This is a genomic window from Paraburkholderia dipogonis, from assembly GCF_042680985.1.
Taxonomy (GTDB): Bacteria; Pseudomonadota; Gammaproteobacteria; order Burkholderiales; family Burkholderiaceae; genus Paraburkholderia; species Paraburkholderia phytofirmans.
Genome location: NZ_JBHUFR010000013.1, coordinates 266,495 through 313,820, shown reverse-complemented (window position 1 = coordinate 313,820; position 47,326 = coordinate 266,495). Strand labels below are relative to the sequence as shown.

The window sequence follows — 47,326 nt, the reverse complement described above, 5'->3', positions numbered from 1 at the left end:
CGACCGGCCCATTTCGATCGACGACGCGGCCCAGGTCGCAGCGATGAGCGAGCGCAACTTCCTGCGCCGCTTCAAGAGCGAGATCGGCATGACGCCCTCCGACTATCTGCTTCGCGCACGCCTGAATATGAGTTGCCGGATGCTGGTGGAATCGCGTCTGCCCATCGATAAGATCGCGCGCCGCTGCGGCATCGGCAGCGGCGGGCAGTTGTCGAAGCTGTTCAGAAAATATCTGGAGACGACGCCGACAGACTATCGAACGCGCAACCATGTGGCGCAGCAGAAGCCCAACGCACAGGTACCGGATCAATGGCGCGAGTTCGATCCAGGTGTGCTGATCGAAGCCGACTACGCAAGTCAAGTCGAAGCGTAAGTCAGAACCCGGCGGTACATCGCTACCGCCGGAAAACAAACACGGCCACTGAAGTCTATGCAGGCGCGCGGATGCTTGAACGATCGTGCCGCGTTGAGTTCTTCTTATGTCATGTTCAGTCAACAACGTGACGCAATCCGCCTCTCGCGTCTCGAGTCTGCTTCGAACGAATACACTTGGCGTCGGCCTTTCGAGGGGCGCTTCTCTCAGTCAACCCCAACCCCCTCGATTTTCCCGCCTGCCGCTCCTTCGGGGCGGCAGGTTCTTTTTTTCCGGCCATATCAGGTTCGAGTCGCGTGTCCAACTACGCGCATGCGCCTCGCAGGGCACATGCATCCACGTCCTTGATTCATACGAATACTCCCGAACGGAGCGCACATGGATGAGAAAGTGACTTACGTGTACGAGTACACGGGTGGTTTCGGCACCTACCGCACTACTGGGAAAAGGTTTGCATGTCATCTCCCCCTTGTTGGCGACAATGTAGTCATGAAGGTGGAGGAACTGGGATTCGATGATGTGTTTAAAGTGAAGTCTCGACTCTTCGAATACGACAAGGCGGGCTCTCTGACCGTCACATTGACGCTATCGCATACCGTCGCATAGGATCACTATATATTTTTTGCGGCCAATATTCTTCTTCGTTAGTCATGTTTCTTATCAGGCCCACAATAGATATCTAAATTCACAACAAAACTTAAGGCCTTCCGGTTCTTTGCGCGATACCCCATCTCCGCCAGATCAATAGAACCGCATTCATTCCCACTCCAGACTCGCCCGCGTTTTCGAATTAAACCTGCCAATTATCCAACGAGTAATTCTCTTGCTCTGCAGAGACATCACGGCCTGGCAATTCTGGCCAACACCTTGGCAAATTCGGCCAGTCATTAATGCAGTGCAACAACGTTATGTAGCATTCGATCAAACAATTAAAGCGGCTTAGAGACAGCCGGCAAGTCACTCATTTCCGGGAAAGTACGATGGAGTTTCTTTGCAACGTGAAGCATAAGAATGCACTTCAAGCACCCGCTTTGCCACAGAGCGCCAGCGTAAACCATATCGGTATTGCATTGTTCAATGGATTTGCTCTGCCCGATGTGGCTTCCATCATTGAGATATTCCAGTCGGCGAATGCCCTGAGTGACACAGGCGAGCCCCGTCGAACGCGCTATGAGGTCTCGCTGTTGTCGGCATCGGGTGGGCGTATTGCCAGTTCTTCTTCGGTGTTCGTGTGGACCGACAGTGTCGAATCGCGCGGGCACGAGGACAACTTCCGCGCGCTTTTCATTGCAGGCGGCACCGGCGCAACGAACGCGTTCCGCGACGATCGTCTGATCGTGTGGCTTCGGCAGGCTTTTCCGAAAAGCGGCATGGTCCATGCAATCGCCGAGGGACGGCTGATGCTCGAAGCGGCGGGTTTCTCGAATGCCTACGGAGCGCGCGTCGAGAACGACCGTCACGCACGAAACGCATTCCCATCCCGGCCTCTTGCGGACTCGCCCAGCCCGCTGCGCACCGCCTTGCGTATCGTTGGCGACGATCTTGGACCGGAAGTTGCGCAGCAGGTCGCCGATTGGGTTGCGCCTCAAGGCGAAACGCAGTTCAGCACAATCCTGCGTAGCAAAACGGCATCGCATATCAGCGATAAGATCCAGGCGTCCGCGCAATGGCTCGAGGCCAACGGCGCCCGCCCGATATCGATCGACGACGCCGCGCAGATCGCGGCGATGAGCGAACGGAATTTCCTGCGACGCTTCAAGAGCGAAATGGGCGTGACCCCGTCGGAATATCTGCTCTATGTGCGACTCGACATGAGCTGCCGCCTTCTCGCCAAAACAAGCCTGCCCGTCGACAAGATCGCGCGCCGCTGCGGCATTGGCAGCGGTGGAAGGCTCGCGAAGCTGTTTCGCAAGCACCTGCTCACCACGCCGACGGAGTATCGAATCAGCAAACAAGGTTCGCGCAGAACATCGTAACGCAGGCCGGCGGCAAAGCTACGGTCTCGTTCCGGCGCTTTGGCAGATCTGGAATGCTTAAGCGGTACGCTCGAATCGCTCATCCAGCGTCTGAGCAAGCGCGTCCCACCAGTGCGGCCGCACAAGCCCGAAGCGCTCATCGAAGCGGTCGTTGTTAAGAGCCGAATTGCGCGGCCGTGCCGCACGCGTCGGGAACGCCTCGCTCGGTACGGGCTCGATGTGTGTGACGCGTACCCGACCTGAAGGCGCGAGATTGCGCGCATAGTCGATGATCGCGGAAGCATAGCCGTGCCAACTGGTCACGCCTCGCGATGTCAAATGAAAAAGTCCGCTCTGGAAGCGTGCTTCCCGGCGCTCGCGCATTGCTTGCGAAATCGCGTGGGCGGTCACGTTGGCAAGCATTCTTGCCGGAGTCGGTGCGCCAACCTGATCATCGACGATCTTCAACGCTTCGCGTTCGCCGGCGAGCCGAAGCATCGTCAGCATGAAGTTTGCCCCGCGTGTCGCATAGACCCAGGAAGTGCGGAAGATCAGATGATCGCATTCGGACGCGATGATCGCGAGTTCCCCGTCGCGCTTGGTCGCGCCGTACACATTCAGCGGCGCCGTCTCGCAGTCTTCTGAATAAGGCTCCGCCGACTTTCCGTCAAACACATAGTCGGTCGAGAAATGAACGAACAATGCGCCCGCGCGTTTCGCCGCGCGGGCCATGACGTCGACCGATTCGGTATTGACGAGCCGCGCCGTTACGCAATCGTCTTCCGCCTTATCAACCGCCGTATAGGCCGCGGCGTTGACAACGACGTCCGGGCGGTAAAACCTCATCAACCCGTCGAGCAGCGCCGGCTTGCTGAGATCCGCAACTTCGCGATCCCAACGGACCACGTCACCCAGCGGCGCAAGCGAGCGTGCAAGCTCCCAGCCGAGTTGCCCCTGTACGCCCGTGATCGCGATTCTCATCAGTAGACCTCAGCCTCGTTGAAGCGGCTACCAGCGGCGTCTTTCGACGAAACGAACGGAACACCATTCAGTTCCCATTCGACAGCAATGTCCGGATCGTCCCAGCGCAGCGTACGTTCGTGCTCCGGGTGCCAGAATGCAGTCGCTTTATAAAGGAACTCAGCGACATCCGACAATACGACAAAGCCGTGCGCAAAGCCCGGCGGAATCCATAGCTGCCGCCGGTTCGACGCGGACAGCCGCACGCCAACCCATCGCCCGAACGTGGACGACCAGCGCCGCAGATCGACCGCAACGTCGAACACCTCACCCACTACAACCCGAACCAGCTTGCCTTGCGGATGCTGGATCTGGTAATGCAGGCCTCGCAGAACGCCCTGCGCTGAAATTGAATGATTGTCTTGCACGAACGTATAGCCGCGCGCTACTTTCTCTTCGAACTCGACCTGATTGAACGTCTCGAGGAAAGCACCGCGTGAATCTCCGAACACTTGAGGCTCAATGACCTTCACGTCGGGAATCGCGGTATGTCGAACTTGAATGGTCATGTGTGGATGGCAGGAATGAGAGATGACAGATATCGGCCGTAGTCGGTCTTTTGCAAAGGCGCCGCGAGGCGGGCCAGTTGCTCGGCATCGATCCAGCCACGCCGGAATGCGACTTCTTCCGGGCTCGCAACCAGCAAGCCCTGCCTCTGTTGCAGCGTCGCGATAAACGTCGCCGCATTGATCAGAGATTCGTGCGTGCCGGTGTCGAACCAGGCAAAGCCTCTACCCAGCGTCTCCAGATGAAGCGCTTCGCGCTCCAGGTAGTGCCGATTCACATCCGTGATTTCCAGCTCACCGCGTGCGGATGGCTCGATATTCGCGGCAATATCGCAGACGTCGCTGTCATAGAAATAAAGACCCGTAACGGCAAAATTGGAACGCGGCTTCAGCGGCTTCTCTTCGATCGACAGTACCTTACCCCGAGCGTCGATCTCCACGACGCCGTAGCGTTGCGGGTCGTGCACGTGATAGCCGAAGACCGTCGCCCCTTTGGTTCTGGAATGCGCATTGCCCAGATGCGCGCCCAGATCCGCGCCGTAGAAAATGTTGTCGCCCAGAATGAGCGCGGAGGGTTTCCCGTCGATAAATTCGCGGCCGAGTATGAACGCTTGAGCAAGCCCGTCCGGCGACGCTTGCACGGCGTAGGTGATCCGCATGCCCCACTGGCTGCCGTCGCCGAACATCGCCGCGAAGCGCGGCGTGTCATCCGGCGTCGAGATCAGCAGGACCTCGCGAATGCCCGCCATCATCAGCGTGGACAGCGGGTAGTAAATCATCGGCTTGTCGTAGATCGGCAGCATCTGCTTGGAGATAACCCGTGTGATCGGGTACAGCCGCGTTCCAGACCCGCCGGCGAGAATAATGCCCTTACGGTTCGAGTCCATCGTTCACGCTCTCTTGAGTATGCTTTCGGGGTTCCAGCGCCGATATGCGCCAGAGCGGATTTCTTCCAGCCACGCACCGTTTTCAACGTACCACTGCACCGTCATCGACAAGCCGCTTGCAAACGTCTCGCGCGGCACCCAGCCGAGCTCGCGGCGAAGCTTCGTGGCATCGATCGCATAGCGCCGGTCGTGTCCCTTCCGATCCGTGACGAAAGCGATCTGCTCGCGATAACTGCCGCTCTCGCGTGGCTTTATCGCATCGAGAAGATCGCAAATGAAATGAACGACTTCGACGTTGGTTTTTTCGTTATCGCCGCCGATGTTATATGTCTCCCCCGGCGTGCCACGGGCGAGTACCGTACGGATCGCATCACAATGGTCGCGTACGTACAACCAGTCGCGCACATTGCGGCCATCGCCATACACCGGTAGCGCGTCTCCGCTCAGTGCTCGTTGAATCATCAACGGAATCAGTTTCTCCGGAAACTGGTAAGGCCCGTAGTTATTCGAACAGTTCGTGGTCAGCGTGGGCAATCCGTAGGTGTGGTGGTACGCGCGAACGATGTGATCCGAACTCGCTTTCGATGCCGCATAGGGACTGTTTGGCGCGTACGGCGTCGTCTCCGTAAATGCCGCATCGTTGGCCGACAGCGAACCGTACACTTCGTCCGTCGACACGTGCAGGAAGCGAAACGAACTACGTTCCGCATCGCTTAGCCGCTCCCAATACAGTCGCGCGACATCCAGCAGTTCACCGGTACCCGTCACGTTTGCATCGATAAACTCACGTGGACGGTCGATCGAGCGATCGACGTGACTTTCCGCTGCAAAGTGCACCACGGCACGCGGCCGATATTGTTCAAAGATAGCGCTCATGGCTGCGCGATCGCCGATATCGCGACACACGAACACGTGACGAGGATCGTCGTGCAGCGCTTGCAACGTGCCGTAATTGCCGGCATACGTCAATTTGTCGATATTGAGTATCGGCTCATCATGGTGGGCAAGCCAGTCGATGACAAAATTCGCGCCGATAAAGCCGGCGCCACCCGTTACGAAGATCATTTGAAGTTCTCTTAGATGACGGCTCTTACATTCTGAATCGTAAAGGCGCGACTATTTTTGCATCGGCCATATAGTTGGCGCATTCCGACATTCGCCAGTTTCCTGCTTGAGTCACTCTCACTCGTTCACTCATTCAGCTCGATCCCGTGAGTCCCCGGATTCAATCCCTGCCTATTCGCGTCACGAAACTCGCTCGGCGTGAGAGAGAGTCGGCGTCTGAATATTTTCGCAAGCCGCTCGCCACTTCCCATTCCGCAACGTCGCGCGATCGTATCGATCGGCACACTGGTTCGCTGGAGCAGACTGCACACGACACCCAATCTAATCTCGAGCAAATACTCCGAGGGCGTGATCGATGCCTCCGCCCTGAAACGACGCAAAAACGTTCGTTCGCTCATATTCGCGACTTCGGCCGCGTGCGCAATCGAGATCGGGTGCATATAGTTCTCTCGCAGCCAATTTGCCGCCGCTCTGATCGGCGCGGTCCATTCCATCGATGAAGCATCGACGGTTTGCGCATCGCGACTGCCAGTCGACGTCCCAGGACTCGCGTGCTTTCTCGCAGCATTGCGCGACGATGTGAGATAAAGCAGGATCTGCGATTCGATCTGTTTTCGCGCATGCGCGCTGGTCGCCGTCAGTGCCGCGACAAACGACACCCCTGCTTCCGTCATGGATGGCGCCAGTCTCGAGCGCGCGCGAGCACTGCCCAATCGTCGCCCGCGCCGCGCTGTACCCGGCGAAGCCATCACGAATCGATACAACGAGCTATCGCTATCCCACACGACGACATCGGCTCGCGCCACCAAGGTCGACACGGCGCGCAACACATCCGGTTCTTCCGCCGCCCGCAGCCTGCACTTCGCACCCACCACAAACACACCGTCGAATTTCTCCGATAAACGAGGTTCGACTGGATCCGTCCAAATCCGGATTGAAAGCGAGTCATCAACATAGCCGCCGCCAATCGACAGTAACGACACCTTGAATATCAGCCCAGGCGACGGCGCCTTTTCCTCCACGATATCGTTGCAGTGAGCGCGGTTAAAGATATCCGCCAGCGCGTCGACTTCCTTGATGGAGAACCCGGCGAATACGACTATCGCAATCTTCACTTCCGATTCCATGGAAGGTGCCGCGACGTTACCGGAGAATGCTCCTTTAGCTCTCGTGCGGTTTGTGTACGGGTGCATGTTCCTGTTTCCGCGGGCAGCGCTGGCTTTGTCACTTATCCTGACTGCCGATATTACTCACAGCGTGCTGTCGACAATGATCGCTGGCTACCGGTGCCATGGATTTGTCTGAAATAACGCTAGCCACTGTGCCCAACGCACCCAGCATGCACTTTCACTTCTTGAAAACACCGACAATCTGCTGATGTTCGAATACCAGTAACGAAGTAATCCGCCGTTGGTCGAGCAAGGCCAACGCGTCCTGTACGCGCGTTGCGGGAGACACCATCGTGGGCTCTCTCGACATGAAGTCGCGCGCGCACTTTTCGAATGCATGGGGTCCGTGGACCTCGATCAAACGGCGAACGTCACCGTCGGTAATCAGGCCCCAGCCTGTTTCGTCGCGAACGATTGCAATCCCCAGACTGCCGCGCGTCATCTCGCTGACGATTTCCATGACCTTCGCATCGGGCCCGACGAACGGAAGCTTGTCGCGAACCATCTCATCGCCCACTGTGCTCAGCAGTCGCCGGCCAAGCGATCCCCCCGGATGAAAACGCGCGAAGCCTTCGGGCTTGAAATCTCGCGCCTCCATTAACGTCACGGCGAGCGCATCGCCCATTGCCAACGTCGCGGTCGTCGAAGCGGTCGGCGCCAGTTGAAGCGGACAAGCCTCTTTCTCGACACCGATATCCAGATGACAATGCCCCGCGCGGGCAAGCGTCGACTCACGATTACCCGTCATTGCGATCACGAAATTGTAATTGTTTCGCAGAAACGGGAGCAGCTGCACAACCTCGTGGGTCTCGCCCGAATTTGAAATGGCGAGAAACACGTCGTCACTGGTGACCATTCCGAGGTCACCGTGATACGCCTCGCCGGGATGCATGAAAAACGCCGGCGTGCCGGTGCTCGCAAAGGTCGCGGCGATCTTCTTACCTATGATTCCAGACTTGCCCATGCCGCATACGATCACACGGCCGCGCGTTTCGAGAATACGCGCTATCGCCTGGGCGTAGTCGTCGTCCAGACCCGATGCGAGCGCGGCAATCGCACTGGACTCCAAAGCGAAAACCCGTTTCGCCGACGTGATGTAATCGTGAGCCGTCATGATCTCCCCGAAGCGTTCACAAATAGTATTTCCCTCACTCGCGCTACGTCCTCTTTCGTATCGACACCCGGCGGCGGGGGCTCCGGCCATTCAAATACGCGGATCGGCATACCTAGCCAGATCGCGCGCATCTGTTCCAGCCTTTCGAGTTCTTCAAGTTCGCATGACGGTGTCTCCGTCAGCCGGTAGAGCGCCGAGCATCGATAGGCGTAGATACCGATATGACGCAAGTACGCGGACAGAGGCCACTCGTCCCGCGGAAGATCTCGGCAAAACGGAATCGCGGAACGTGAGAACACGATTGCCTGACCGTGCGCGCCGACCACGAGTTTGACGACGTTTGGATCAGTCAAATGGGACACTTCCGTCAAAGGCACCGCAACAGTTGCCATGTCGAAAGCCTGCGCGTTCGCGCAGAATTGCACGAACGACGCAAGCAACGGCTGTGGTACGAGCGGTTCGTCGCCCTGCACGTTGACGACCAGATCGTCTGCATTCCAGCCCAATTCACGCGCGACTTGCGCGCACCGATCAGTTCCGGACTGATGTTCGGGGTCGGTCATCCGAACGGGAATCCGGTACGCCTCCAGACTTCCGACGATCCGCTCGTCATCTGTCGCCACCACGATGTCCACCGTCCCGGGTAATGCCGCTCGAACAGCTTCATAAACGCGCACGATCATCGGTTCGCCCGCCAGATCAATGAGCGGCTTGCCCGGCAAGCGAGTCGATCCAAAGCGAGCTGGAATCACCACGTGAATCGAAGCAAGGTCACTGGACGATCGCACTGCGCACCTCCCCGGTCAAAAACGATTGATACATCTCGTCAAGTGTCATTCCGTCGGCCAGCAACACGTTCTCGGCGACTTCACGGGCGACGCCGTGGCCGCCGCGCGCGCGCGTGACATGGTCTGCGTGACGCAATACAAGCACGTGTGCATCGCCGGGGGCGAACGCACGTCCCGCGCGCAACATCACAGGCAAATCGATCACATCGTCGCCGACGTAGACGATCTGCTCGTCCTGCAATCCCCGCTCCAGTTTGATCGCCTCGTACGCGGACAACTTGTCGCGGCTGCCGGTCACCACCACGTCGAAACCGAGTTCTTTTGCCCGGCGTGTCAGCGGCGCACTCGATCGACCCGACAACACGCCGCTCGCAATCCCGTATTCCCGCAGCAATCCGATCGCCACGCCGTCGCGTACGCTAAAGGACTTAAGGTACTCACCATCGCCGCTGAAATGCAGCGAGCCGTCCGTCAGCACGCCATCCACATCGAATAGAACGAGGCGGATTTTTCCTCGATACTCGCGTGGCCTGCTCATTGAATATCCAGCGCAGGGAAACTCTTGATCAGATCATCAAGGTCTTTCATTTGCCGGAGGAACGGCTCAAGCACGGCAAGCGGAAGCGCGCTCGGACCATCACAGCGCGCGTGGTCTGGATCTGGATGTGCCTCGAGAAAGAGACCGCTCAATCCGACCGCGAGGCCGGCACGTGCGAGTTCGACAACCTGGCGGCGCCGACCGCCTGATGCGGCACCGCCCGGATCGCGGTATTGCAGGCTATGTGTCACGTCGAAGATCGCTGGCGCGCCATCCGACGCTTCGATCATCTGCCGGAAGCCGAGCATATCGACCACCAGATTGTCGTAGCCGAACGAACTGCCCCGCTCGCACATAATGACGTTGTCGTTACCGACTTCACGGCATTTGCCGACAATGTGAGCGACCTGCGTCGGGCTCATGAATTGCGGTTTCTTGATGTTGATCACACGGCCCGTTTTGGCAATAGCCACGACCAGGTCCGTCTGCCGCGCGAGAAATGCAGGCACCTGGAGCACGTCGACCACCTCCGCGACCCGTGCGGCCTGTTCGACCTCGTGTACATCGGTGATGACCGGCACGCCGAACTCACGTTTGACCGCTTCAAAGATGCTCAGACCTTCGTCGATTCCGACCCCACGGTATGAATGGATCGACGAACGATTCGCCTTGTCGAACGAAGCCTTGAAGACGAATGGAATGTTCAACTTCGCCGTCGTCTCGACATAATGGCGGCAGGCATACAGTGTCGAGTCGAGGTCTTCGAGAACGTTGATGCCACCGAACAATACAAACGGCAGACGGTTCGAGACCGTCACCGCGCCTGTGATTTCTACCGCACGATCGTTTATCTTCATCGCTCACGTCCACGCCAGAAAGAGTTAGAACGGTTGACCTCGACCTTCGTACCCGGAGATATCCGAGCACGGCGATCTTCAGTCCTTTGGTCTCATGCGCTGCACGCGTTGGCGCTAGCTACGCGTCTCGCCACCGTATTCGTAGGCTGCATAGCGATAGGAGCCATATTTGGAGCCATAGCCATACCGCGCGTGCGACAGGTTCAGCCCGTTAAAGAGTACGCCGTTTGCCTCAACCCCGTTCTGGGCAAGCCGCTTGACCGACTCCGCGATCTCGCCTGCTTTTGTCACCGCCGCCCGGGCGACCAGGAACACGGTCCCGGCATTCGGCGCGAGAATTCCGGCATCGGCGGCTGCGAGTGCGGGGGCCGTGTCGATCAGCACGATGTCGTACCGCTTCGACAGCTCTTCGATACAAGACGCCACCCGGTCACCCAACAGCAGTTCCGCGGGATTTCGCGGCAGTGTTCCTGTCGAAACAAAGTCCAGTCGAGCAAGCAGATCGCGCCGCACAACCTGGTCGAATGTCGAGAGACCCGACACCAGCTCTGAAAATCCGCCACCGCGTTCGAATCCGAACGACTGATGCAAATGTCCCTTGCGCAAGTCACCGTCGATCAGCAGCACTTTTTTGCCGCCTGCCGCGAGCACTGCCGCAAAATTCACCGACACGAACGACTTACCGACGGCCGGCGCTGAGCCAGTCAACAGTACGACGTTGTTTCGCGCATTCACCATCGCAAACTGCAGCGCAGTTCTTAGACTACGTAAGCTTTCGATAGCCGGATCGCTCGGCGAATCGGCGGCGAGAACGTGTGTACCCGCTTTCTTCGCACTCGACACCCGGCTTAGCTCCTGTTGACGCTTGCTCAATGGGATCGTCGCATACACATGCAGCCCCGTGCGGCGCTCCAGCTCAGTTGGGTCGCTGATGCCGCGGAACAGCATGTTGCGCACAAAAGCAAGCACCGCGCCTGCAAACAAGCCGACGACCAGCGATCCAGCAAGGACGATCAACTTTTTCGGCTTCACCGGCTTCTCAGGAATCGCCGCCGTGTCGACCAGACGCACATTGCCCGTCTTGCCCGCCTTGACGAGTTGCAATTGCTGAAAGTTGTTCAGCAACGACGTGTAGAGATCGGTATTGACCTGAACGTCGAGTTGCAATTGAACAATCTGCTGCTGCACGTCGGGCAATTGCTTGATTCTGGAAGATGCCGCGTCGCTGTATTGACGCAATGTCGCAATCTGCGAGTCGATCGTGCGGATCGCCGGATGGTGTCCATTGAATCGCGCCGCCAGCCCTTGACGTTGCTCCTCGAGCTCAAGTAACTTGGTCTTGGCATCGACGGACTGCTGCAATACCACCTTCGCTTCCTCAGTCAGGTCGACGCTGCCGAGTTTGTTCCGTGCCGCCGTGTACCGCTGCTGGGCCTCGTCGAGGCGTTGCTTGATCACGGGCAATTGCGAGTTCAGAAACTCCAGAGATTGCGCGGCTTCGGCAGACTTTCGTTCGACATTCTGCCGGATGTACTGATCGCCCACTGCGTTCAACTCCGCCGCTACGCGCACCGGGTCGGTATCGAGCAGACTTGCAATCAATACGCCCGATTGCTTCACCTTCTCTTCAACGTCGAGGTTGTTTTGCAAGTCGGTGATACTCTTCATTCGCGAATGGCGTCGAAGCACGAACTGCGTATCCGGCCGGCCTTTAATGGATTTCACCCAGAGAAGGATCTTGCCGCAACACGACGGTACAGACTCGACCCGTCCGATCTGCCCGACGAATGGGTCGGTAAGATCGTCGCCGGTCAGCCGGTAGTGCGTCGCGTCGATCGCCGTCAGGCGGAACTTGTCGTCCTCGAGCGATTCCGGCACGTCGAACTGCGCCACATCGATATGCTCGTTCCCCCACGCGTAGCCACCCACGCCGAACAGGCCGGGCGTGGATAACTCCTGACTGCGGCGCGCTATCCAGTTCCCGATCAACGGAAAGTAGCGCGGCTGTGCGTCGATAAACAGTTTGAGGTTGTCGACCGCACGCGTAACGACCAGGCGTGACGCCAGAATCTGGCTTTCGGCGGCAGCCGTCGATTTCACGTCGAACAACGACGAAACATCGCCCAGCAAGCCCTTTTCCGCCGAGCTCTCCGGGCTGTCTTCGACCTGTATGAGAAGATCGGCTTCATAGACCGGATTGCTCAGGAACGCGTAGAGCGTGCCGGCCACGAGGAAGAAGGCGACGACAATGCCGATCAGCCAACGGCTTTCTATCAGCACGTCGAGAATCGTCACGAAATCCAGTTCTTCTTCACTATCGGGTGCCCCCGTGGGAGGCAAATTAGTTTGCGTCATCAAATAGGTGCCAAGGTAGCGAGAGGAAAGACGCCTGCTCGGTTAAGCCACAATTTTGAGTCGCTCGACCCAGTCTTCGATCGCGCGGTCAATCAAGGTGAGGCACGCTTGAAAATCTGAACGCTCGCCTCCGTAAGGGTCGAAAATATCCTGATCGATGAATTCGCCCAGCCGAAATACCTTTCCACGCGTGGTCGGATAACGATCGACCACGCTCTGTTTCTGTTTGGCGTCCATCACGAAGATCACATCCGACTGCGCGCACAGTGGCGCCGAGAGCGGGCGGGCACGGTGATCGTCGATCACGATGTCGCGCTCGCGCATCAACTCACGCGCGATCGCGTCGGCCGGGTGGCCGACAAGCGCGCCGAGTCCCGCGGACTCCACCCGGACATGGCGTAGCCGTGTGCGCAGAAGCCCCACCGCCATCGGGCTTCGGCAGATGTTGCCAATACAGACCACGAGAACCGATTGGACCATGTTCAGTTACCCGATGCAGTTCGTTGCAGGTAATACGCACCGGTCGCACTGCCCACCAGAGGCGTCACGACGCGGTACCACCTGATCACGCCTGGCGCGTCTACATACACGACGTCGTCCGGCTTCATTTCAAACCCGGCGGCAAGCACCATTCCGGTCGGCGACTTGCTGTCGAGATGGAATATCTTCGGTAGTCCATCGTCCGATTTCGCGCGCACCACATAGATTTCACCCGCATCGCCGCTCAACTGGTTGACACCGCCCGCATCGCCAAGCGCATCGCTTAGCGTCAAATGGCCATTCGTCTTGAACACGACAGGTCCAGGCTTCACGACTTCGCCCGACACCACGACCCGATGTTCGATCAAGGGCGGGACGCGGATCGCGTCCTGGTCACGGATCGCAATGTCCTTCGGATTGATTCCGCGCTTCTGCATTTCGGGAAGATTGATCCGATGTGTAATGCCGCCGCGAGTCAGTTCGATTCTGCTCAGATCGCCTGTGGCCGCAACGCCGTTTGCCAGATTCAGCATCTCGGCCAGAGTCATCGGGACATCGGTGATCTGCTTGACGCCCGGCTGGCGCACTTCGCCATCGATATAGGCTTTCTGACTGCGGTATCCGATCACGCGCACCGTTACCTGCGGATCGTTGAGGTTCTGCTTCAGGTGATCGATCAATTCCTGCTGCAATTGCAGCTCGGTCAGTCCACTGGCCCTGATCTTCTTCACATAGGGAAACTGGACATAGCCGTCCTTGCTGACCACAAAACCAGGCAAGCTTTGGGCCGCCATGCCGACGGTAGCCGGAGAAGCGCCCGAATCGGTACCGATCGCATAACTCAGGTTAGGCATCACCAGTTCCGGGTGATCCCAAACGATGATCGACAGCACGTCCTGGGCTCCGATCCGATAAGGCGCCGGTGGCGCGATCAACGATGCATAGCTGGTGTCGGCCGCTATGGCAGCCTTGCGCGCTGACGATTCCTGCTCGATCAGCTTGAACGTAATCGGAGTAATCACCGGCACTGAAGAAGGATCCTCGGGATCGATCGGCTTATGTGGATCGAAACTCATCCCAGGCGCAAATGCGCAAGCACCAAGCGCGACCACCGAACACAGGGACAAGCGTTGAATAAGTGATGCAAAGCGATTTCTCATTGGCAGTGTGCTAAGGCAGTGTGGATCTGCGGACTTCGAAATGACTGGCGGAAAGAGCGACGATCTTTGGTCCGTTCGACCGCCCTTGAATGTCAGTCGCGCTTTACGGCTATGAGACCGCATCGCACAGTCTGCCGTCGCTTTCTTGACGGCTTGTCTTACCGGGATCGGATATTACCGATGCTGCGACGCGGCGAATCGCGTTGACCGAAAACGGCATGCATTTGGCGAAATACGGAAAGTCCCGGGCGAAGCTCAATGGTTTCGAGGCCCAGGCCCTAAGGCTTCTCACCCAATATGGATAAATCGGACATCAAGTCGCCGCGCGGCTTCCGGCCGATGTCAAAACGCGATCAACGCGTGCGTTGAGTCGATTCGGACGATTCATTGCCGTTTTCCGTCATCGGATTTTTCACCGCCAACCTCGTGGTTATGATGCGACGCAAAACCGGTTAGCGCCCGCAAACAAATCGCTAGGGGAATGCAAATGCAATCAGTCAAACCGCTTGGTTTTCATCCCGGCACTCGCGCACCTGCCTTTCTTTTCGCGTTGCTCGATGCGTGTTTCGTACTGGCGGGCGCCGCCATTGCGTATGTATTCCGTTTCGACGATTTCACTGCGTGGAGCGATCCCACGCTGCTTCTCGTTGCCTTCAATACGGCGATGACCGTTCTCCTATTCCCCACGCTCGGCATCTATCAATCGTGGCGCGGACGGAGTCCGCTGGAGATGGTGACGCTCGTCACGATCGGCTGGGTGGCCGTCTTCGTTCTGGGACTCGTACTGGTCTTCACGACACATCAGGCGCACACCTTGTCGAGGCTCTGGTGTGGGACGTGGCTCGTCACGTCGCTTGTGCTCTTCGTCGGCTTGCGGCTCGCGAAGTATCAACTGTCGAAACAGCTATGGAGTCGCGGCATCAATGTACAACCGGTCGCTATCGTCGGTGCAAATCCGCTCAGCCTTACGCTGATCGATCGCTTGCGTAAGAACGCCCAGTCGGGGTTCTCTCCGGAATGTGTATTCGACGAGGATCCGCTTGCCTCCAAGTACGCCGGCGGACTCCCGGTGGTCGCTTCTCTCGACGGACTTGCCGATGCAGTGCGTACCCGAGGCATCAAGGAAATCTGGCTGGTTCTGCCGCTGCGGGAGGAAGCGCGTGTGCACGCCGTATTGAACGCGTTCCGGCATGACTTCGTGAACGTCCGCTTCATTCCGAACGTGCGTGACTTTTCCCTCTTCAACCACTCGGTTTCGGAGGTCGTCGGGCTATCCGCAATCAATCTATTGGCATCACCGTCCGCAGATCCGCGTTTTGTACCCAAACAGATATTCGACCGCACATTCGCGGCTCTCGCATTGCTCTGTTTGTTGCCGCCGATGCTTGTCATCGGAATTCTCGTGAAGTTGTCGTCGCCCGGACCGGTTTTCTTCCGCCAATGGCGCAAGGGTGCGAACGGCAACGAATTCCAGATCTACAAGTTCCGGACGATGGTGGTTCATTCGGAAGATGCCGGCCAGTTGACTCAGGCCAAACGCCGCGATCCCCGTGTGACGCCGATAGGTGCGCTGCTCCGCAAGACCAGTCTGGACGAGTTGCCGCAGTTCATTAATGTTCTCAAAGGCGATATGTCTGTGGTAGGTCCGCGTCCGCATGCCTTGCAGCACGATGAACTCTACAAAGACCTCGTGCATGGCTACATGTTTCGCTACAGGATCAAGCCCGGCATTACGGGCTGGGCGCAAATCAATGGCTATCGCGGCGAAACCGACAAGATCGAGAAAATGCAAGGACGAATCGCGTTCGATCTCTATTACATCGAGAACTGGACCTTTGGTCTCGATCTCAAGATCGTTCTAAAGACCTTTATTCATGGTTTCAGCGGCGCCCACGCTTATTGAAGATACGCGTTTCTTACGTGCCACACGCATTCGTGTCGGCTACTCGCTCAAATTGTTGCCTCGCGCCCCAGGATTAGCGCTGTGATTCACCGCTGCGATTCACCGTGAATGCAGCCCCTTTATTGACCTTTATTTCTATCTTCGAGCTCGCATGAATATCCTGATCACCGGCGGTGCCGGCTTTATCGGCAGTGCACTCGCGCGTACCCTTAACCGCCTCGGCGACACTGTTACCGTACTGGACAACCTCTCTCCGCAGATTCACGGAACTAATCCCGATGACTCGCCCTTGTTCAAGTCGCTGCCTGAATCCGTGCGCTTCATCAAGGGTGATGTACGCCGCCGTGAAGACTGGCTGGCCGCACTGGAAGGTCAGGAAGCCGTCATTCATCTGGCCGCGGAAACGGGTACCGGCCAATCCATGTACCAGATCGACCACTACGTCGAGACCAATGTGCGCGGCACGTCGCTGATGCTCGATTTACTCGCCGAAGCGCGTGACGCCGGGCATGGCACGGTCCGCCGGGTCGTCGTGGCGTCGTCCCGTTCCATCTACGGCGAAGGCAAATATCGCGGGCACGCGGGCTACGTATATCCGGGCGCGCGGAAAGCCTCTGATATGCGCCTCGGACTGTATGATTGCCTTTGCCTGGAAACCGGCGAACGCCTCGAACTGGTCCCGACCGACGAAACTTCCAAGACTCATCCAAGCTCTGTCTACGGCATCACGAAACTGTTCCAGGAGCAACTGGTTCTGACCGTCTGCGAGACGCTCGGCATCGGCGCGATCGCACTTCGCTTTCAGAACGTGTATGGGCCGGGCCAGTCGCTGCGCAATCCGTACACCGGCATTCTCTCCATCTTCTCCACGCTGCTGCTTCAGGGCAAAGACGTCAACATCTTCGAAGACGGCCTCGAGAGTCGCGACTTCGTTTATCTCGACGACATTGTCGAATCCATTGTGCTCGCGCTCGATGCAACGAATAAAGCAGGCGTCGCCTACAACGTCGGATCAGGCAAGGCAACCAGCGTGCTTCAGGTTGCGCAAACGCTGAAGCGCTTCTACGGCGCCACCGGCGCACTCAACATCACAGGCAATTTCCGTCTCGGCGACATCCGCCATAACTACGCGGATCTGAAAAAGATTCGCAAGGAGCTCGATTTCGAGCCGAAGGTGTCGTTCGCAGAAGGTGCGATGCATTTCTGCAAGTGGGTCGAGGAGCAAACCATCTCTGATGCAGGCTACGACCAGTCGGTCGCCGAGATGCGCAGTCGCGGGTTGTTGAACTAAGCGCCCCCTCACTCTTCAAGGAATTCGCGATGAAAATTGGCATTGTGACCGTGCTTTTCAAATCGGACCCTGTGATCGCAGGGTTCATTGCGAGCATGAACGCTCAACGATTCACGGATTTCCATGTCCTATGTATCGAGAACGACGTTGAAAACCGGGCCTGCGAAGCGGCAATTCGCGCGGATCTGATGGTCCCGTTCACGTTCATTCGCAACAAGTCGAACGTGGGCGTCGCCACGGCGAACAATCAGGGACTGGACTTTTTTCTTCCGGATGAGAGCTTCACGCATGTCCTCTTCCTGAATAACGATATCGAGGTCGATGCCGATTTCCTCCAGCGGCAAGTGGACATTCTGGTTGCCAATCCGCGCGTCGACGCCTTGGCGCCGAAAAGTTTCTACTACGACACGCCCGGCAAGCCGTGGTACGCCGGTGGCAAACTGAGCTACCTGAAAGGCGGCTGCCGTCATTTCGGTCATAACAAACCTGATCGACTGACCGAAAATCTGCTGTATCCGGTCGACTACGCGCCAACTTGCTCGCTGATCGTCAAATCGAGGCCGTTAAAGGCGTCGGGAATCCGGATGTGGGAAGAACTCTTCGTCTACTACGACGACACGATCTTCTGCCTCGAATTGAAGAAGGCCGGAATCAAGATGTATTACACACCCACCATTCATCTTCAGCACAAGATCAGCTCTTCGACGGGCGGCAGCCGTTCAGATTTCTCACGCTATTACTTGACGCGCAACTGGCTTTACTGCGGACTGAAAACACGCAATCTGGCCGTCGCCGCATCGGCAATCGTGTTGACCGTTTTCCACGCGGTGGCACGTCACAAGATCGAACTTCGTGCAATGCGCGACGCGTTCCTGATGAAACGGACTGTCGCATAACCACGTTCGACATCGCATCCTGCCGGCGCCTGGCTCGCTCACACACCATGAAAACTAAAGTTGTCACGCTAGTTTACTACCATCCCATGGCGCGCTTCTTCTGCGCGATAGAGGATGCATGGAAACAGCTGGATCCCGACGTCGAATTTCTCCATTTAGCGGTTTTCCCAAGTGCGTGGGCGTACTTCCGGTTGCATGGGCGTGCGACCAAGGCGCTGTCATGGAAGGCATTTCTGACGAGGTCCAAGGACAGTTCGACTGACCCGGACGTGATATCGGCTCTGATCCGCTTCCACTCGTCCGATCCGGGTATGACCGATCCGCAACGGGACGCGCTTAACCGCCAGGCGCGGGCGATGCTCGAAGTGAGCCGATCGGTGATCGAACAGTTCGATCCGGACGTAGCCATTCTCAGCGGCGATACACGCTTGCCGGCCGAAGTGTTGATGCGCACACTGACCGATTCACGCGCGGCAACGTGGTTCTTTGAGCAGGGGCCGTACCGCACGACGCTACTGGATCGCGAGGGCGTCAACGCGAATTGTTCGTTCCGGACGGCTCTCGCCGATCTTCCCGCGACGGGCCCTGAGTTGGTCGTACCTAATCAGCGTCCGAGATGGAACAATCGTCTCTACTCGATGGTCGACAAGTTTATCGTTGCGCAGTCCCGGCTTACCGGCTTGCTGCCGCCCGATCTCCGTCCGTATCGACTGGAAAAGTGCCCATCTTCGCGTTACAAGGCATTGGTGCGCCAATCGGACGCCGTGTCCGACAGGCGAAAGACGCTCCTTCTCGCCATGCAGGTGCCCGAGGACGCGAACAACATCTATCACAATCCACTTCAGCTCAGCGATGCTGGACTGATCGAGTTCGTCATGTCGGGTATCCCTCCCGACTGGAAAGTCGTCGTCCGAGAGCATCCGCTGTACCGCCGCAAATACAGCGCGGCATTCTATGCGCTGGTGGCGCGCATGGAGAGAATCGAACTCAGCGGCCGGTCGCTATCCGATGATATTGCCCGGACATGCATAACGGTCACGGTCAACTCATTGACGGGACTCGATGCCTTCGCGGCCGGCCACAGGGTCATCGTGCTTGGCGAATCGTTCTACGATCATCTCAACGGAATCCTGCCGGCCCGGACGCCAGCCGAACTCGGACATCTGGTCGAACACCCCACCGACAGGTCGAAGCCCGCGCCGAATATGTTACTTGGCGCACTGGTCGACCGGTACTTCTTCCCCGGCCACTTCACCGACGTCGATCTCGGCTATACGCACGGTATCGCCGCGCGGGTAATGGAGTCGCTGCGCGTTGAGACTCGATAAAACAGATATGACGCCAGCCGGACTTCCGCGGTCGCCGACCATTGTCAAACGTATTGCGTCGAGTTTCATCTTCAGGCTATCGGGCGCGGTGACGAATTTCTCGTTCGTGATCTTTCTCGGGCGTTACCTCGGCGCGTCGCAGACGGGTCTTTACATGATTGGCCTGGGTTTTCTGTCGGTTCTGTCGACATTCTGCCGTCTCGGCCTCGAACAGATCGTCATTCGCGACGGTGGCCCGATGGTGCGCGACCGTCAGTGGGCACAGCTACGATCCTTGTATCGACAAACCATGCTCCTCCCCGCTGCTGCGAGTCTCACCCTGACGCTTACGGTCATTCTTCTATCGAAGCCTTTGGCGCTGTATGTTTTTCACAAGCAAGAACTTGCCTCGGTACTGGTGTGGTTCGCAGTAGCGTTGTTACCCACTTCGATCGCGATGATGCACGTACCGTTTCTGCAGATCATCGGCAAGCCGGAGAGAAGCATTGCCGTTTTCAGCGTCTGGGTACCGCTCCTCTCGTTTCTTTCACTGTTCTGCATGCCGCCGTCGAGCGCGGTGACGGCGGCATATATTTTCGTCGGCGCATCGACACTCAACCTTGCTATTGCATACATTCCCTTCACTAGATTCATGCGTAGCGCCGGTGGTCTCATCAATCCAATCGGCCCGGTATGGAATGTCCGCTTGCTACGACCGGCACTGCCGCTGCTGATCGGTAACACCTGCCAGATGGCGCTGCTCTGGATCGCCGTTTTTGCCGTGGGGATTCACTCTTCTCCTTCTGACGTAGGCGGGTATTCGGTCGCACAACGCGTTGCGCTGACACTCTCGGGATTCCTCGTTCCACCGATCGACGCGCTAGTCGCGCCCAAGCTTTCGATGATGCGCGGCACCGCCAGCAAGCACGATATCGAGTGGATCGTTCAACGCGTGTCGGCTGCGCTGCTGATCCTCGTGTCGGGTCTTTTCGTCGTATTGGTCTTATCGGGCCACCAACTGTTGCGGCTGTTCGGCAATGACTTTGGAGCGGGCTACGGCCCACTCCTCTTCTTGAGCGCGGGACAACTCGCCGTGGTCGCAAGCGGTTCGATACGTCCTCTACTGGTCGTTCACGGACTCGAAAGAATCATCCGTAATGCGATGGTGATCGCGACCCTGGTGTGCATAGCCCTTGCCGCGATTCTCGTGCCGACGCTTGGCGCAACCGGCGCGGCACTCGCTACCGCGCTTGCACTGGCGGGCGAAAAACTCGCGGAGGGACTTGTGGCGTGGAAGGTTCTAGGTATCTGCGTTTACCCGTCGCTGTCGTTCTACCGGCGTGAGATCGCCACGCTCCTTAAGCACCACGCCAAACGCACTCAAACGGAATAGCCACGTGAACATAGGCATCTTCTTCAAGGTCAGGAATCGTCTCAGGACGTCGCTTCAGGGCCTGGTGTATCCGTTTTTCTTCGCGCGATTCGGGGCACGTTCACGCATTCTGAGGCCAATCCGGATCGACGGATCGGACAACATCGCGATCGGCACCGACGTATTCATCAACAATTTTGCATGGATCGAGACGATTCACGCGTTCTCCGTGCAACCCAGACTCGATATCCGGGACCGCGCATACATCGGTAACAGTGCGCATATTATTGTCACCCACTCGATCGAGATCGGATGCGACGTGCTGATCGCCGATCGAGTCTACGTCGCCGACTATATTCACGGATACGAAGACATCCACAAACCAGTCAAGACGCAGGATCTGATTCAGCGCCGCCCGGTCAGCATCGGCGACGGCTCGTGGATCGGCGAGAACGTCGTGATACTCGGAGCAAGAATTGGCCGCCACTGCGTGATCGGCGCTAATGCCGTCGTCACAAGCGACATCCCCGATTTCTGCGTCGCCGTCGGCGCTCCCGCCCGCGTGGTTCGACACTGGCATCCGGACCGTAAGCAATGGTTAAAGGGTGAACCTTCCGCGCGCAACGCCTGTTCCGCTAGTGTCATAAACGAAATCAATCATGCTTAGCTCTCTCTTCAGGCGCGAAATCCGCGCCTCGTTACTGCTGACGGCAATTCTGCTTGTCAGCGGCGGTTGGATCGTTGTGGTTCGAGTTGGTAATTCCGCAATGATCGCCGCAATCGTGGTCGTTCTATTTTGCAGCTTCCTTGTATCGGTACGCTTTCCTCGAGCAGTCCGCGGTAGCTATGGAATTCTGGTTATCGCAATCTTTGTCGCCAGTTATGCGCAGGACTTTCAGATCGACGACAAGGAACTCTTCGTCATTTTGAAAGCGCTGATTGCGGGCGTCGCATGCATTTATTTCAAGCGGACACGCCGTGATTTTCGTGAGCTTTTTGTCGACGTGATGTATTACATGGCGATCATCTCGCTAGTGCTTTATCCGCTCGCCTATGTGGCCCCCGGCATCGCACGCCATATCGATGACGAATACAACACGGTCTTCGGCCTTCTCTATGTCCGCTCGACCGATTTGCAGCGCTTCAATCACTACCGCAATCAGGGCATCTTCTGGGAAGCCGGTGTGTACGGCGTCATGCTGACGATGGCCTTCGCCTACAACTTTTTGAAGTACAAGAAGCGGCCCAACTGGGTGTTTCTTCTGGCGGCTCTCTCGACTCAATCCATGGGAGCCTTATCGGTCTTGATGCCATTCGCCGCTTATTGCTACTTGCATCAACGCCAGCCGAGACTCGCGAATCTCGCGGCGATCATGTTGGGCGTCGTGGTGGCACTGGTACTGGCCGCCCCCGGCGCGATCGACGACGCCTTCTCGACCCTGTTCGGTCGCTCGCTGCAAGGCGACTCGAGTATCACCGTGCGAATCAACGACATGACACTCGGCGCGCGTGCCGCAGCTGACAGCCTGCTGGTCGGCCGGCCAAGCGGCGACCTCGACGCCTACAACGCGCTGGCGCTAGACGAGTATGGGTACATCAAGGAAAACGACGCCGGCATATCGAACTCGATTACCGGCATGATCTACAAATACGGCGTACCCGTCACCGTCATCTATTGCTGGGTTCTCTGGCTCCGCGTGCGTAGAGATTTCGGCGGTATGGCGCCACTTGTCTTTGCTGTTTTCGCAGGCTTGCTGATGATCGAACCACTCGGTTTGTCAATCTTCGTCTTCATGCTTCTCGCCTATCGAGACTATCCGTCGGTCGCCGGCCGGCAATAGGTTCGACGTGTCTCACAAGCGCCATTTTCAATGCTTTTGTAGTAGTTACCCGGATCTGCCAAAAGTATGTCGAATTAAGACAGTCCACGCACAACACATAGGTTGCTCAGTAGAGTCACATCGAACGAGGCATACAGGATAGAAGCACATGAGCATTTTTCCAGTTGTTCTATGTGGCGGCAGTGGAACGCGGTTGTGGCCGATGTCTCGTGGCGGTCAACCAAAACAGTTCCTCACGCTCGCGGGCGAGCACTCGCTGTTGCAGACTACGCTGAGACGCGTCAATGCTCTCGACAACACCAAGCCGCCGATTCTGGTTTCAAATGCCGAATACCGCTTTCAGCTTGTCGATCAACTAAAGGAAATCGCTCTGGACGTCTCTGCGATCATCCTTGAACCGGTTTCTAGAAATACCGCGGCGGCGATTGCAGCCGCGGCACATTTCGCTATTCAGGATGATCCCAAAGCGCTGTTGCTCGTGCTGCCATCCGATCACGTCATTCAGAATGCAGACGCGTTTCACAATGCCGTCGAGACCGGCATCGCTCTGGCGCGCGATGGACGGCTCGTCACATTCGGAGTGGTGCCGACTGCGCCGCATACCGGGTTCGGATACATCCGGAAGGGCGAGTCGCTGGCAGACAAGGAGCACGAGGCATACAACGTTAGCGCTTTCGTCGAGAAGCCTGACGCCGCGCTCGCCGCCGAACTGCTGGCCAGTGGCGATTACTTGTGGAACAGCGGAATTTTTCTGTTTGGCGCAGGCGCCTACCTGGACGAACTGAAACGATACGAGCCAGACGTTGCCCGTCTCGCGGATCAAGCGTACAAGGATGCTCGTCCTGATCTGCAATTTCTCAGGCTCGGCAAGGATGCCTTCACCGACTGCCCAAGCATCTCGGTGGACTACGCGGTTCTGGAGCGTACCGATCGCGCAGCGGTTATCTCTGTCGACGATCTCGGCTGGAGCGATATCGGATCATGGTCCGCACTGCATGAGATTGCGTCGCAAGACGAGCAGCGCAATGCGCTTATAGGCGACGTGCTGCAAGATTCCGTGTCGAATTCCTATATCCGCGCCGAACACCGCATGGTCGCGGCGATTGGCGTCAGCGACCTGGTAATCGTCGAAACGGCAGACGCTGTGCTCGTCGCACATCGCGATCTCGCCAAGAACGTAAAGACTATCGTCGACAGTCTCAATGCAACGGGACGGGCAGAGTCCGTTACGCATCGGCGCGTGACGCGCCCGTGGGGTTCGTATGAATCCATCGACCAGGGCGAGCGCTTCCAGGTCAAACGGATCGTTGTCAATCCCGGTGCCCAATTGAGTCTCCAACTGCACCATCACCGCGCCGAGCACTGGATCGTAGTCAGGGGTACGGCGTTAGTTACGAACGGCGACCGCGAGGACTTACTGACGGAAAACCAGTCTACGTATATTCCCGTTGGCGTATCGCACCGGCTGTTCAATCCGGGAAAGATCCCGCTTGAACTGATCGAAGTCCAATCCGGAGCGTATCTCGGCGAGGACGACATCGTTCGGCTTGAGGACCGTTATGGCAGAACCGGCACTGCATAGCGCTTAAGCGCTGCTCGCGCACGCTTCCACGGAGGCGGCCTAGCGCATCCCATTGCGGCGATCCTGGGCATATCAGGCCGACAAAGACCGACAAAGACCGACTCAGGGTCAGCTCAACACGATTCTCAAGTAGTTAGTTTTCCAAAGTCTCCGATTGAATTTTCAGTCGGAGCGCTTCGTCACGTCTTATCGACCTGAGGCCTGTTAAATGACCACCAAATGCACGATGTTCGGGATAGAGATAGACGCCATTTCAATGGACACGGCGGCGAAGACGTTGGCGCGGTGGCTGGAATCGCCGCACGCAAGATGCCGTTACGTGGTCACGCCGAATGTGGACCATATCGTCAAACTTCGAAACTCTCTGGCATTCCAGGCCGCGTATGCGGGCGCGTCGATGGTACTCGCCGACGGCAAGCCGCTGGTACTCGCATCGCGGATGATGGGTCGCGCATTGAAGGAAACCGTGCCCGGCAGCGACCTCGTGCCGAGTCTCCTTCATCAGGCACGGTCCATGAATCAGCCCATGCGCGTGTTTCTGCTCGGTGCCGGCTCCGGCGTTGCGGAGCGTGCCGCGCGGATCATTACACAACGCTGGCCGAACGTTCTGATTGTCGGTACGTATTCCCCTCCTTTCGGATTCGAAACGTTGCCGTCCGAGTGCAATCGCATTCTCGACGAGATCGCAGCAGCCGAACCGGATCTGCTGATCGTAGGACTCGGCGCGCCCAAACAGGAACTATGGGTACATGAGTACAGGGCTCGCATCAACGCAAAGGTGGCGATCTGCGCGGGTGCGACGATCGACTTCATTGCAGGCGAGAAAGCGCGCGCTCCGGTCTGGATGCGCAGGACCGGCCTCGAATGGCTGCACCGGATCGTCACGGAGCCCCGGCGTCTGTTGCGCCGCTACGCACACGACGCTTTGGTATTCCCGACTGTCCTTGTCAAGGAACTCGTCAGCAACGCAGTTGCACGCAATAAATGATCGACTAACGAGAGTCATACCGTGACTAACCGAAGACAGGCAATCAAGGGTGCCCTCGCAGGCACGATTCTCAGCGCGGCGGCGGCCGTCAATGGACAAACGAAACCGGACGCGTCATCCGTAGATACGGGGTTGTCGAAAGACACGCCGTCGGGAGCAGGCAACGCTCAATCAATCGCATTCAAGGCAGCGGCGCCGACGAGTATCGTCCGGACGGTGGCCGAAGAGTTGAACGATGCCGATATCAATCCCAAGCGATTTGGTGCAAAGGGTGATGGCCGCTCGGACGACAGCGTCGCGATCCAGTCCGCGATCGACCTGCTCGAATCACGTGGCGGCGGCGTGGTTCGCTTTCCTGCTGGGCGCTATCGCTGCAATGTCGTCCTGAAGAACGGCGTGTCGCTGGTGTCGAGTAGCACGATGTTCGGATATCTTCCGGGCCATATTTCCGGCGTGACTCTGGTACAGGCCGATCACGGCTTCGTGGTCGATACTCCGTCGACGCTCGTGCGCGGAATCGGCATCAGCGGTATCAATTTCGAAGGACGTGGCGCAAATTTGAATGGTGGCGGGGTGCGCTTTCAACTGGTCAAATGGGCCGCTATTCGACGTTGCACTGCCAACAATTTCGCCGACCAGGGCTTTCAGCACGTCGCAGGATTTGGCGTCGTCTTTGAAGATATTCTGACGACAAACGTTTTACTCAATCGCCAGCGCGACCGCATTTCCGGATGCATCGAAACGTTCGGCACCGACGATTTTCTCAACCGTATCGAAGCCAACCCTTCTCTGATCGCGGGTCGCGGCCTGATGACGCCGGACCTTCTTCTGTGCGGGATTGTCGTTGGAGGCGCAAATAATTTCCTGTCGAACTGCATTGGCGAAGACGCCGAGCGCGGCATCTACATCGCACCGTTGCGAGGATCACAGCACCGCATTTCGCAGTGCCGGGGCGACTCCAATATTGGTCACGGGTTCTATGTCGATGGCAGCGCGATATGGAGCACGTGCTTCGGCTACAACAACAGTTCCGCCGAGGTCGGCACCTATAGCGGCTTCTACATGTCGTCGAAGTCGCGCTCGAACGTGCTGACCTCATGCCGCTCCGAGGGTCGAAAAGAGCGTCTTCAGAAGTATGGTTTCGAGGATTACGTCAGTGAATCCGACCCGGATGCGCGCAATCAATACTTTGCATGCGCGGGAAGCTTCAATCAGGCTGGACTGTTCCTGGTGCAGAACCATGAAGGGTCGAGCGTATCAGGTGCGCCGCTCACCACCAAGCCGCCGGCTGGGACGCGGATCGTCAACGTCACCGGCTCAGGTCTCGTGGTGCTCGATAACTACATGACGCCCACGGAAATCTCGTATTTCTCCGGCGCCGCCGATGGTCAGACGATTCGCGTATTGGGGAATCCTAATGTGACGATCGTTCACGGATCGGGCATCGTGACGCGCTCATCGAAAGACGTTGTGCTGAAAGCGGACATGATCTACGCATTCACCCGATACGTCGACAAGTGGTACATGAATTGAGCGGAAACAATCGAAGTCCGCGCGATGCCGGGTAAGCGGATGAATTGAATGAAAATGTGCCTGGCGGGTGGTGTCTCGTCTTGAGCCCGCCTCGCACGGTGCTATTTCAGAATCGACAGCAAATCGGCAACGCTTATATCTGGCAATTGCTTGGAAAGCATGTCCCAGACGATCAGATCGTGCATTGCATTCGCATCTTCCGCAGTTGTCCACTCACGCGCGCCGACTATGGAATCAGCAGTCTCGAAAGCGGCGTTAATGATTGTCTGAATTTCTTCTATACGCATGTATGCGTTATCGGCTACGTTCAGGACTTATTTAGCCCTGCGCGCTGAGAATATGGCAAACCGCCGAAAAAATTCTGCGGATCCGGTTCAGGGGGGCGAACTGCCAGCAGCAACTCCATGATAGCGAGAGTTCCCACCGGAAATTACCCAGGAAAGCCCTACCTTGAATAAGATCGAATCGAGTGACATCTCGTAAGGTTGAGCGGGAGTAACGAGCGGAGTCTTTCTGATTCTTTTCATAATATGCTCTCGCATAAGCGATATGCATGAAGACGCTATACATTCCGTCTCACTTCTCGTGGAATTTTATCGCAACACGCATAAATCCGTTCAATTCAGATTCTGGATACGTTCGACGGCGGATTTTCTCCACTAAACCGGAAATTTTTTCAGCCAGGTCGTGAACAGCCAATGTGTTGGCCAAATCGGACATGTAATAATTACGCTAGAATTGTTGTATAGCATGCAAAGATAAGAAAAAATAGAGAGTTTAGGGCAGGGCTTCGAAGGCCAAAACATTCCGGGGAAAAGCAAATGGAGCTGGTACAAACTCTGCCGCGCTGCTCGCGGCAAAGTGCCGTGAGAACACCGACGCGTGAGCTGACTCGCGTCGACATTGCGTTGTTTAACGGGTTTGCGCTGCCGAAAGTGGCGGCGATCATCGAGATCTTCCAGAAAGCGAACGCATTCGGCGCATCACAGCAATTGCATCCGCGTTACGACGTCTCATTGCTGTCGGCTGCGGGCGGCCGTATTGCAAGCTCGTCTTCGGTATTCGTCTGGACGGAGAGTGTCGACTCGCATCAGGTCACGGATGACAGACATCTGCTCTTCATCGCAGGCGGCGCGGGCGTACCCCATGCCTGCCGCGACGAACGCCTGAGCAATTGGCTGCGTCGCAGGCATCCATTCAGCGAGATCGTTCATCCGATCGCCGAGGGCAGACTGCTCTTGGAAGCGGCAAAGCTTCCTAGCCGCTACTGTGCCCTCCTTTATGGCGACAATGAAACGAGCGACTACTATCAAGTACGAGCACTGAGCGAAGCTCCGACTGAGGTCGCCACAGCACTGCGTATCGTGGAAGAGGATATGGGACTGGAAGTGGCGCGCCATGTCGCTGAATCGGTTGCGCCTCAGCAGGATATGCCTTGGGACATGTCCGTTTCCCGCAGCGGAACGCCAAAAGTTAGTGAAAAGATTATGGCGTCGGCGCGCTGGCTGGAGGAAAACGTCGACCAGCCTGTTTCTATCGACGCAGCCGCGAAGGTGGCCGCGATGAGCGAGCGCAACTTCCTGCGCCGCTTCAAGAGCGAGATCGGGATGACACCCTCCGACTATCTGCTTCGCGCTCGTCTTAACATGAGTTGCCGGATGCTCGTCGAGTCGCGCTTGCCTGTCGATAAGATTGCACGGCGTTGCGGTATTGGCAGTGGCGGTCAATTGGCCAAGCTGTTCAGGAAGTATCTTGCGACGACGCCCACCGATTACCGCATGGGCAGGGAGGCGTCTCCGGCGGAGCAAGCCTGATCGACTGTCTCGTCTAAGCCCCTCAGACGGAGAAAACCGCGATTTCGTTTGCCGCCCGTTCTTCCTGAATCTTCCGCGAAAAAGTTATTTTCAGCGGATTTCGCCAATGATATTCGGACGTAGCATCGTCACACGCTGAGTGGGTCGCAACAGACCCTCGCCGCTGTCATCGATGATGTTGACGCGCGCGCCATGCGTTCGCCACGGCGGTGCTGCCGCAAAGCATGCATGTATCCGTTTTAGCCAATAGCGGTGCCTGTTCCGCCATCTCACATCAATAGTTGGCTTTCGCCTCTATGGTTGCGCTCGACCACCCAGAGTCGATCTTCCAGACAATACGCAAACCTCCAACGTCTGTATCGCGAACACCCCGGACAACCCATGCTCAAAGTTACCAAGGCCATATTTCCGGTGGCGGGTCTCGGCACCCGGTTCCTCCCTGCCACGAAGGCGAGCCCGAAAGAGATGCTCCCGATTGTCGACAAGCCGCTGATCCAGTACGCGGTGGAAGAGGCAATGGCAGCCGGCATCACCGAAATGATCTTCGTCACGGGCCGCAGCAAGCGCGCGATCGAGGACCACTTCGATAAGTCATACGAGGTCGAGGCCGAACTCGCGGCACGCGGCAAGGACAAGCTGCTCGAACTCGTGCGCAGCATCAAGCCGAGCCATGTGGACTGTTTCTACGTGCGTCAGCCGGAAGCGCTGGGCCTGGGCCACGCGGTGATGTGCGCCGAAAAGCTGGTAGGCGACAACCCGTTTGCCGTCATTCTCGCGGACGACTTGCTGTACGGCACGCCGCCCGTCATGACGCAAATGATCGAGGTGTTCGACCACTATCACAGCTCGGTGATTGGCGTCGAAGAGATTCCGGCTGAGGAGACCAGGTCGTACGGGATTGTCGACGGCAAGAAGTGGGAAGACTCGATCATCAAGATGTCGGGCATCGTCGAGAAGCCGGAGCCGAGCGTGGCGCCGTCGAATCTCGGCGTGGTCGGCCGCTATGTGCTGAAGCCGCGCATCTTCGGACATCTGCGTGCATTGAAGCCGGGCGCGGGCGGCGAATTGCAACTCACGGACGCAATTCAATCGCTGCTCGCCGACGAACAGGTGCTGGCGTACAAGTATCACGGCACGCGTTTCGACTGCGGCAGCAAGCTGGGTTATCTGAAGGCGACCGTCGAGTTTGCCTTGCGCCACCCGGAAGTGGCTGCCGATTTCGAAGAGTACCTGCTTGCGCGCTCGCCAGTGCCCGCATGTTGACAGACTGATCTGTCGCGGATGGGGCCGACAAGCCACCACCGATTTTGCGAAATAAAGAATAGGCGTTCGGCCGACGACCCGTGAATTTTGACGTTATCGGCCAAGACCATGGTTCATTCAGCCGCGCCTTCGTGCCGCTAGCGTTGCATCAGTAATATCGAACCCTGTCGCTCGTCCCTCGACGTCGAACGGATGATCTTCAATCTAAGGCGGTTTAACGTAGCGAGTGCACAGGAAGTCATGGGCGAGTTTATTCCAGAGTATTTGGTCCGCGAACAGGCAGCCGTGGGCGCGCTCGTATTGTTCGCCATTCTGCGCATCGTTTCCGCTGCTGTCGCCGTCGAGAGGGGCTGGCGCATATCCGTCGTGCAATCCTATTGCATTGCGATTGCAGTACTTTACTGTCTACCCCAGTTGTTCGATCTGTTCATGCATTCGTATGGAATGCAGGCTGCGGCTGCGGCCGCCGAACTCGAAGGTAAAGCGGCGGGCTCGGCGATTGCACTCTTTTTCGCGCCGATTCTGAGTCACAAGCTCGGCTACGAATAGGCACCCCTCACGTTCAAGTCCTCGCGGTGTTTTCGACGAGTCGCGATCAACCCCCTTGCATGCACCTGCGGCCCGCGTGATTGAAATCGACGACACGCTTTTCAAAGCGAGGCCGCAGCAGCATCTTCCCCCACTGCCGCATCCGCCGACGCAACATCAGCCGCAACATGCGACAGCTTCATCATGCGCGGCTGAAGCAGCAGCGCGACGAGCCCGCTCCATCCGGTCTGGTGCGAAGCGCCGACGCCGCGTCCGTTGTCACCGTGAAAGTACTCATGAAACAGGATGAGATCCTGCGAACGCGGGTCGGCTTGCAGCATCGGATAAGCCGCCATCACGGGCCGCACACCTTGTGCATTCTTGAGAAAGAGCGTGGTGACCCGCCGCGCAAGGTCGTCGGCAATCTCGCTCAGCGAAAAACATTTGCCCGATCCTGTCGGATAGTCGACACGAAACTCATCGCCGTAGTAGCGATAGAACTCATACAGCGATTCGATCAGCAGGTAGTTGACGGGTATCCAGACCGGTCCGCGCCAGTTCGAATTACCGCCGAAAACACGGGAGTCCGATTCGGCCGGCTGGTATTGAATGCAGACTTTCACTCCGTCATGGTCGAACACATAAGGTGCATCGCGATGCACGAGCGATAGCGTCCGCACGCCATGCTCGGAGAGAAACTCGTTTTCATCGAGAGCGCGGCGCAGCAGCGTTTTCATCCGGTGTCCGCGCAACAGCGATAGCAGCGTGGTATTGCCCTTGCCCGGCTCGGTCCAGCGCGACACCAGCCTGGCCAGATTCGGCCGATGATCGAGAAACCAGGCCAGCCGTTCGCGCAATCCCGGCAGATGGCCATACACGCGATCTTCGAGCACGTGAACGGCGAACAGCGGAATCAGCCCGACGATCGAACGAATGCGCATCGGCACACGGGCGCCGTTCGGAAGGTGGAGTACGTCGTAGAAGAATTCGTCTTGTCCGTCCCATAACCCCGTTTTGCACCCTTCGCTGCAACTGACTGCTTCCGCGATATACAGAAAGTGCTCGAAGAACTTCACTGCAATTTCAACATACGCGCTGTTCGTCATGGCCAGTTCCAGGCCGATCTGCATCAGGTCGAGCGCGTACGAGGCCATCCATGCCGTGCCATCGGCCTGATCGATGCGGCCGCCGGTGGGCAGCGGCGAAGACCGGTCGAAGATGCCCACGTTGTCGAGCCCAAGAAAGCCGCCCTGAAAGATGTTGCGATCATCCGCGTCCTTGCGGTTCACCCACCACGAGAAATTGAGCAGGAGCTTGTGAAACATGACTTCAAGAAACTCGTGATCGCCAACGCCCGTCACCTCGCGGTCGAGTTCATACACACGCCATGTAGCCCACGCATGAACCGGCGGATTGGCATCGCCGAACGCCCACTCGTAGGCAGGCAATTGTCCGTTCGGATGCATATAGCGTTCCTTCACGAGCAGCAGCAATTGCTTCTTCGCGAAGTCGGGATCGATCATGGCGAACGCGACCGCATGAAACGCGAGATCCCACGACGCGTACCATGGGTACTCCCACTTATCCGGCATCGACACGATGTCGCCATTGCACATGTGCCGCCAGTCCGCGTTGCGGCCATGCCTGCGTGCTCTCGGTGGCGTCGGTTGTCCGGGGTCGCCGTCGTGCCAGCGCGTCACGTCGAACTGGTAGTACTGCTTCGACCACAGCATGCCGGCGAGCGCCTGACGCTGCACGAGCCGCGCATCGGCGTCGGCAATGTCGTGCTGAAGCGCCGCGTAGAACTCATCGGCTTCCGCTTGCCGGCGCGTGAAGAGCGCTTGCATGTCGAGAGGCGCGGCATCCGCAGCGGCTTCGGGACGCCAGCGCAGATACACGACCGAGCGCTCATGAGGCGCGAATTGCAGGCTCACATGGGCGGCGGCACGAGTGCCCTTGTCGCGCCGGACGGCCTGCTCGTCGCCATCGATGAGATAGTCATTGAAGCCGTCCTTGAACGGCCCTGCTCCATCGATGCCGAAAATACGGCGTACATTCGTTTCGTTTTCGCAGAAGAGCCACTCGATCGGCTGTTGCGCCGACGCCGTGACGATCATCGTGGCGTGCGCGGGATGGCGCGCGATGACGCGCGTGCCATCCTCGGTGTTCGACTCCAGCGTAAGCGCCGGCTTGCCCGGCTTGCCCGACCAGGCCCATCTGTTGCGCGCCCAGAATTGCGGCAACAGATGAAGCGCCGCGCGCTGATCCGCGCGGTTTTCGACGGTCACGCGCATCACGATATCGTCGGGGGTGTGCTTCGCATACTCGACACAAACGTCGAAGTAGCGGTTATCGTCGAACACGCCTGTATCGAGGATTTCATATTCGGGCTGATCCGCGCCGCGCCGCAGATTTTCGTCGATGAGGTCCTGATACGGGTACGCGTCGTGAGGATACTTGTACAGCATCTTCATGTACGAATGCGTCGGCGTGCCGTCGAGATAGAAGTAAAGCTCCTTCACATCCTCGCCGTGATTGCCTTGCTCGTTCGCCAAACCGAAGAGCCGTTCCTTGATGATCGGATCGTGCCCGTTCCAGAGCGCGAGCGATACGCACCAGTCGAGCGGGTCGTTGCCGAATCCGGCAATGCCGTCCTCGCCCCAGCGGTACATGCGGCTGCGCGCATGATCGTGCGGAAAGTAGTCCCATGCGGTGCCGTATTCGCTATAGTCTTCGCGAACAGTGCCCCATTGCCGCTCGCTCAGATAGGGCCCCCAGCGGCGCCAGCGGTCGAGCTCCGGACCATGGAGCCGGGCACCTTCTTTCGACTGGAGCAGCGTGATTGCGCGTAGCGGTGGCATGGAACCTCCCGACCCGACATTGACCATCCTAATGATAAGCGCCATCGCACCGCAACGAGTGAACCTCGGGGCCGCCTCCTGTTGCATACTTGAACGGAATATACCGCCGGGAACATCGCGATGAATACGGACCTTGCTCGCTCATGGTTGAGTTTCAACGCACCTGTGGCCGCCGCGCAAGCCGCCGGCCGCCCGCTCGTGGCGCTGGAATCGACCATCATCGCTCACGGCATGCCCTATCCGGAGAACGTTCGCACTGCGCGCGAAGTGGAGGCCGTAATCCGCGGCCTGGGCGCCGAGCCGGCGACTATCGCATTGATCGACGGGCGAATCCGCATCGGTCTTTCGAACGACGAACTCGAACTGCTCGGGCGCGCAGATCAGGTACACAAGGTCAGCCGCCGCGATCTGCCAGCCGTGCTGGCCAGCGGAGAGCTTGGCGCCACGACCGTGGCCGGCACGATGATTTGCGCCGCCCTGGCCGGCATCGAGGTGTTCGTGACCGGAGGCATTGGCGGTGTGCACCGGGGTGCGCCGGAAACCTTCGACATTTCGGCCGACCTGCAGGAACTGGCGAAGACTTCAGTGGCGGTGGTCTGCGCGGGTGCGAAGTCCATTCTGGACATTGGACTCACGCTGGAATATCTGGAAACGCACGGCGTGCCGGTGCTCAGTTGCGAGCAGGACAATTTCGCCGCGTTTTATACGCGCGACAGCGGTTTTCGCGCGGACTTCCGGCTGGACGAAGCGGCGCAGCAGGCACGCTTCATCCGGACCAAGTGGGACTTGGGGCTCGTCGGCGGCGTGGTGTTGAGCACACCGGTGCCGGAAGCGGCAGCGATGAAGTCCGAGGAGATCGACGCGCTGACCCAGCAGGCGCTCGCCGAGGCCACGGTGAAAGGTATCACCGGTAAGGCCGTGACGCCCTTTCTGCTGGCGCGCATCAAGGCATTGACGAGTGGACGCAGCCTGGCGACAAACATTGCGCTCATCAAACACAATGCCGAGGTCGGCGCGAGATTGGCGCTGGCGTTGGCGCGTGCGGGGCGCGGGGCGTGTTCAAATGGCCGATGACCTCGTCCTTTGTTTGGGCCCGTGAGGCACTATAGTGAAGACTACCTTCACTCCACGGCAAGAGGCCTTTCATGATCGCATGCAACCGTCGCACCTGGGCCAACGGACTCCTGGTCGCAACATTGCTCTATTTCCCAACCGCCCACGCCCAACTCGGCAACCTTCTCAATCAGGGCGGAAACGGCGCGGCCGCCGGTGGACTCGGCAGCCTGGGCGGTTTAGGCAGTGGGCTATCGTTGCAGTCGCTAACGTCCGGCAGCACGGGCAATGTCGCGGGCGTGCTTGAATTTTGTATCAAGAACAACTATCTCGGCGGCGGTGCGTCGTCGGTCAAAGATGGGCTCATGAGCAAGCTGCCGGGCGGTTCATCGTCGAGCGACAGCGGGTACACCGACGGCGCCAAAGGCATTCTGAACAGCGGCGACGGTAAGCAGGTCGACCTGAGTGGCGGCGGTCTGAAGGAGCAGATCACGAAACAGGTCTGCGACAAGATTCTGGCCCAAGGGAAATCTTTGCTTTAAGCGAGTGACGGCGGCCCGACGTGAAATGGGTGGCGGACCGGCTTCGTTCGCGTAGCACGCGGCTAAACGACGGCGAACTCGCGTGTGACATCGCTCGCGGACTTCAGGCCGGCAGCTTGCCTTTCCTGCGTAACACGCCGACTACCTCTTCGATACTCGCGTTCTTCAGCAGACGGCCACCGGCCGCCGTCCGTTCGGCGTTGATGGCGTCGATGCTTCGCTGCATCGCGGAAGCCTTGGCCGCGATATAGACGGCCATGCCATAACCGAAGCGCTCAATCAGATCGTTACGCAGAAAGGTTTTCATAGTTCAGGGCGACAGCGAAACCAGCAGTTTATACGCAATTGAGAATCATTCGCAATTATACCGGACTGTGAGGATGACAAACGTGCCGGGCCGCTGAAGGGCGATATGTGCTGGCGCAAGCGTGGGACTTCCACGACTCGGAGTTGAGCCGATGTCTCCCGATACTGCATCGCGCGGGAGCGCATCGGCTACTGACGTGGTTCGTGGAGAGCGCCGGCCAATCTCATGACCGCCGGCATCTGTTCCATCAGGACGACCTTCGTCCGGGAACAGTCTAGTTAGGGCTCGAGTTTCACGGGCGTCATGCGCGGCATGAGCAGATGAATGATGCCGAGCGCGACCAGATAAGCCGATGCGCCGACAGCGAAGAGCACCCAATACTGACCGGTGCGCTGCAACGTCTCGCCGATGACGCCCGAGTAGAAAAACGAGCCGATCATCCCCGCCACGCCGCCGATACCGACCACCGTGCCGACCATCCGGCGCGGAAACACGTCGCCGACCGTCGTGACGAGATTTGCCGACCATCCCTGGTGAGCCGCCGCGGCGAGCCCGACAGCGAAAACTGCGTACCAGAGGCTCTGAAAGAGCGAAAGTGTGGCAATCGGAAGGACGCACAGCGCGCAGACGCCCATCGCGATCTTGCGTGCGACATTAGGTTTGTGGGAACGCTGCATCAGCCTGGACGACAGCCATCCTCCAGCCACGCTGCCGACGGACGCCATCGTGTAAATGACGATCAACGGCAGCCCAAGATTGGCGATGTCGATGTGCCTCGACTCATTGAGCCATTTAGGCAGCCAGAACAAATAAAACCACCACACCGGATCGGTCAGCAGTTTGCCGAAAATGAACGCCCACGTTTCGCGGTACTTCAGCACTGAAAGCCAGCTCACGCGTTGTTCGACGCTTTCGTCCCGATCCGAGTTGATGTAATCGAGCTCGCGCTTCGATACCGACGCATGCTCCGCCGGAGGACGGTACACGAGCAGCCACACCGCCAACCATACAAAACCGGCCGCCCCTCCCGCAATGAACGTCGCGCGCCAACCCCACATGACAGCGGCGATCGGTACGAATGCGGGCGCAACGATACCGCCTACGGTTGCTCCCATGTTCCATAGGCCCGTGGCCAACGCACGCTCCTTCTTCGGAAACCATAGGGCCGTGGTGCGAATGGCGACGGGGAAATTGGCCGCCTCGCCGAACCCGAGCAAACCGCGCACCGCTGCGAAGCCGGGGACGGTCGCCGCTATTGCGTGCAGCATCGCGGCGAGACTCCACATCGCCATTGCGCCGCCGTAGACCACCTTAGTGCTGATCCGATCCGCGATACGGCCGAACGTCGCGAGACCCACCGCATAGGCGACCGTAAACACCATCACGGTCTGCGCGTACTGAACCTGAGTCCAGCCGATGTCTTTTTGCAGCAGCGGTGCGAGCAGCCCGAGCATCTGACGATCCATGTAGTTGATCGTCGTTGCAAAAAAGATGAGTGCGCAGATGGTCCACCTATATCGTCCGACGGCCGTTTGGTCGGCGACGGAACCGGCTTCTAACATTTTCATCGTGTCTCCGGGAAGTTTCTAATCACGCAAACTGGTTCACCTATCGCCTACAGCGCGAGGGCGGACCGCCCCTCGCGAGGCTTCATTCGGGAAAAGAAGACGACCCCGGCGGCCACCACCGACATCAAGGCCAGCCCGGTGAGACCGCCTTCGATCGAGCCGGTTTTCTGCTCCAGCAAGCCGAAGGCCGCCGGCGCAACGAAGCCGCCGAGATTACCGATTGAATTGATCAGCGCCAACACTGCCGCTGAAATCCGCGCGTCCAGGTAGCCCTGCGGAATCGGCCAGAACAACGCCGACGCGGCTTTAAAACCAATCGCCGCAAAGCAGATCGCGACGAACGAGAACATGGGACTGCCCTGGCCGGCCGCATACATGCCGAGCGCGGCGATCAGCAGCACGCACGCGACCCATGCCTGCTGAAACTTGAAGCGCGCCGCGAGCATCGCGAAGAGATACATCGCCACGATCGAGATCAGCCACGGGATCGAATTGAAGAGCCCGACCTGAAAATCGTTGAAATGGCCCATCTTTCGGATGATGCTGGGCAGCCAGAACGTTGCACCGTAAATGGTCAGCGAGACTGAGAAATAGATTACGCAGAAGATCAGAATCTGCGGGTCGCGCAGCAGAGTCCAGACGGACGGCATGACCGCATGCGCCGCATCGCGCTCGCGCTGCTCCTCCTCTATCTCGGCGACGACCGCATTCTGCTCGGCGCTGCTCAGCCATCTGGCGTCGCGCGGTTTCGAATCGAGCCAGAACCAGATGAAGCCGGCCAGCACGACCGAGGCCATGCCTTCGATCACGAACATCCACTGCCAGCCGTGCAGACCCCCGCCGCTGATCAGCATCAGCCCGCCGGAGATAGGCCCGGAGAGTATCGAGGCGAGCGCCGAGCCGCTGAGAAAGATCGCCATCGCCTTGCCTCGCTCGTCACGGGGCAGCCATTGGGTGAAATAGAAGATGACGCCCGGAAAGAAGCCGGCCTCGGCGGCGCCGAGCAGCAAGCGCATCGCATAGAACGACGTCTCGCCGCGAACGAACGCCATGCCGACCGCGGCCAGACCCCACGTGAACATGATGCGCGTGAGCCAGGCCTTCGCGCCGAAGCGCTGCAACAGCATGTTCGACGGCACTTCGAAGATCGCATAGCTGACGAAAAAAAGCCCCGCGCCGAGTCCATAGGCGGCAGCACCAATGCCAAGATCCGCGCTCAGATGCTGGCGGACGAAGCCGATGTTCACCCGGTCGATGTAGTTGACGACGAACATCACGACGAAGAGCGGCAGCACATGCCACTTGATCTTGCGCACGGCGCTTGCGAGTGCGTCCGCTCGGTCCGGGCCGGCCGCGGCCGGAATGGATCTGCTCATCGGCTTGTCTCCTTTGTCGACCAGAGTTAGCGCTTTAGCGCTTACTCTGGTCCCATGCACAGCAGTCGACCAGAGTTAGCGCTTTAGCGCTTACTCTGGTCTCACGCACAGCGGTCGACCGCAGTTGGCGCTTTAGCGCTTACTGCGGTCCCATGCACAGCAGTCCCATACAACAAATTTGCCAAGTGGCAATGCGCATCGCGCGCGGGACGTCCGTTCGCGTTAAAAGCGCGGGTTCTTGCCACTGAAACTCGGGTCGTACTTCCGCATCTGCTTCAGGTCGTCGCGATTGCGCACGCCGCACGACAGATACTGGGCGTGCAGTTCGGCCAGCCGCTCACGGTCCAGCTCGACGCCGAGGCCCGCTGCGGTGGGCACGCGCACCGCGCCATTGTCGAAGCTCACGCGACCGCCCTTGATGACTTCTTCTTCCTGCCACGGGTAATGCGTGTCGCACGCGTAAGTCAGATTAGGAATGCTCGCCGCGACATGCGTCATCGCCATCAAGCTGATGCCGAGGTGCGAGTTCGAGTGCATCGACATACCGAGATCCCACAGCTTGCACATGCGCGCGAGCGTCTGGGTCGCTCGCAGACCACCCCAGTAGTGATGATCCGACAGCAACACCTTGACCGAACCCATCTCGGCGCCGCGGCGGAAATCTTCCATGGTCGTGATCACCATGTTGGTCGCGAGCGGCAGGCGGGTATGTTTCGCCAGTTCGGCCATGCCCGCGAGCCCCGGACAAGGATCTTCGTAATACTCGAGCAGCTCGTCGAGTTCGGGGGCGGCCGCAATGCTCGTTTCGAGCGTCCAGTTGGCGTTCGGATCGAGGCGCAGCGGCACGCCGGGGAAAGCCTGATGCAGCGCGCGCATGCATGCGATCTCGTGCGCCGGCTCGAATACGCCGCCCTTGAGCTTGATGCTCTGGAAGCCGTACAGGTCGATCATGCGACGCGCCTGCGCGACGATCTGCTCCGCGCCAAGGCCTTCGCCCCAGGCATCGGGCGCATAGGGCTTGTCGATGTGTTCCGCGTACTTGAAGAAAAGGTAGGCGCTGTAAGGCACTGCGTCGCGAACCTTGCCGCCGAGCAGATCGACGATCGGCGCGCCGACTATTTGCCCCTGCAAGTCGAGCATCGCAACTTCGAGCGTGCTGATGACTTTCGGCGCATTCTTGGCCGAATGCGAGCCGGGGGCGAGTTCGAATTCGACCGCGCCCGAGCCCGGCTTGATCGCCGCACGCACGCGTTCCTCCATCCGGTTCAGGTCGAACGGCGACAAGCCGATCACCAGCGCCCTGGCCTGCTCGAGCACGCGCAGCATCGGCTCGTCGCCATATGTCTCCGAGATGCCCACGCGGCCATCGCTCGTCTCCAGTTCGACGATGGCGCGCAACGCCCACGGTTCGTGGATGCCGGCAGCGTTGAGCAGAGGGCCGTCGCGGAAGGCGATCGGCGTGATTCGCACCTGAGTGACGGTGATGTCGCGAGTCATGGCGGCAGTCCGGTAATGAGAGATTCAACGTAGATGGAGGCATGGTAAAGCACTAATGTATTAGTGCGTCAGTGGGGAAAACCCATGGCCCGTCGTGCCGGAAAACGGCCGCACACTTGCAGGGAGCGGGTAGGCGTCGGCTATAGTATTAATATTTCAGCGGGTGGAAATCGCAGTGCCCGCCTACGCCCACGCTTCTGGTTCCGCCATGAAAATCAACGCTTCCCCGACGAGGGCGACCCGGCTCGACCGGTCCCGCCATGCCGCGCCGCAAGTATTCGAACGCCTGCGCGAAATGATCCTGTCGCTCGAACTGGCGCCCGGCACGGTGCTCTCGCGCGCAGATCTGGCGACGCAGTACGGTTTGAGTCAGACGCCCGTGCGCGACGCGTTGATGAAGCTCGGCGAGGAAGGCCTCGTCGACATTTTTCCGCAGCACGCCACAGTCGTCAGCCAGATCAACGTGACTTCTGCGTTGCAGGCGCACTTTCTGCGCCGCTCGATCGAACTGGAAATCGTGCGCACGCTTGCGGAGCAGCACGACGCCGCGCTGATCGCCCGGTTGCGCGCCACGATTGCCGGGCAGATGGAAGTGCGCGACCCGAAGAACATCGAGCAGTTCTCGCTGCTCGACCAGGCCTTTCATCGCCAGATGTACGAGGCGGCGGGCGTGCCGCAACTCTGGGATCTGGTGCGCCGATTGAGTGGCCACATCGACCGGCTGCGCCGCCTGCATCTGCCAGTGGAGGGCAAGACGATGGCGGTGGTGCGCGATCACACCGAGATCGTCGATGCAATCGAAAGAGGCGATGCCGAGGCTGCGCAGGCAGCGCTGCGCAACCACCTCTCGGGTACGCTGAGCCAGGTCGATCAGATCCGCACGAGGCATCCGGACTTTCTTACGGACGCCTGAATACAATCGGAGGGGCGTGAGTGAGCGCCATCGCCACTCGATTAGCCCGTTTCGGCTATGGCGAAGGCCCATGTCTGCCGGGATTTTCGTATCGTCTCGTGGAGATGTCCTCGCCACGCCGTAAAAAAGTCTCGGCCGCTTCACGAAGTGGCTGCGTGAAGCGGCCCAGTCGTTTCGCGACAAGTCCGCGGTGACCAACAATGCGCCACCTGGACCAATCGTGCCGATCACGCAACGGCTTACCGTAAAGGACGGGTGCTGCTCGCGGGCGACGCCGCGCATCCATTCACCTCCCGGCGGCCAAGGCTTCAACCTCGGTCTAGGCGACTCCATGCATTTCGGCGCGAAGCTCCCGCACCCCGCGTCCGAGCCTCCGACGCAGCAAAGTCCGCAACGTCGCCGAGTCTGCGTAGCCCACCTCGCTCGCGATTCGCTCGAGGTCGTAACCAATCGAGACGAGGTTCTGCGCGCGTTCGATTCGCAAGTCCTGGAAGAAGGCCAGCGGCGACTTACCGAGCACGGCCTCGGTGCGTCGCTGCAAAGTGCGCGGTCCGACCGACAACGCAGCGGCAGCAGCCTGAAGCGAAAACCCCGACGAAAGATTGTCGCGAGCCCATCGCTCGAATCGCGCGACCAGCGGATCGGCGTGAGCGAGGTGATCGGGAATGATGTATTCGGACTGGGACGAACGCTTGTCGATGAGCATGAAGCGGGCAACCAGCGTCGCAAGTTCGGGGCTTGCCTGACGCAGCAACCAGAGCGCAAGGTCGAGATGGCCCATCGCGGAACCAGCCGTCACTACGCGTTGCGAGGCGACGACCATGCGTGAATCATCCAGACTGACAGCCGGATAGCGTTGGCGGAAGAACGGTGCGAGCGACCAGGTCGTTGTCGCCTCGCGATTATCCAGAAGCCCGGCTTCGGCCAGCAGGAAAGTCCCGATACAGGCAGCCGCGACACCGACGCCGTCGGCATGCCAGGCACGAAGGCAGGCCATCGTCTCGCGTACGTCCGGTCGGCCCAGCGCATCGATCAGGCGCTCCGGCTGTCTGACGTTCGGCGCAGGCACCACCACCCAATCCGGACGGCGAACGGTGCTTGCCGGTTCGACCGCGGTCGACAAGCCATGCGCGGTGCGAATGCGTTTGCGCACGCCGACGACCTTGACATCGAAAGGAGACGCTGCGAAGCCTTGGGCCATGGCCAGTTCGTTGGCCGTCGCAAAGGTATCCAGCAGGACCGTGAGCCCCGTGTCGAACAGGCCGTCCAGCGCGAAGATGACCAGTCTCATGTCGCAAATAACCCCATTAATGTCATTTACGACTATAGCCTCGCGCCTGTCGGGCGTCTAGACTGCACAGCAATACGGCCAGGGTTGAGCGCCGGCTAACCATTCAGTCAAGCCGCTGGCACACAGTCGCGCTTGCAAAGGAGAAAGCATGAGCAGTTCGATAGAAGCTGAGCTCGACCGTCCGATCTGGGCGGCCCTCACAACGAAGCAGGCGCACCTTGGATATGGCGATGCACTTGCCCGTCGATACCACCCCGACGTGGCGCCCTTCGCCGCTTTGGCATTGGAAACGCCCGCGGCATACCAGGCGCTGCTTCAGCTTTTGCTGCCTCGCGAGCAGGCCGCCGTCCTGCGCTCCGATGGCCCGGTCGATGCGATAGACGGGCTTCAGATCACGCACGCGGGCGTGATTCATCAAATGATCGCCCGGCACGGCAAAGCAGAAAGCGCGGCCGGCCACGACGTAATCCGCCTGGGTGACGCGGACGCGAAAGACATGCTCGACCTCGCCCAGAAAACCAAGCCTGGTCCTTTCGGCAAGCGAACGGGGGAAATGGGTAACTACATTGGAATTCGCGACCAGGGGCGTCTAATCGCGATGGCCGGCGAACGGATGCGCGTCGACGGATACGTTGAGATCAGCGCCGTTTGCGTAGATGAAGATTATCGGGGACGTGGCCTTGCCGGCCGGCTCATCAAAGTCTTGCGAAGAGAAATTGAGCAACGGGAAGACACGCCGTTTCTCCACGTGTTCAGTAACAACACCTCCGCGATCGGGTTGTATGAGCGTCTGGGCTTCGAATTGCGCCGCACGTTTCAGCTTACCCGTGTAGGACATGTTGATTCGCGTTCGGCCATAGCGCCTTAAACCCGTCTACAGAGAAGTCGAATCGGGCTCGCGTAACCACAAGCTTTCGCAGCAGCCTGAAAATACGTGTTGGGCCGGCACCAGGCCGGCCCAACCGACTTGTCAGGCAGCCGGGGGCGCGATCCGTTGCTGTATCGCGCCACCGGCGGAACGCTTCATCAACCGATGCGCGCGTTGCTGACCGTCACCGACGGGCCATTCTTGTCCCAGTCTTCCAGGCTCAGCCCGGTTTTCTTCCAGACCGGGTTGGCGCTGGTAATCGATCCATTCACGACGTAGCCATTCAATTGCAGGCCCTGAACGTTGAACGAGCCGCCGGGACTTCCCGTATCCGTATGGCCGGTAATGCTGATGCTGACCGTCTTGTTGACCGGACCTGGGAAGAAGCCAAAATAAACGTTAATCCCGCCGCCGGCGCAGTTATTCGTCGTCGGGCTGACGATGCGGATGTTTTGAAACACGGCGGTATTGTCATTCGGTTCGATATCGAGACCGGCACCGGGGGCCGTTCCGCCGATATTTTCCCAAAGCGGGCTATTAAACGTGATGCCGCTGCCGCTGATAATCGATACGCCCTGGCGACGGCATCCGGTCGCGTGGTGCGAATTGACCGTGATGTTCGTGCTGTAGCCGTTGCTCTTGCTATCGCTGTTATTGATATAAATGCCGTCGCCCCAGCAATTGATCGTGGTCGGAGACGTAATGGTGCAATTCGTTGCGCCATTAATCGAAATCCCCATGCCCCACTCGCCCGACTTCGCCGAATTCAATTCCTTGCTGCCGTCGAGATACGGGCTTTCGAGCGTGACGTTATTTACGTCCGCCAATCGCAGGATTTCATACGTGTCGGTATTATGCGCGAGCAGTTTGATCGAAGCGCCGCTTGCAAACCGCACGTGGCTATTGGTGCGCAGGTCGAGGCCGGCCACGTCGATCCGGCTCTGGCCGGTAATCAGCAAAATCTGTCCAATGGAGCCGTCGATTGCGCGCTGGAGTGCGACGCGGTCGTTGGTGGTTCCATCGCCCTTTACGCCGAAAGACGTGTCGAGAAGAACGCCTTGAGTGCTGGTCGGCGAGCTCGCGCCAGCCGGGGAGCTTGCGGCTGCCGGCGAGCTTGCCGTTGCCGGCGCGCTCGCGCCGCTCGACGAACTGGCGCCGCGCGGGTTCGATGCGCCGCCGCGTCGGTATCGGTCCGCGACCGCGTCGGGACTGGCGGAATCGCCACCGCCGCCGCATGCGGCGAGCACGAACGCGCCGCCGCCGGCCAGCAAGGACGTCAGAAATTTACGACGGACCGTGAGTTCAGTGTTAGAAACAGGGAGTCTTGCCGCTGGTGTATTCTTAATCATTCAAGTCTTTCCAACTATGCCGGCGCGATCAAAAGCCAAAGCCCAGGCGAACGACCGCAACCATACAGGCGTTAACAGGGAAATTAAGCGAGATAACGGGCGCAAAAGCCCGACGCTTAAATACGAGTTACCCCGCGTAATCGGCAATGCGAATACGCGCAGGCGCAAGCGAATACCCGAAGAGATCTCCGCTTAAAGCAAAGAGAACTTCAGGATTGGTAAAGCAGATCTTCCGGAAGGGGTCACCAGACTTGCATTTCGATGGCGCATAATGCGGCCGATGAGATGCACAGTAATAGCTAGAAGGTAAATTATTACCATCTCTTAATAATCGTATCAGATTACCAAAGTCAGTCCTACGTCACACTTGTTACAATATGTACATCATATCATCATACTTTTTGAGAAATCCGGAAGAAATTCCCTGAACCTCTATCTTTTCAACGACTTCCGTACCGATGCTTTTGTCTGTTGAATAGTAAATTTTTCTAAAAGTATGAAGATAAAAACGTATCAGAAACGACACATTTTTATTGTCTGATTAAATATTAGTTAATATATGAGTAATTGATTAGAAAGGAATTGATTACGAAAAATTTTCCGCTGGCCTGCTGCCAGGTGCCAGCCGTGTGACGGATAGGCCGAATCCCGCTGAATCGGTGGTTTTCGTCGAGCATCGGACACCGGCGCACGTGCTACTCGCGCATCGCAAGGCTTATTCGTCGATAGATTGATTTATTCGCGCCACAGCATAAAAACAACGCATTTGGCGTATTTTTTATTTCGTCGGACGAGTGCGGGCAAATGGTCTCATTCCGATTTATGGGCCGCCTTTATCCGCAGGTCGCTTTTCCCCGAAAATACATTACTGTGGCAATCGTTAGCGCTATGTGCGAATTCGCACAGTCCGCGTGAAATTAGCTTAAATCGCACAACAACTACGGGTAAGTCCTTAATCGACTTTTTCAAAAAATATATGCGCAATCATTGACCGTTTGTTAAAAGGCAAACGTCGCCCGGGTTAAATTCATTCTCTGCTTCGTGCAATGTTGTTTAGCGCACCGAACCGGCCTCTAAAGAGCGATCCAATCGACCAAAACGCTCAATACAAAAAGAGGCTCACACTGATGCACTACGAGACAAGAACATTGCGCGGTGCAGTTGCAAAAAACGTTGCAACGTCCGCTTTTTGCCACCCGGCCCCAGTCGGCGACAGCAACCAGACCGGTCGAGGCCAGCCATGAAGCCGATCGCATTCGGTGGACGCTTTGGATGGCTTCATCCTGGAGAAGGCACGCATGGCGTGGTGCTTTGCAGCCCGTTTGGTCATGAAGAGCCGTGGTGCCACAAGGGTATCCGTTACCTCGCAGAAGAACTGTCCGCGTACGGTATTCCGGCGCTGCGCTTCGACTATCTGGCAACGGGAGACTCCGCGGGCGTGGACGGCAATGCCCATCACCTCGAAGCCTTCGTGTCCGATGTCGTCGCGGCCGTCAAGCGTCTCAAGGAACTGACCGGCGTGACCAGCGTGACGCTCTGTGGCCTGCGTCTCGGCGGGGCGCTTGCAGCGCTCGCATCGCGTGCATGCGCGGCCGACTCGCTCGTGCTGCTCGCGCCCGTCACGCGCGGGCGCACCTATCTGCGTGAACTGGCTGCGGTGCGCAAGGTCTGGCTCGACAATCTCGCCCCGTTCTTGCGCGCCGCGCAGCGCGACAAGCCGTTCAACGTGCTGGGACAGATCTACAGCGACCGGCTCTGCAGTGAACTGGACGCGCTCGATCTCTCGAAAGCAATGGACCAACACGCTCCGGTTCTCACGCGTGCTCTCGTGCTCGATGCACGCGCCCGCGCAAGCGCCTCGCTGTGTTCGACGCTGCGCGAACGCGGCGTCGCGGTCGAAACGGGCTTGCTGGACGGCTACCTCGAATATATGGACGAGACGAAGTCGTCGACTGTGCCGGCTCGCGCATTCGGAGAGGTCGTGAAGTGGATCGTGGACGGCGCCCCGGGAATGCGCGTCCACAACTCGATGAACAGAGGCGCGCGGCCGAGCGTGTCCCTCGACGACGAAGCCATCATCGAGACGCCCGAAGCCCGCGAGCGCCCGGTCATCTTCGGCGCCAACGGCCTGTTCGGCATGTTGTGCGAACCGCGCGGCAGGGTCGCGTACGGGCCCGTCATGCTGATCACCAATACCGCCGGCAGCGTGCATCATGGCGACAGTCGGCTATCGGTTCGGATCGCGCGGGAAATGGCCCGGCGCGGCATTCCATCCATGCGCATCGACGCGCGCGGCATCGGCGACAGTCCACCGCGTACGCCACAAGGGCCACTCGATCTGGTGCCGAAGATCCACGCATCCACGACCATCGAGGACGTCGCGACGGCCGCCGCCTGGCTCAAGCGCAAAGGCTATCAAACGGTCATCTCGTTCGGGATCTGCTCGGGCGCCTACAGCGCCTTGCGCGCGGCGCTCGTGGAGCCGGCTCTCACGGCCGTCATCGCGGTCAACATCGTGCGTTTTTACATACCCCCGCATATGTCGATGGCGGAGCTGGAGGAGTTGCAGCGTAACTCGCTCAAGCGTGTCGGGCCCGCGATATTCAAGCCGTCCAAATGGTGGCTCGTCCTGAGCGGAAAGCGCAAGTTCCTGCCGATCGCGCAGGCCGTCGGATCAATTCTGCTCGCGCGCCTGCATTCGCATCGGCTGGACGCGGCCGCCAACCGTACCGGCGCGGCCGAAGCCGATACGTTGACGCACCCGCACGGCGTGGTTCACGCGCTCGAACGCAAGGGCGTGCGGACTCTCTTCGTCTACGGTTCGAGCGACGAAGGAATGGACCAGCTCAATGCGCATTTCGGCAAGCGCGGCAAGAAGCTGTCGCGCTTTTCGCATGTCAAGGCGGTCGTCTTCGATGAGCTCGACCATGCGCTTTTCGATCCGCGAGCGTCGGCACAAGTCATTGCACTGAGCGAGGCGTTCATCAAGGATCTGCATCAGAAGGCGGCGGCGCCCAAGGTCGTCAATCCGCTGTTGGCCGTGCAGCAGCAGCGCTGAGCGAGAAGCCGCGCCTCGCCTTCCGGCAAAGGGGCGAGGCTCGGTCTGCTTCGACGGG

At 58.6% G+C, this 47,326-nt stretch carries 42 protein-coding genes and 1 pseudogene; 23 read left to right on the top strand and 20 right to left on the bottom strand.

Going from position 1 to position 47,326, the window contains the following annotated elements; translation table 11 throughout:
• From ACFSNN_RS18980 to ACFSNN_RS18970, 3 genes are all read left to right on the top strand, one after another.
• On the top strand, positions 1-373 hold a 373-nt coding region (locus ACFSNN_RS18980), incomplete at its 5' end, for a helix-turn-helix domain-containing protein (protein ID WP_377779185.1).
• Positions 374-751: 378 nt separating this feature from the next.
• On the top strand, positions 752-979 hold the full coding sequence (locus tag ACFSNN_RS18975) for a hypothetical protein (protein ID WP_012428085.1): 228 nt from the start codon (positions 752-754) through the stop codon (positions 977-979).
• 374 nt (positions 980-1,353) lie between these two features.
• Entirely contained in the window at positions 1,354-2,349 is a 996-nt protein-coding gene (locus tag ACFSNN_RS18970; protein WP_134462913.1) for a GlxA family transcriptional regulator, read from the top strand.
• A 57-nt stretch (positions 2,350-2,406) separates the two neighbouring features.
• Here ACFSNN_RS18970 and rfbD read toward each other — a convergent pair whose 3' ends face one another.
• The 12 genes from rfbD to ACFSNN_RS18910 all read right to left on the bottom strand — a co-directional run bounded on the left by rfbD (position 2,407) and on the right by ACFSNN_RS18910 (position 14,183).
• The gene (rfbD, locus tag ACFSNN_RS18965) at positions 2,407-3,309 is read right to left on the bottom strand and encodes a dTDP-4-dehydrorhamnose reductase (RefSeq protein WP_134462911.1); all 903 of its coding nucleotides are present in this window, start codon (positions 3,307-3,309) and stop codon (positions 2,407-2,409) included.
• On the bottom strand, positions 3,309-3,857 hold the full coding sequence (gene rfbC, locus ACFSNN_RS18960; protein ID WP_012428088.1) for a dTDP-4-dehydrorhamnose 3,5-epimerase: 549 nt from the start codon (positions 3,855-3,857) through the stop codon (positions 3,309-3,311). Before rfbC ends, rfbD begins: the two co-directional genes overlap by 1 nt.
• The gene (gene rfbA / locus ACFSNN_RS18955) at positions 3,854-4,741 is read right to left on the bottom strand and encodes a glucose-1-phosphate thymidylyltransferase RfbA (RefSeq protein ID WP_134462909.1); all 888 of its coding nucleotides are present in this window, start codon (positions 4,739-4,741) and stop codon (positions 3,854-3,856) included. Before rfbA ends, rfbC begins: the two co-directional genes overlap by 4 nt.
• 3 nt (positions 4,742-4,744) lie before the next feature.
• Positions 4,745-5,806, bottom strand: coding sequence for a dTDP-glucose 4,6-dehydratase (rfbB, locus tag ACFSNN_RS18950; RefSeq protein ID WP_134462907.1), 1,062 nt, complete (start codon positions 5,804-5,806; stop codon positions 4,745-4,747).
• Positions 5,807-5,931: 125 nt separating this feature from the next.
• Positions 5,932-6,933, bottom strand: coding sequence for a helix-turn-helix domain-containing protein (locus ACFSNN_RS18945; protein ID WP_377764991.1), 1,002 nt, complete (start codon positions 6,931-6,933; stop codon positions 5,932-5,934).
• A gap of 220 nt (positions 6,934-7,153) precedes the next feature.
• Positions 7,154-8,089, bottom strand: coding sequence for a KpsF/GutQ family sugar-phosphate isomerase (locus tag ACFSNN_RS18940; protein WP_134462903.1), 936 nt, complete (start codon positions 8,087-8,089; stop codon positions 7,154-7,156).
• Complete coding sequence (gene kdsB, locus ACFSNN_RS18935; protein ID WP_134462901.1) at positions 8,086-8,877, bottom strand: 3-deoxy-manno-octulosonate cytidylyltransferase; 792 nt, start codon at positions 8,875-8,877, stop codon at positions 8,086-8,088. Before kdsB ends, ACFSNN_RS18940 begins: the two co-directional genes overlap by 4 nt.
• Positions 8,861-9,415 (bottom strand): KdsC family phosphatase, encoded by a 555-nt coding sequence (locus tag ACFSNN_RS18930; RefSeq protein WP_134462899.1) that lies wholly within the window; start codon positions 9,413-9,415, stop codon positions 8,861-8,863. Before ACFSNN_RS18930 ends, kdsB begins: the two co-directional genes overlap by 17 nt.
• Positions 9,412-10,272, bottom strand: coding sequence for a 3-deoxy-8-phosphooctulonate synthase (kdsA, locus tag ACFSNN_RS18925; RefSeq protein WP_134462897.1), 861 nt, complete (start codon positions 10,270-10,272; stop codon positions 9,412-9,414). The genes ACFSNN_RS18930 and kdsA overlap by 4 nt, the downstream gene beginning before the upstream one ends.
• A 114-nt stretch (positions 10,273-10,386) precedes the next feature.
• Positions 10,387-12,627, bottom strand: a complete 2,241-nt coding sequence (locus ACFSNN_RS18920; protein WP_134462895.1) for a polysaccharide biosynthesis tyrosine autokinase — start codon at positions 12,625-12,627, stop codon at positions 10,387-10,389.
• Positions 12,628-12,669: 42 nt separating this feature from the next.
• A complete protein-coding gene (locus ACFSNN_RS18915) occupies positions 12,670-13,107 on the bottom strand; it encodes a low molecular weight protein-tyrosine-phosphatase (RefSeq protein WP_134462893.1) in 438 nt (145 codons plus the stop codon).
• A 2-nt stretch (positions 13,108-13,109) separates the two neighbouring features.
• Positions 13,110-14,183, bottom strand: a complete 1,074-nt coding sequence (locus ACFSNN_RS18910) for a polysaccharide biosynthesis/export family protein (protein WP_244322934.1) — start codon at positions 14,181-14,183, stop codon at positions 13,110-13,112.
• A 571-nt stretch (positions 14,184-14,754) separates the two neighbouring features.
• Here ACFSNN_RS18910 and ACFSNN_RS18905 point away from each other — a divergent pair.
• The 10 genes from ACFSNN_RS18905 to ACFSNN_RS18860 all read left to right on the top strand — a co-directional run bounded on the left by ACFSNN_RS18905 (position 14,755) and on the right by ACFSNN_RS18860 (position 26,980).
• On the top strand, positions 14,755-16,170 hold the full coding sequence (locus tag ACFSNN_RS18905; RefSeq protein ID WP_134462889.1) for an undecaprenyl-phosphate glucose phosphotransferase: 1,416 nt from the start codon (positions 14,755-14,757) through the stop codon (positions 16,168-16,170).
• Between the two features lie 151 nt (positions 16,171-16,321).
• Positions 16,322-17,461: an NAD-dependent epimerase/dehydratase family protein gene (locus ACFSNN_RS18900; RefSeq protein WP_134462887.1), complete on the top strand. Its 1,140-nt coding sequence runs from the start codon at positions 16,322-16,324 to the stop codon at positions 17,459-17,461.
• 29 nt (positions 17,462-17,490) lie between these two features.
• Positions 17,491-18,357 carry a glycosyltransferase family 2 protein gene (locus tag ACFSNN_RS18895; RefSeq protein WP_134462885.1) on the top strand — a complete coding sequence of 289 codons (867 nt, stop codon included), beginning with the start codon at positions 17,491-17,493 and terminating at the stop codon, positions 18,355-18,357.
• A 47-nt stretch (positions 18,358-18,404) separates the two neighbouring features.
• A complete protein-coding gene (locus ACFSNN_RS18890; protein ID WP_134462883.1) occupies positions 18,405-19,685 on the top strand; it encodes a capsular polysaccharide export protein, LipB/KpsS family in 1,281 nt (426 codons plus the stop codon).
• 7 nt (positions 19,686-19,692) lie between these two features.
• A complete protein-coding gene (locus ACFSNN_RS18885) occupies positions 19,693-21,057 on the top strand; it encodes a lipopolysaccharide biosynthesis protein (protein ID WP_134462881.1) in 1,365 nt (454 codons plus the stop codon).
• A gap of 4 nt (positions 21,058-21,061) precedes the next feature.
• Positions 21,062-21,703, top strand: a complete 642-nt coding sequence (locus ACFSNN_RS18880; protein ID WP_134462879.1) for an acyltransferase — start codon at positions 21,062-21,064, stop codon at positions 21,701-21,703.
• Positions 21,696-22,877: a hypothetical protein gene (locus ACFSNN_RS18875; RefSeq protein ID WP_134462877.1), complete on the top strand. Its 1,182-nt coding sequence runs from the start codon at positions 21,696-21,698 to the stop codon at positions 22,875-22,877. The genes ACFSNN_RS18880 and ACFSNN_RS18875 overlap by 8 nt, the downstream gene beginning before the upstream one ends.
• A 148-nt stretch (positions 22,878-23,025) precedes the next feature.
• The gene (locus ACFSNN_RS18870) at positions 23,026-24,459 is read left to right on the top strand and encodes a mannose-1-phosphate guanylyltransferase/mannose-6-phosphate isomerase (RefSeq protein WP_134462875.1); all 1,434 of its coding nucleotides are present in this window, start codon (positions 23,026-23,028) and stop codon (positions 24,457-24,459) included.
• A gap of 208 nt (positions 24,460-24,667) precedes the next feature.
• Positions 24,668-25,447, top strand: a complete 780-nt coding sequence (locus ACFSNN_RS18865; RefSeq protein WP_134462873.1) for a WecB/TagA/CpsF family glycosyltransferase — start codon at positions 24,668-24,670, stop codon at positions 25,445-25,447.
• Positions 25,448-25,468: 21 nt separating this feature from the next.
• Entirely contained in the window at positions 25,469-26,980 is a 1,512-nt protein-coding gene (locus tag ACFSNN_RS18860; protein ID WP_134462871.1) for a glycosyl hydrolase family 28-related protein, read from the top strand.
• 101 nt (positions 26,981-27,081) lie between these two features.
• Here the strand turns inward: ACFSNN_RS18860 and ACFSNN_RS18855 are convergent, their stop codons facing one another.
• Entirely contained in the window at positions 27,082-27,267 is a 186-nt protein-coding gene (locus tag ACFSNN_RS18855; RefSeq protein ID WP_134462869.1) for a hypothetical protein, read from the bottom strand.
• 534 nt (positions 27,268-27,801) lie between these two features.
• On the opposite strand from ACFSNN_RS18855, the gene ACFSNN_RS18850 reads away from it, so the two are divergent.
• The 3 genes from ACFSNN_RS18850 (at position 27,802) to ACFSNN_RS18840 (ending at position 30,606) form a co-directional block, all read left to right on the top strand.
• A complete protein-coding gene (locus ACFSNN_RS18850; protein ID WP_134462867.1) occupies positions 27,802-28,794 on the top strand; it encodes a helix-turn-helix domain-containing protein in 993 nt (330 codons plus the stop codon).
• A gap of 381 nt (positions 28,795-29,175) precedes the next feature.
• Complete coding sequence (gene galU / locus ACFSNN_RS18845; RefSeq protein WP_134462865.1) at positions 29,176-30,057, top strand: UTP--glucose-1-phosphate uridylyltransferase GalU; 882 nt, start codon at positions 29,176-29,178, stop codon at positions 30,055-30,057.
• A gap of 240 nt (positions 30,058-30,297) precedes the next feature.
• On the top strand, positions 30,298-30,606 hold the full coding sequence (locus ACFSNN_RS18840; RefSeq protein WP_134462863.1) for a hypothetical protein: 309 nt from the start codon (positions 30,298-30,300) through the stop codon (positions 30,604-30,606).
• Positions 30,607-30,707: 101 nt separating this feature from the next.
• Here ACFSNN_RS18840 and ACFSNN_RS18835 read toward each other — a convergent pair whose 3' ends face one another.
• Positions 30,708-33,446: an MGH1-like glycoside hydrolase domain-containing protein gene (locus ACFSNN_RS18835; protein WP_134462861.1), complete on the bottom strand. Its 2,739-nt coding sequence runs from the start codon at positions 33,444-33,446 to the stop codon at positions 30,708-30,710.
• Positions 33,447-33,566: 120 nt separating this feature from the next.
• Between ACFSNN_RS18835 and ACFSNN_RS18830 the strand changes: the two genes are divergently transcribed.
• Together ACFSNN_RS18830 and ACFSNN_RS18825 are read left to right on the top strand one after the other, a co-directional pair.
• Positions 33,567-34,520 (top strand): pseudouridine-5'-phosphate glycosidase, encoded by a 954-nt coding sequence (locus tag ACFSNN_RS18830; RefSeq protein WP_134462859.1) that lies wholly within the window; start codon positions 33,567-33,569, stop codon positions 34,518-34,520.
• A 71-nt stretch (positions 34,521-34,591) separates the two neighbouring features.
• A complete protein-coding gene (locus ACFSNN_RS18825; RefSeq protein WP_012428115.1) occupies positions 34,592-35,041 on the top strand; it encodes a YjjA family protein in 450 nt (149 codons plus the stop codon).
• 103 nt (positions 35,042-35,144) lie between these two features.
• Here ACFSNN_RS18825 and ACFSNN_RS18820 read toward each other — a convergent pair whose 3' ends face one another.
• The 4 genes from ACFSNN_RS18820 to ACFSNN_RS18805 form a co-directional block, all read right to left on the bottom strand.
• Complete coding sequence (locus tag ACFSNN_RS18820; protein ID WP_134462857.1) at positions 35,145-35,348, bottom strand: hypothetical protein; 204 nt, start codon at positions 35,346-35,348, stop codon at positions 35,145-35,147.
• 278 nt (positions 35,349-35,626) lie between these two features.
• Positions 35,627-36,916 carry an MFS transporter gene (locus ACFSNN_RS18815; protein WP_134462855.1) on the bottom strand — a complete coding sequence of 430 codons (1,290 nt, stop codon included), beginning with the start codon at positions 36,914-36,916 and terminating at the stop codon, positions 35,627-35,629.
• Positions 36,917-36,963: 47 nt separating this feature from the next.
• Positions 36,964-38,292 (bottom strand): MFS transporter, encoded by a 1,329-nt coding sequence (locus ACFSNN_RS18810; RefSeq protein WP_134462853.1) that lies wholly within the window; start codon positions 38,290-38,292, stop codon positions 36,964-36,966.
• A 222-nt stretch (positions 38,293-38,514) separates the two neighbouring features.
• Positions 38,515-39,789 carry a glucarate dehydratase family protein gene (locus ACFSNN_RS18805; protein ID WP_134462851.1) on the bottom strand — a complete coding sequence of 425 codons (1,275 nt, stop codon included), beginning with the start codon at positions 39,787-39,789 and terminating at the stop codon, positions 38,515-38,517.
• A gap of 208 nt (positions 39,790-39,997) precedes the next feature.
• Between ACFSNN_RS18805 and ACFSNN_RS18800 the strand changes: the two genes are divergently transcribed.
• Together ACFSNN_RS18800 and ACFSNN_RS18795 are read left to right on the top strand one after the other, a co-directional pair.
• A complete protein-coding gene (locus tag ACFSNN_RS18800; protein ID WP_134462849.1) occupies positions 39,998-40,702 on the top strand; it encodes a GntR family transcriptional regulator in 705 nt (234 codons plus the stop codon).
• Positions 40,703-40,909: 207 nt separating this feature from the next.
• A pseudogene (locus tag ACFSNN_RS18795) lies at positions 40,910-41,054 on the top strand (FAD-dependent monooxygenase); the annotation flags it as partial.
• On the opposite strand, the gene ACFSNN_RS18790 reads toward ACFSNN_RS18795, so the two are convergent.
• Positions 41,022-41,993 carry a GlxA family transcriptional regulator gene (locus ACFSNN_RS18790; protein WP_134462847.1) on the bottom strand — a complete coding sequence of 324 codons (972 nt, stop codon included), beginning with the start codon at positions 41,991-41,993 and terminating at the stop codon, positions 41,022-41,024. The pseudogene ACFSNN_RS18795 and the gene ACFSNN_RS18790 sit on opposite strands and share 33 nt — an antisense overlap.
• A 148-nt stretch (positions 41,994-42,141) precedes the next feature.
• On the opposite strand from ACFSNN_RS18790, the gene ACFSNN_RS18785 reads away from it, so the two are divergent.
• Positions 42,142-42,861, top strand: coding sequence for a GNAT family N-acetyltransferase (locus ACFSNN_RS18785; RefSeq protein WP_134462845.1), 720 nt, complete (start codon positions 42,142-42,144; stop codon positions 42,859-42,861).
• Positions 42,862-43,019: 158 nt separating this feature from the next.
• Here the strand turns inward: ACFSNN_RS18785 and ACFSNN_RS18780 are convergent, their stop codons facing one another.
• On the bottom strand, positions 43,020-43,820 hold the full coding sequence (locus tag ACFSNN_RS18780; protein WP_244322931.1) for a hypothetical protein: 801 nt from the start codon (positions 43,818-43,820) through the stop codon (positions 43,020-43,022).
• Between the two features lie 103 nt (positions 43,821-43,923).
• Between ACFSNN_RS18780 and ACFSNN_RS18775 the strand changes: the two genes are divergently transcribed.
• Entirely contained in the window at positions 43,924-44,406 is a 483-nt protein-coding gene (locus ACFSNN_RS18775) for a hypothetical protein (protein ID WP_244322930.1), read from the top strand.
• A gap of 1,044 nt (positions 44,407-45,450) precedes the next feature.
• Entirely contained in the window at positions 45,451-47,268 is a 1,818-nt protein-coding gene (locus ACFSNN_RS18770) for an alpha/beta hydrolase (protein WP_134462841.1), read from the top strand.
• Positions 47,269-47,326 lie beyond the last annotated feature (58 nt).

Bases quoted from the DNA above. Each gene is read 5' to 3' on its own strand.
- ACFSNN_RS18915 (WP_134462893.1), bottom strand. From the start codon at position 13,107: ATGGTCCAATCGGTTCTCGTGGTCTGTATTGGCAACATCTGCCGAAGC.
- ACFSNN_RS18905 (WP_134462889.1), top strand. From the start codon at position 14,755: ATGCAATCAGTCAAACCGCTTGGTTTTCATCCCGGCACTCGCGCACCT.
- kdsA (WP_134462897.1), bottom strand. From the start codon at position 10,272: ATGAAGATAAACGATCGTGCGGTAGAAATCACAGGCGCGGTGACGGTC.
- ACFSNN_RS18920 (WP_134462895.1), bottom strand. From the start codon at position 12,627: ATGACGCAAACTAATTTGCCTCCCACGGGGGCACCCGATAGTGAAGAA.
- rfbC (WP_012428088.1), bottom strand. From the start codon at position 3,857: ATGACCATTCAAGTTCGACATACCGCGATTCCCGACGTGAAGGTCATT.
- ACFSNN_RS18810 (WP_134462853.1), bottom strand. From the start codon at position 38,292: ATGAGCAGATCCATTCCGGCCGCGGCCGGCCCGGACCGAGCGGACGCA.
- ACFSNN_RS18790 (WP_134462847.1), bottom strand. From the start codon at position 41,993: ATGAGACTGGTCATCTTCGCGCTGGACGGCCTGTTCGACACGGGGCTC.
- ACFSNN_RS18805 (WP_134462851.1), bottom strand. From the start codon at position 39,789: ATGACTCGCGACATCACCGTCACTCAGGTGCGAATCACGCCGATCGCC.
- ACFSNN_RS18885 (WP_134462881.1), top strand. From the start codon at position 19,693: ATGACGCCAGCCGGACTTCCGCGGTCGCCGACCATTGTCAAACGTATT.
- ACFSNN_RS18930 (WP_134462899.1), bottom strand. From the start codon at position 9,415: ATGAGCAGGCCACGCGAGTATCGAGGAAAAATCCGCCTCGTTCTATTC.
- ACFSNN_RS18910 (WP_244322934.1), bottom strand. From the start codon at position 14,183: ATGAGTTTCGATCCACATAAGCCGATCGATCCCGAGGATCCTTCTTCA.
- ACFSNN_RS18895 (WP_134462885.1), top strand. From the start codon at position 17,491: ATGAAAATTGGCATTGTGACCGTGCTTTTCAAATCGGACCCTGTGATC.
- ACFSNN_RS18800 (WP_134462849.1), top strand. From the start codon at position 39,998: ATGAAAATCAACGCTTCCCCGACGAGGGCGACCCGGCTCGACCGGTCC.
- ACFSNN_RS18835 (WP_134462861.1), bottom strand. From the start codon at position 33,446: ATGCCACCGCTACGCGCAATCACGCTGCTCCAGTCGAAAGAAGGTGCC.
- ACFSNN_RS18940 (WP_134462903.1), bottom strand. From the start codon at position 8,089: ATGACGGCTCACGATTACATCACGTCGGCGAAACGGGTTTTCGCTTTG.
- ACFSNN_RS18945 (WP_377764991.1), bottom strand. From the start codon at position 6,933: ATGGAATCGGAAGTGAAGATTGCGATAGTCGTATTCGCCGGGTTCTCC.
- ACFSNN_RS18825 (WP_012428115.1), top strand. From the start codon at position 34,592: ATGATCGCATGCAACCGTCGCACCTGGGCCAACGGACTCCTGGTCGCA.
- ACFSNN_RS18855 (WP_134462869.1), bottom strand. From the start codon at position 27,267: ATGCGTATAGAAGAAATTCAGACAATCATTAACGCCGCTTTCGAGACT.
- ACFSNN_RS18785 (WP_134462845.1), top strand. From the start codon at position 42,142: ATGAGCAGTTCGATAGAAGCTGAGCTCGACCGTCCGATCTGGGCGGCC.
- ACFSNN_RS18820 (WP_134462857.1), bottom strand. From the start codon at position 35,348: ATGAAAACCTTTCTGCGTAACGATCTGATTGAGCGCTTCGGTTATGGC.
- ACFSNN_RS18770 (WP_134462841.1), top strand. From the start codon at position 45,451: ATGAAGCCGATCGCATTCGGTGGACGCTTTGGATGGCTTCATCCTGGA.
- ACFSNN_RS18815 (WP_134462855.1), bottom strand. From the start codon at position 36,916: ATGAAAATGTTAGAAGCCGGTTCCGTCGCCGACCAAACGGCCGTCGGA.
- ACFSNN_RS18870 (WP_134462875.1), top strand. From the start codon at position 23,026: ATGAGCATTTTTCCAGTTGTTCTATGTGGCGGCAGTGGAACGCGGTTG.
- ACFSNN_RS18865 (WP_134462873.1), top strand. From the start codon at position 24,668: ATGACCACCAAATGCACGATGTTCGGGATAGAGATAGACGCCATTTCA.
- ACFSNN_RS18970 (WP_134462913.1), top strand. From the start codon at position 1,354: ATGGAGTTTCTTTGCAACGTGAAGCATAAGAATGCACTTCAAGCACCC.
- ACFSNN_RS18975 (WP_012428085.1), top strand. From the start codon at position 752: ATGGATGAGAAAGTGACTTACGTGTACGAGTACACGGGTGGTTTCGGC.
- ACFSNN_RS18890 (WP_134462883.1), top strand. From the start codon at position 18,405: ATGAAAACTAAAGTTGTCACGCTAGTTTACTACCATCCCATGGCGCGC.
- galU (WP_134462865.1), top strand. From the start codon at position 29,176: ATGCTCAAAGTTACCAAGGCCATATTTCCGGTGGCGGGTCTCGGCACC.
- rfbA (WP_134462909.1), bottom strand. From the start codon at position 4,741: ATGGACTCGAACCGTAAGGGCATTATTCTCGCCGGCGGGTCTGGAACG.
- ACFSNN_RS18830 (WP_134462859.1), top strand. From the start codon at position 33,567: ATGAATACGGACCTTGCTCGCTCATGGTTGAGTTTCAACGCACCTGTG.
- rfbB (WP_134462907.1), bottom strand. From the start codon at position 5,806: ATGATCTTCGTAACGGGTGGCGCCGGCTTTATCGGCGCGAATTTTGTC.
- ACFSNN_RS18875 (WP_134462877.1), top strand. From the start codon at position 21,696: ATGCTTAGCTCTCTCTTCAGGCGCGAAATCCGCGCCTCGTTACTGCTG.
- ACFSNN_RS18900 (WP_134462887.1), top strand. From the start codon at position 16,322: ATGAATATCCTGATCACCGGCGGTGCCGGCTTTATCGGCAGTGCACTC.
- ACFSNN_RS18850 (WP_134462867.1), top strand. From the start codon at position 27,802: ATGGAGCTGGTACAAACTCTGCCGCGCTGCTCGCGGCAAAGTGCCGTG.
- ACFSNN_RS18840 (WP_134462863.1), top strand. From the start codon at position 30,298: ATGGGCGAGTTTATTCCAGAGTATTTGGTCCGCGAACAGGCAGCCGTG.
- rfbD (WP_134462911.1), bottom strand. From the start codon at position 3,309: ATGAGAATCGCGATCACGGGCGTACAGGGGCAACTCGGCTGGGAGCTT.